Genomic DNA, 55,080 nt, shown 5'->3' on the forward strand with positions numbered 1-55,080 from the left:
ATGGATCACGTGGTGGGCGTCGGTCCAGCGGGGTGGGAGGTGGCAGCTCGGGAAGGCGCATCCCCGGTCTCGGGCGATCAGCGCGCGGCGCTGGTGGGGTTTGACGAGGCGGTGTTTGCGGCCCAGGTCCAGCGGGACGGATTCGCCGTTGAGCACGATCGGGATGACGTCGGCGTCGCAGGCGTGCCGGCGGGCGGCTTCGGGACACAGGGGTGCGCCGCTGTCGAAGGTGGCGATCCCGGTGCCCTCGAGCAGGGTGTTGATGTCCAGGGTGATCGAGACCATGGCTTTGGAACCGCCTTGGGAGGGCACGTCGTTGGTTTTGGCGGCGAGGTGGACGATGTCGGTGAAGGCGTCGCCGTAGCGTTCGGCCTGCGAGCGCGGGTCCGGGACCCCGGGGATGGGGGACTGTGGCGCGCCCAATGCTATGAGCAGTCCTTCGAATTCTTCGGCGGCTTCGCTGTCGATGTCCAGGGTGGCGACCAGCCGGTTGTTGTGGGTGCGGCGGTAGCGCAGCGTGTTGGTCGGCTCGGCCAACTCCGTGGGTTCGGGTTCGCGGCCGTCCTGGTTGATCCGGTCCAGGACCTGCTGCCCGAACTTGCGCAACGCATCCGGGGACAGTTCGCGGGCTTGTTCGGCCAGGGTGGTCTCGATCAGTTCGCGATCTTCGAGGCGGGCGTCGTCGGGGAGGTTCTTGAGGACTTCGGCCACCACGTCGACGTGGTCGACATCCACCGCCCCCTCGCGGAGTGCCTCGCGCAGGGTGGGTAGCGGCGCCGGGGTCTCATGCCCGGTCGGCGTGACGGTGGGGGTGAGTTGCTGGGCCTGCGTCACCATCCGGCGCGCGGCACGCTGACTGACATGAAACGTGTCGCGCAGGAATGCCGCCAGGCTGGAATATCCCGCGGCTTTGGCGACCTGTTCCTGTTCCATTTCGGCGACGATATCAAGGCTGCGGGCCTGCAACCGTCGTATCTCGACGGTCACCTCGGCCAGGGCAGCAACGAGTTCCGGACCACGAGTGGTTTCGAAACTCATGCCGCTATTCTACCGGAGCACCTCGAGGTTTCGGCGTGCCGTGATTCACTCGTTCGGGTATAACACCATTTCCGGTTTGGGGTTCGGAGCGACCCGCAAAATGCGCCGCCCCAACCCACCCCAATAACCCCAAGCTGCGCACCTACGTCAAGTACACCCGCAACTGGCACGGACCTCCAACCGCGTCGGCAGCCGAAGGTCCTCGGGTTCGGCGGCGGGGTTGGCCAAGCGGCGTTCCAGGAGGGACACGGCGGCGGCGCCGAGGGGTTGCATGGGTTGCCGCACCGTGGTGAGCGGCGGCTGGACATGTCGCCCGACCCCGATCCCGTCGAACCCGACGACCGCAACATCGCGCGGAATACGAACGCCGCGTTCGCGCAGGGCGGTGATGACGCCGATGGCCATCTGGTCGTTGGCACACACGATGGCGTCGGGCAACTCCTCAATGTGCAGTGATTGTGCCACGATACGCCCGGTGTGCTGGGTGAAATCTCCGCGGAGGGGGTTATGGAATGGTAGTCCCGCGGCGGTGACGATCGTGCGGAACGCGTCCAACCGCTCCCCGCCGTCCGGTGAATCCGCCGGCCCGGCCAGGAACAGAAGCTCACGGTGGCCGTGCACGTCGATCAGGTGCCGGGTGAGTGCGGTGATCCCCCCGGCATTGTCCACCCGCACCTGATCCACCGTGGACGCATCGTCGTCCCGCCGGCCCGCAACCACCACCATGGGCAACCGTTTCAATCTTTGTATCACCGAGGTCGGCGCGGTCTGCCCCAACAGAACTATCCCATCGGAACGGCTGGCCAGTGACATCGCCAGTTCCAGCGTCGCTTCGGGATCCTGCACCGCTCCGATCAGGATGGCATATCCCCGGCCCCGCGCCGCTCGCTCCATTCCACGGACCACCTCGTCGGTGTACAACATCGCGTCGTCCCCGGCGTCGGTCTCCGGATCTCCCAGATCGGGGAAACACAACGCGAAAACCCGGGTCCGGCGTGACGTCAGTCCCCGGGCCGCGCCGTTGGGGAGGTAGCCGAGGTCCTGCATCGCCCGTTGTACCCGCTCGAGCGTGGCCGGGCTGAGCTTCGCGCCGCCGCTCAACGCCCGGGACACCGTCGCCGTGGACACGCCGGCTCGCCGCGCGACGTCGTGCACGGTCGGAGATCTGTCCACTTCCATCAGTTGCTGAGCTCGAGATAGGAGACACCGGGCATGGGCAGCTCGAAGCTTACGGCCACCGTGCTCCCGACCGTCACGGTGCGCGGCGGTAGCTCTTCGAGCACGTTCGCCGCGTGCAGGGTGTCCCACTGCGCCGCCGTCGGCCAGTCTCCGCCGCCAAGGCGTTCCCAAACCCGCTGCACGTTGGAATGGTCGCGGTCGATCCGGTAGTGCCGCACCCGGTACGCCGCCGGCGGCAGGCCATCCACCCGCAGCTCGACGGTCCGGGCCAGCGCGGCACTGCCCTGCGCGTCGTCCTGGTACAGGCCCAGGTTCCACACCAGCACCCCGACCGTGCCGTCCGGCGCCCGTGCCGACCACGCTTCGACGAGGCCGCCCGCGCCGTCGCCGGACAGTGAGACGGCCAACTCGTCGTCGCCCAGCCGCTCCGCCAGGGCCAGCGCCCAGTACCGGGGCTTCCGCAGGTTCCCCACGGTGAGCAAGCCGAAGCCGCCGTGGAACAACCGCGGCGGCCGGCCGAGCTCCTCGAAATGGTCGGAGAGCACCCAGTGTGCCAGCGCGTCGATCCGGCCGGCCGCGGACCGCATGCCCCGCAACAGGAACGCGGCCGCGAACGCGTCGTCGCCGACCGGGTTGAAATGGGTCGGCGTCGTTCCCCACTCCGTCCACAGTAGACGGAGGTCCGGGCGGCCGTGCCGTTCGGTGAGCGGGCGCAGGTCCAGCGGTGGGCTGCCGTAGGTGTGGGTGGACAGGAAGTCGATCGGCGCCCGCGACTCGTCCAGGTGGTCGAGCAGGTCGCTGATCCACCCGGCGGCCGCCGAGGCCGGACCGCCGACCGAGAGACCGGGGTCGACGTCCTTCACCGCTCGCGCGGTCACGTCGTACAGGTGGAAGTGCTCCTCCTTGGTTCCCGACCAGAACACCTCCAGGTTGGCCTCGTTCCACACCTCGAACGCCCAGTGCTCGCGCAGCTCGGCCAATCCGTACCGGGCCACCAGGTGCTGCACCAGCGCCCGGATCAGGTCCGCCCAGCGGTCCCAGTCCTTCGGCGGCGAGACGATGGCCCGGTACTGGAACACGGTCCTGGCCGGATCCCGGGCGAGGTCCCGGGGCATGTACGACAGCTCGACCACCGGCCGCATCCCTGACTCGCGGACAAGGTCGTAGACGCGGTCCACCCCGCTGAAGTCGTACACCGGCTTGCCGTCGACCTCCCGGTACACCCCGAGGTCGTCGCACAGGATGGCGTGCGCCCGCACGGCCGCGATGCCCAGTTCGCGGTGCGCCAGCCCGAGCGCCTCGGCGAGCTCCGCACCGATCGGGCGACCGCCGGTGGTGTCCGTGCACAGCAGGTGGCTCAGGTGCTCCGAGCCGATCATGGCCCGCCACGGCCGGTGCACCGGCCCGGTCACCTCATCTGCCCGCACGTGGATCCGCACCGGCCCCGGTTCGTCCACTGTGGACGCAGCGGCCACCGGCTCGCTGCGCCCACCCGGCACGTCCACGTCGGCGATCGCGGCCACCGCGTAGTGGTAGGTGCGGCCGGGCTCGCCGGTGGTGTCCGCGTACGGCGGATGCGGCACGGCCAGCACGTCCCCGCCCCGGTGGTCGATCACCGGGTACGGACCGTCCACAGTGTCCGCCCGCAGCACCAGATACCCGACCGCGCCGGGCACCGGCCGCCAGTCCAGCGTCACGTGCCCGCGGCCCGGCGACGCGGTCAACCCCTCCGGCGCCGGCAGCACCGCCGACCGGCGCTCACCGAGGCGCTTGCGCCCGATCCGCGCCAGCCAGTCCGCCCGCGCCTCAACCCCGGACATCCGACCAGTCCTCCATCGCGATCACCTGACGCAGCGCGGAAACCGGTCCCCGGGTGAACGCCTTCCGCAGCGTGTCACCGGTCAGCGCGTTCGACAACGCCGCCATCACCATGCCCTGGTCGAGCGCCAGGTACGCCTTCGACACCGCGCCGGTGGTCACGTTGATCGCGTCGTAGAACCCGCCGGGGCCGTAGGCGTCGAAGTCCCGCCGCAAGTTGTCCAAGTTGGACAGTGCGGCGGCCGGAGCGTAGCGCAGGGCCAGGAACGACGCGTGCGGCGTGACCACGCCTTCGCCGTAGGAGGCCGGTGGCGGTACCGGCGGCCGGCCCGGGCAGTCGCCGTAGCCGAAGTCCACCGGGGTGCGCTGCTCATCTGAGGTGTACCCGTTGGTGTCCATGCCGATCGCGTCCACGCCCCACTCGCGGTACCCGCCGGACGGGTTGTTGGACGGGGAGAATCCCCAGTACCCGTACTGCGCGTCGTGCAGCCCGTGGGCGATCTGCGCCTGGACGTAGAGCGGGTGGTTGCGGCCCCAGCTCCGCGGCCCCCATGTCTCCTCCGGCACCACCAGCGGCACCATGAGCGCCTCGAACATGCTGCCGCCCCACGTGGGTACCACGCGGACCCCTTGGTAGGCATAGGTTCCCTCGAACACCGGCACGCCGAGGTAGGTCGCGTCGTGGCCCACCGGCTGCTGCTCCTGCCAGGACCAGTCACACGTCGCCGGGAACGTCCGCCAGCCGGCGAAGTAGTGCGCGGCCGGGATCTGACCCATCGCGATGCCGATGTACGAAGCGATCCGCGGCTCGGTGTTGAACGATCCGTAGTGGTGGCAGGTGTACCAGACGTCCGGGCCCCGGCCGCGGTAGTTGCCGACCACCGAGCATCCGGGCGGCGCCTCGTCCCAGAACCCGCCGCGGATCAGCCCCGCCGGGAAGTCCGCCCCGCGCGCCGCCGGGTCGTAGTAGAACCCAAAGTCCATTGTGGACAGCAGGGAGCGGGCCTGCCCGGACACCGCGGGGAGGTCGTTGGCCACCATGAGCAGCCCGCTGGCCAGCCACCCGTTGTCCACACTGGACAGGAACGGGAACACCGTGCTGCCGTCCACCGGCCAGGTCCGCAGCACCTCGCCGGTCGCCGGGTCGTACCAGTTGTAGAACTGCCCGGACGCCGGGTGCCGGCGCAGCGTCGCCACCGTGGTCAGGGTCTGCTCCACCCGGCGCACGGCCTCGCCCGAGCTGATCAGCCCGACGTGCCGGGCGCCGACCGTGGACCACAGGTACATCCCGATGTTCGTCGGCGACGTGTACTTGGCCCGGGAGGCCGGATCCAGCGCGCCGTTGATGTTGTCGCTGGGCAGCCCGGTGCCCGGGTTGACCATGGCGGCCATCGAGTGCCAGGTGTCGGCGGCGTAGCGGGCCAGCGGGTTGCCTGGCGCGGCGGTCGCGGCGGCCGGCGCGGCGAGCGCGGCCACGATCGTGACGACGGCGGGCAGGCGGGCGATGCGTAACATCTCGGCTCCTACTTGAATCCGGTCATCGCAATGCCCTGCACGAAATACCGTTGCAGGACAACGAAAATCAGCAGCACGGGCAGCACGACCACGACCGCGCCGGCCATCAGCAGGCCGAACTTGGTGGAGTTCTGCCCGACGGAGTACAGGGCGAGCGCGACCGGCAGCGTGTACTTGTCCTCGGTCTGCGCCATCACCAGGGGGATCAGGAAGTTGTTCCAGGCGCCGAGGAACGTGACGATGGTCAGCGTGGCCAGCGCCGGCTTGGCCAGCGGAACGATGATGCGCAGGAAGATCTGCAGCTCGCCGGCGCCGTCGATGCGCGCCGAGTCGATGAGCTCGTCCGGCAGCTCGGAGATGTACTGCCGCATCAGGAAGACGCCGAGCGGTCCGGCCAGTGCCAGGATCGGCAGCACCAGGCCCGGATACGTGTTGACCAGCCCGAACTGGGCCACCAGCACGAACTGCGGCACGAACGTCACCATCGACGGGATCATCAGCGTGCCGATCACCAGCAGGAACAGCACCCGGCGCCCGGGGAACTCGATCTTCGCCAGGGCGTAGCCGAGCATCGAGCAGAGCGCCAGGTTCCCCAGCGTCACCGCGGCCGCGACGATCACCGAGTTGGTGAAGTAGGTCGGGAAGTCCAGCCCGGTGAAGATGGTCCGGAAGTTGTCCAGCGTCACGTTTTCCGGCAGCCACGTCGTGGGGACTCGGCGCAGCTCGCCCTCCGGCTTGAAGGCGCTGAGCACCATCCAGACGAACGGCCCGGCGAAGCCGACCAGCCCGATGGACAGCACCACATAGAGGAGTCCGCGGGCGGTGGGGGCGGGGCGGGGTGTCACAGTCATCGCGGCCTCAGCAACCGGAACCAGACCACGGTCAGCGCGACGATCACCACGAACAGCACGTAGCTCATGGCGCTCGCGTAGCCGTAGTTGCCGAACCCGAACTGGCTGTAGACATCCATGGACACCGACAGCGTCTTGTTCAGCGGGCCGCCGCGGGTCATCACGAACGGCTCCTCGATGAACTGCAGCTGGCCGATGCTGGTGATCACCACCGCGAACAGCATGGTGGGTCGCAGCATCGGCAGCGTGACGAAGCGGAACTGCGCCCACCGGCTCGCCCCGTCGATCTCCGCCGCCTCGTACACGTCCCGCGGGATCGCCTGCAGCCCGGCCAGGAACACCACCATCATGAAACCCATGCCGCGCCAGGCCGTCATGATGATGATCGACGGCATGGCGAACAGCGGATCGTCCAGCCAGTGCGGCCCGGCGATCCCGACTGTCCTCAGTAGACTGTTGACCACGCCGGTGTCCGGTTGCAGCAGGAACCGCCACACCACGGCCACCGCCACGATGCTGGTGACCACCGGCAGGTAGTAGCCGACCCGGAAGAACGTGCGCAGGCGGGTGATCCCGCGGTTCAGCGCGAGCGCCACGGCCAGCGCGGAGACGATCGTGAGCGGCACGCTGCCCAGCACGAACACCGCGGTGTTCATCAGCGACTGCACGAAGACCTCGTCGCCGAACAGCCGCACGTAGTTGTCCAGCCCGACGAAGTTCACGCCGAGCGGGTTGCGCAGGTCCGTGCCGCGCAGGTCGGTGAAGCTCATGGCCAGCGACGCGACCACCGGCCCGGCCATGAACGCGGCGAACAATGCCACGAACGGTAGCGCGAAACCCCACGCGACCAGGCCCCGCCGGGCCCGGAGGGACAGCACCCTCCGGGCCACGGGGCGGCGCACCGGGATCGCGTCGGCGACCATGACGCGGGCTAGAGGCCGGTGCCGATCGACGTCGCCTCGGACTGCATGGCCTTCGCCGCGTCCGCGGGGGTGGCGACGCCCTTGACGACCTGCTCCAGGTGGGTGTCGATGACCGTGGCGACCTGCTCCCAGGTGGCGATGGCCGGCGGCGACTTGGCGTCGTCGAGCTGCTCGCCGAACGTCTTGAGCAGCGGGTCACCGGAAAGTTTGGTGTCCTGCCAGGCGTTCTTCACCGACGGCAGGTCGCCGACCATGCCGTACCACTTCACCTGGACCTCGGGTTTGCTCAGGTACTGCACGAACTTCCAGGCGGTGTCCCGGTTCTTGGCATCCTTGAACACCGCGAGGTCGCCGCCGCCGACGAACGACGTGCGGTTGGCCTCCTTCGGCATCCGCGCCACCGACCACTTCCCGTCCAGCGCCGCGCCGCCCTGCTCCTTGATCAGTCCGATGTGCCAGGGCCCGGAGAAGAACGCGCCGAACGAGCCGTCCACGAAGCCCTGCTCCAGTTCGCCCGGCCGGAGCAGGGAGCTCGGCGTGACCTGCGCGTCGAAGAAGCTCTTGTAGTACTGCAGGGCCTTCACCATCTCCGGACTGTCCAAAGTGAACTTCTTGGCGTCGTCAGTGATGGAAGCGCCGGCCTGCCAGGCGAACGGCATGAACGTCTGCCAGGTGCCCTTCCCGCCGGCCTGCAGGTTCAGCCCCCACTTCGCGCCCGACTTGTCCTTCATGCCCTTGGCGAAGTCGGTCAGGTCGGCCCAGTTGCCCGGCGGTTGGACGCCCGCCTTGTCCGCAAGATCGGTCCGGTAGTAGAGCAGCCGCGTCTCCACGTACCACGGCACCCCGTAGCTCGTGCCGTTCACCACCGTGGTGTCCCACGCGCCGGTGTAGAACTGCTTCCCGTCGATCACCGACGGCGTCGGGTCCAGCGCCCCGGACTTGGCGAACTCCGCCATGTACGTGGTCCCGACCAGGCTCACGTCCGGCGTCTGCCGCCCCGCGATCGCCGTCGAGATCTTGTCGTGCGCCGCGTCCCACGGGATCGCCGTGATGTTGACCTTCGCCCCCGGGTTCGCCGCCTCGAAGTCCTGGGCCAGGCCGCCGAGCTTCTCGCCCTCGGTGCCCATCGCCCACACCGTGATCTCGCCCGTCGCCGCCCCCTCGCCGACGGGTTTCGCCCCCTCACCCCCCGAGGTGCCGGCATCCCGCCCACACCCGACCGCAGCGAAGATCGTCAACGCCCCGACAACGGCCCGCCACCGTCCACTCACCATCGAGCCACCTCCCGGAGGAATGTAACCGTTTACATTCCTCCGCCCTCTCCGCGATGTCAACCACCCCCCACCAAGATCCCCATCCCGTGGCCTCTTCACGGCAGCGTGATGTTCGGTGTGTTGGCCCCTGGCGTCGCTATGTTGGCCCGGGGCGTCGCTGCGTTGGCGTGTGGCGTCGTCGTGTGGTGGCCGAGTGTGCGCCGGGGTTGCCGTCAGCGGCGTCAGGCGGTGTCGTCATCAGCCAGCACACCCACGCCAGAGGCCAACACGGCGACGTGGCGCGCCAACATGGCGACGTGGGACGCCAACATGGTGACGACTCGTCGGCTTCGAGCAGCCCGATCAGGTAGGGCCGGGACACGGTGAGCAGGTCAGCGGCTTGCTGGGTGGTCAGCTCTGCGTGCGCCGGGACGACGGACACCCCCTGGCCCGCGGCCATGTAGGCCAGGATTCGGGCGAGCAGCTCGACGGCACCTCGGGGGAGGATGAGCTCTTCGTTGTCATCCTCGACGAGCAGGCGGACCTGGCGTGGCCCATCGGGTGACGAGCGAGGTAGGTCGTCACCCGTTCCACGGCTACATCAACTGTGGTGACGTCCTCGTCACCCGGCTGTCCCACGCCTTCCGGGCAGAACATAGGCGACAAACGTCAGGCGCAGGACACTAGTCGGCGGAGCACAGGGAGGAGCCGGGGGAGAACAGGAAAGTGGTGCGGTCCACCAGCAGGCCGTTGTCGGCGACGGTGAAGACGTCGACGAAGGGAAGGTCGGACTCGGCGGGGCCGGCGTGCCGGCGGTGGGTGAGGAGGCCCAGCGCGGCGACCTTGCGGCCGGAGCCGAACACCTCGTAGATGGAATGGCGGACGGAGCGGGTGGCCCGGCGGGCCCGTTCCACCCGTTCGAGCTCCTGGCGACCGGTGACCGGGCGGCGGCCGGGCTGGCGCACCACGGCCTGCTCGGCGAACAGCGAGCAGTAGGCGTCCAGGTCGCCGTCGTTGAGGTAGCAGTAGCTGAGCCGAACGTGGTCCATGCCGACCGAGGTCAGAAGGTTGTCGGACCGCGGTGTCACGGGCGAGTGCTCGTTGTTCATCGAGGGAACCTTCACTCCGGATGCGGGTTCCGTCCCGGCTGCCCAGGGCCGCCCTCGGTGGCGTGCTCCTCGGTGGAACCCGATTGGTCACAGCGTGACTCCACCCGGCATCGGCGCGTTATGGCGGCGCTATCGTCCTCGCGAAGCCTTATTTCGGCGGTCCGATCGCAGATTGGGGCCTAGTGCCCCTTACCCCGGTCTTGCGGTGGCGGGATAATTCGCGCACGAGGGGGTCGTGCTGGCAGGCCGGCCCTGTTGGTAGGCGGAGGTCTGCGAAGTGGACGAGACGAGGTCCGCGGAGTCCGCGGACCGCTCGGTCAGCGGCGTGCGGTTCAAGATCCTCGGTCCGATCGAGGTGACCAGTGGGGACGTGCCCGTTCGGATTCCGCCCGGCCGGCAGCCGATCATTCTCGGCGCGCTGCTGCTCGAACCGAACCGCGTGGTCAGCATCGACCGGCTGATCGACGTGGTGTGGCCGGACGACCCGCCGGCGACGGCCCGCAGCCAGGTGCAGATCTGCGTTTCGGCGCTGCGCCACATGTTCACCGGCCTCGGGATCGAGCAGCCGATCGTGACCCGCCCGCCGGGTTACCTGTTGCGGGTGGCCGACGGCCAGATCGACAGCCAGACGTTCACCAAGCTCGCGGCCGAGGCCGCGGCCGCGCAGAAGGAAGGGCAGCTCGAGGAGGCCGTGGCCCTGTTCCGGCGGGGCCTGGCCCTGTGGCGGGGCCGGGCGCTGGGCGGCGGGGAGGGGTCGGTGCTGCGCAGCGCGGCGGTGCGGCTGGATGAGGCCAAGCTCGCCGCCCTGGAGACGTGCATCGATCTGGAGCTCAAGCTCGGCCGGGAGCAGGCGCTGATCGGTGAGCTGGGCAGCCTGGTCGCCGAGTATCCGTTGCAGGAGCGGCTGCGGGCGCAGCTGATGCTGGCGCTGTACCGGGCGGGCAGGCCGGCCGAGGCGTTGGAGGTCTACCAGGCCGGCCGCAAGATCCTGGTGGAGGAGCTCGGCCTGGAGCCGAGCGAGGAACTGCGCAACCTCGAGGCCAAGATCCTCGCCGAGGACCCCACGCTGCAGCCGGAGCCGCGGGAGGAGGCGCGCAACGTCGAGACGCGCCCGCAGGTCGGGCCGCGCCAGCTGCCGGCGGACATCGTCGACTTCACCAACCGGACCACGCTGATCGAGCAGGCCGAAGCGGCGGTGCTGGGTGACGGGTCGGCGGAGGACGACTCGGCGGTGCGCGTCGCGGTGATCGCCGGGAAGGCCGGCATCGGCAAGTCCGCGCTGGCCATCCACGTGGCGCACCGGGTGGCGACCAAGCGGTTCCCGGACGGCCAGCTGTACTGCCAGCTCGGTGGCACCCAGCGCAAACCGGTCACGCCGTCGGAGGTGCTCGGCCGGTTCCTGCGCGCGCTGGGCATGCCCGGCTCGGCGATCCCGGACGAGGTCGACGAGCGCGCGGAGATGTACCGCAGCCTGCTGGCCGACCGGAAGCTGCTGGTGGTGCTGGACGACGTGGCGACCGTGCGGCAGGTGACGCCGCTGCTGCCGGGCAGCGGGAGCTGTGCGGTGATCCTGACCAGCCGGATGCGGCTGACCGAGATCGCCGGCGCCCGGGTGCTGGATGTCAGCCTGCTGCAGCCGGATCACTCGATGGACCTGCTGGGCAAGGTGATCGGGGACAAGCGGGTGGCCGGCGAGTCCACCGCGGCGACCGCGCTGGTACGCATGGTCGGCGGGCTGCCGCTGGCGCTGCGGATCGTGGCGGCCCGGCTGGCGGCCCGGCCGCACTGGTCGCTGGCCTCGATGGTGGGCCGGCTGGCCGACGAGCGCCGGCGGCTCGACGAGCTCTCGCACGGCGACATGATGGTGCGGGCCAGCCTGCTGCTCACCTACGAGGGCCTGGACCCGCGCGCGGCCCGGCTGTTCCGGCTGCTGGGCTCGCTTCCGCCGGGCACGTTCCCCGGCTGGGTGGCCGCGGCGCTGCTGGACGAGGACCCGATCGAGGCGGCCGACCTGCTCGAGCAGCTGGTCGACATGCAGATGCTCGACGTCACCGGGCCCGACCTGGACGGCCTGCCGCGCTACGGCTTCCACGCGATCATCCGGCTGTTCGCCCGGGAGCAGCTGGCCCGGGAGAGCCGGGAGGTCCGGCAGGAGACCATGGCCCGGATGCTGGGTGGGTGGCTGGCCCGGGCCGAGCGGGCGCACCGCGAGCTCTACGGCGGCGAGTACGCGATCCTGCGCGGGAACGCCCTGCGCTGGTGGCCGGCCGCCGGGGACGACCCGGGTGCGCTGCCGGTCGACCCGCAGCGCTACCTGGAAGCCGAGAGCGTCAACCTCATTGCCGCGGTCGGGCAGGCCGCCGACGAGGGCTTCGACGAGCTGGCCTGGGAGCTGGCCGTCCACCTGGTGTCGCTGTTCGTGGTGGGCGGCTACGTCGACGAGTGGCAGCACACCCACGACCGGGCGCTCGAGGTGGTGCGGTCGGCCCGCAACCGGCGGGGCGAGGCCGCGCTGCTGGTCTCGCTCGGCGAGCTGTACCTGACCCGGGGCCGCTACGCCGCGGCCCGGGCGGTGCTCACCCCCGCCCAGGAGTTGTTCGTCGAGCTGGGCGACGCGCACGGGTTGGCGCTGGCCCGGCGAAACCTGGCCCACATCGAGTACAACGAGGGGTCGGTGGAACTTGCCTTCGACGGGTACTCCGCCGCGCTCGAGGGGTTCCGGCAGGTCGGCTCCATGGCCGGCCAGGCGCATGTGCTGAGCAAGCTGGCGGTGATCTCCGCCGACCAGGGCAACGACGACCGGGCCACCGACCAGCTCGGCGAGGCACTGGAGATCTGCCGCGAGTCCGGCAACCGGCGGATCGAGGGGCAGGTGCTGTACAAGATGGGCCAGGTGCTGCTGCGCCAGCGCCGGCTCGAGGAGGCCGACCTGGTGCTCGGCGCGGCGCTGGAGCTCGTCCGGGCCAACCATGAGCTGGTCGGCGAGGGCTACGTGCTGTACGCCCTGGGCCTGACCCAGGCCAAGCTCGGCCGCCGGGCGGAGGCCCGGGAGTCGCTGCGGCAGGCCGTCGAGCTGCGCGAGCGCATTCTGGACCATGTGGGCGCGGCGAAGATCCGGGTGGATCTGGCGCCGCTGCTGGACGACTACGACGAGCCCGGCGCGGTGGCGGACCTGGTCGAGCAGCCCAGGCTCGCCCGCGGCGAGCGCAGGGTGGCCGGGGCGGCGAGCGAGGTTCGGCGGGCGTTGGAGTCGTTCACCGACCCGGAGCACGTGACGAATTAGTTCCATACTATTTCTCGTCACGATTTTCGCGGCACGACCTGAATGCCGCATTCACCATTCCGGTGGAATGGATAAGCGGCTCCAGGTCGGACGTTCGTCAGTGGATCATCATGGGCGTGTGTCCCCGGATCTCGGACTAGTCCCACGGGAAGTCGGACGGGGCGGCAATGGTGGTCGAGCCGCTCGAGGGGGCCGCGGCGGTGGCGGCGACCGCGCCGGTGACCACGGCAGCGGCGGCGACGAGGGCGACGGTGATGGCGCGAATGGTGAACATGGGGCGCACTCCTGATTCTGATGGCGCTCTTGGGAATCTCGTTTGAACGCCCTGGAGGATTTGTCGCCCCTGACGTTAGGAAGGGTGCGCATTGTCCCTATATCGCCGCGCTTCTCCGTTGCCTATCGTGCCGCGCACGCCGCGATGGACCCGCGATAGCGCCGCGATAGCGAGTGGGAGAAGGGTACGCGCGGGGCTCTGACCAGGCTCGATGGACTTGAAGGAGGGTTGGAAATGGAACGCGCCTGCCAATCGACGATCGATGAAAGGGTAGGTCTTTTCAGCCCTCGCCTCGAATGTTTGACCGAAACTGCCGGCTACCCGCAATGCGGGCGGGCGGCGCCTCGTCACTCGGGGCCAGCTTGCTGATCGCCACGCGATGGTCGCGGTCACCCCACCGGCCGCGACGCCAGACACCTCCTCGTCCACGAGAACTTCCCCTGTCCCGCACCGATGACGTGATGAGGCGAGTCCCATGATCAACAATCCGCTCGGCGACGGCGCCCACGAGCCCGTGACGGACTCTTGAAGGCATAGGGAGGCCGCCGTGATGCCGTTGTCCGCCGCCCAGCGACGCCTGTGGTATCTCAACCAGTTGGGCCAGGACGGGCCCTACCACACTCCGCTCGCCCTCCGGATGGACGGGCCGCTGGACGTGTCCGCGCTGCGGGCCGCGGTGGTCGACGTGATCGACCGGCATCAGGCGCTGCGCACGGTGTACCCCGCCCAGACCGGCGAGCCCGGCCAGCAGGTGCTCGAGCCCGGTGCGGCGCCGGCCGGGTTCCACCCCGCCGCGTGCCCCGCCGACGAGCTCGACGTCGCCATCGGCAAGGCCAACCGGCAGCCCATCGACATCACCACCGAGCCGCCCGTGCACGCCTGGCTCTACGAGGTCGAGCCGGGGAAGCGGCACGTGCTGCTCGTGGTGATGCACCAGATCGCCGGCGACGCCTGGTCGGCCGAGCCGTTCCTGCGTGACCTCGGCACCGCGTACGCGGCCCGCCGCGCCCGGCGCACGCCGCGGTTCGAGCCGATCTCCGTCGAGTACCTCGACTACTGCCGCTGGCGCTCGGAGCTGCAGGGCAGCGCCGACGACCCGGGCAGCGTGCGGTCGGCCCAGCTGCGCTACTGGACCGCGGCGCTGGCCGGGCTGCCGGAGGAGATCACCCTGCCGGCCGACCGGCCCCGGCCGGCCGAGCCGTGCCACCGCGGCGACGTGGTGCGTTTCGTCGTGCCCGCCGGTCTGCACGCCCGGCTCACCGAGCTCGCCGCGGACACCCGCACGACGCTGCTCATGGTGCTGCAGGCGGGCCTGGCCGTGCTGCTGTCCCGGCTCGGCGCCGGCACCGACATCCCGATCGGATCGACGGTCTCCGGCCGGCCGGACACCGCGACCGGCGAGCTGGTCGGGGCGTTCGCCAACACCCTGGTGCTGCGTACCGACACGTCCGGGGACCCGACGTTCCGGGAGCTGCTCGCCCGGGTCCGGGACACCGACCTGGCCGCGTTCGCCAACCGGGACGTGCCGTTCGAGCGGGTGCTCGAGGCGGTCGGACCGACCCGCTCGCCGGCCCGGCACCCGCTCTTCCAGGTGCTGCTGACGCTGCACGACGCCCTCGCCGCGCTGCCGGTGTTCCCCGGTCTGGAGGTCAGCCGGTATCCGGTCCCCACCCGCACCGCCCGGGTCGATCTGGTGGCCAGCTTCACCCAGACCCGGGACACCGCGGGCCGGCCCGGCGGGCTGCACGCCGCGCTGGAGTACGAGGTGGGGCTGTTCGACCGGGACACCGTGGCGGCGCTGGCGACCCGCCTGGTTCGGCTGCTCGACGTGGCGGCGGCCGGGCCGGACACCCCCATCGGCGCGATCGACCTGCTGGACGAGTCCGAGCGGCACACCGTGCTGGTCGACTGGAACGACACGGCGCGGCCGGTCTCCGACCGCCGGTGCCTGCACGAGCTGTTCGAGGACCAGGTGGAGCGCAGCCCGGACGCCACCGCGCTGATCTTCAACGACTCGGAGGTGAGCTACGCCGACCTCAACGCCAAGGCCAACCAGCTCGCCCGCTACCTGATCCGGCACGGCGTGCGGCGCGGGCAGCTCGTCGGGATCTACCTGGACCGCTCACCGATCCTCGTCGCCGCGGTGCTCGCCGTGCTCAAGGTCGGCGGCACCTACGTCATGCTCGACCCGAAGCTGCCGGCCGAGCACCTGCTGGCGGCGCTGGAGGAGACGGCGCCGGCCACGGTGATCACCATCGGCGGCCGCTCGGCCCGGCTGGCCGCGGCGAAGGTGGACCTGCTGCGGCTGGACGTGGCGATGGTCGGCCGGATCGCGCACGAGGCCGAGGACAACCTGTCCGCGCCGGGCGATCCGGACGAGCCGGCCTGCGTGCTGTTCACCGCCACCCGGTCGCGGGCGGTCATCGCCTCGCACCGCGCTCTGGTGAGCACCTTTCTCGGCCGGCGCTACCTGCGCTGCGCGCCGGACGAGGTGTTCCTGCAGTGCTCGCCGGTGTCGGCGGCCAGCTTCGCGCTGGAGGTGTTCGGGGCGTTGCTGTTCGGCGGCGCCGTCGTGCTGCAACCGGGTCACCAGGCGGAACCGTCGGCCATGGCCCGGCTGGTGGCCCGGCACGAGGTCACCACGCTCGTGCTGCCGGCGCGGCTGTTCGAGCTGCTGGTCGACGAGTACCCCGGGGTGTTCCGGGTGGCGCGGCAGGTGTTGACGTTCGGTGAGCCGGCGTCGGTGAGCCACGTGCTCAAGGCGTTGCGCGAATTCCCCGGGCTGCACCTGCTCAACGCCTACGGTGCGGCGGAAACCCTGGGCCTGGCCACGATTCTGCCGGTCGCCGAGCCGGACGTGATCGCGGCCACGACCGTCCCGATTGGACGGCCGGTGGCGGCGAACCGGGCGTTCGTCCTGGATTCGGCGCTGCGGCCGGTGCCCACCGGAGTGGTCGGCGAGCTGTACCTGGGCGGGGCGGGGCTGGCTTCGGGTTACCTGGGGTGCCCGGACCTCACCGCGGCCCGGTTCGTGGCGAATCCCTTCGGCGGGCACGGGGAACGCCTGTGGCGGACCGGTGACCTGGCGCGCTGGCGGCGGGGCGGGGTGCTGGAGCTGGTGGGCCGGGAGGCGGACCAGGTCCGGGTGCGCGGGTTCGCGGTGCACCCCGCCGTGATCGAGTCGGCGCTCGCCGCGCACCCCACGGTGGCCCAGGCGGTGGTGGTGGTGCGGGCGGACCGGGTGGTCGCCTACGTGGTCGCGGCGGACGGCCGGCAGGTGTCGGTCGGCGCGCTACGCGAGTACCTGAGCGGGTCGCTGCCCGAGCCGATCATCCCGGCGTTCATCGACACGCTGGACGCGCTTCCGTTGACCGTCAACGGAAAGCTGGACCGCTCGGCGTTGCCCGCGCTGAACTTCGCCAGCCCGACGGCCGGGCGCCCGCCGCGCACGCCGCAGGAGAAGACGATGTGCGAGCTGTTCTGCGACGTCCTCGGGCTGCCCGAGGTCGGCATCGACGACAGTTTTCTTGACCTGGGCGGGCATTCCCTCCTCGCCACCCGCCTCATCGGTCGCATCCGCTCCACCTTCGGAGCGGAGCTCAATATCCGGACAGTGTTCGAGAGCCCAACGGTCGCCGGGCTGATCGAGCGTCTGGCCGGAGAATGAGCTGGGGGTGGCCGCCGTCCTACTGGGTCAGGGCGGTGGTCACCCTCAGCCCCTCGTTACGGGGAAGCAACGTGACGTTCCTTTCCAACCAGGGAGGCAACGTGACGTTGCTTTCCTTCTAGCGCAGCAACGTGACGTTGCTTTCCCCATGCGCGAGCGCGCAAGCTGAACGGCATGTCCGATCCTCCGGTCTTTCCGTTCAACACGCCACCCCATCTGGACGCCGAGCCGAAGCTGGGTTGGCTCCGGCGCTGGGATCCGGTGCCGCGGGTGCGGCTGGCGCCGGGTGGGGAGGCGGTGCTGGTGACGCGGTACGAGGATCTCCGAAAGGTTTATGCCGATCCGGTGTTCAGCCGGGCGGAGGCGGCGCGGCCGGGAATGCCGGCGCTGCGGCCGGCGCGGCAGAACCCGCATTTGCTGGTCAGCATGGATCCGCCGGAACATACCCGGGTCCGCCGGCTGGTGGCCGGGGCGTTCAGCAGGTGTGGCGTGGAATCGATGCGGCCGCGGGTGCAGCGGGTCGCCGACGAGCTGATCGACGCGATGATGACGGCCGGCCCGCCGGTGGACTTCGTCGAGGCGTTCGCCGCGCCGCTGCCGGCGATCGTGATCTCCGACCTGGTCGGCGCGCCCAGCGCGGACCACCCGCGGCTGCGGGAATGGATGGACACCGCGCTGTCGATCACCGCGCGCACCGCGGCCGAGGTGCGTTCCGCCGGTGAGCAGCTCGCCGGCTACCTGACCCGGCTGATCGCCGCCCGCCGCGCCGAGCCGGCCGACGACCTGCTCACCGCGCTGATCGAGGCGCGTGACGCGGGCGACCGGCTCAGCGAGCAGGAGCTGATGTTCACCACGTACATCATGCTGATCGCCGGCTACGAGACCACCGCCGGCGTGCTCGCCAACTCGCTGCTCACCCTGCACCGCCACCCCGACCAGTACGCGCTGCTGCGCGACAAGCCGGACCTCATTCCGGACGCGGTCGAGGAGATCCTGCGCTACGTGCCGATCAGCAAGGCCAGCATGGAGCGCTTCGCCACCGCGGACGTGGAGCTGTCCGGCCGCTGCGTGCCGGCCGGTACCACGGTGATTCCCTTGCAATACTCGGGAAACCGCGACGAGGCGCTCACCGCCGACCCGGACCGCTTCGACGTCACCCGCACCCCGGTCCCGCACCTGGCGTTCGGCCACGGTGTGCACTACTGCCTCGGCGCCCAGCTCGCCCGGCTCGAGCTGCAGACCGCCTACGTCACGCTGTTCCGCCGCCTGCCCGACCTGCGTCCGGCGTTGCGCGCGACCGAGGTGTCCTGGAAGGAGGGCCTGATCACCCGCGGTCCGGTCACCTTGCCGGTGGTGTGGTGAGTATTAAGCTCCCCGCATGGCCACCTGGGACGATGTCCGCCGGCTCGCGCTGGCGCTGCCGGAGACCAGTGAGCGCACCAGCTACGGCACCGCGGCGTGGGCGGTGAAGGACAAGGGCTTCGTCTGGGAACGCCCGCTGCGCAAGAGCGACGTCGCGGCCCTCGGCCCGGCGGCTCCGGACGGCCCCATCCTGGCTGCCCGCACCCCGGACGAGGGCGTCAAGTTCGCCCTCGTCGCAGACGACCCCGGGGTGTACTTCACTACCCCGCACTTCGACGGGTACCCGGCGATTCTGGTGCGGCTGGAGGAGATCGCGGTGCCCGAGTTGGAGGAGCTGATCACCGAGGCGTGGTTGTGCCGGGCGCCGAAGCGGCTGGCCAAGGAGTTCCTGGGGGAGATGCCCTGAAGGTGACCTTCGGGGCGTTCAACGTCCCGAAGGTCACCTTCAGGGCATTCGGCCTCAGGTCAACCTGATCGGAACGTCGACCCGCTGCGTCGGGGTGTTCGGGTAGGTGATGGCGATCGTGACCGTCACCGCACCCGTTCGCCTCTTGGCGGTGGGCCATGGCAGGACGAACGAGCTGGTGAAGGGGTCGTAGAGCGGGGTTGTCGCCGGCAGGGACTGGGCGCCGGACGCCGACACGCTGACCCGGCCGGACACCAGCAGGAACAGGGCGGCCAGGTGCGGGATCGGGGTGCCGGCGGCGTCGGTGAGCTGGAAGTTGACCGGAACCACCGAGCCGGCGCGGAACGAGCTGCCCGCTGCGGGGGACAACACCCGGACGCCGAGGTAGACCACCTGGGTCAGGGCGCCGGAGCTGGCCAGGTAGGAGCCGCTGCCGGAGTAGGCGGCGCTGACCGCGTGGGAGCCGAGGCCCAGGCCGGAAACCGGGTCGCTGGTGGCGACGCCGTTCACCACGGGCACCGGGGCACCCAGCGCTCGACCGTCCACAGTGAACTGAACCAACCCGTCCGGAGCGAGGCCGGAAACCGTCGCGGTGAACCGGACCGCGCCGCCGATCGTGGCCGGGTTCGCCGAGGAGGCAACCGACGTCGCCGTCGCGGCCTTGGCGATGGTCACGGTGAACTGCTGGGTGGCCGTGCTGACCGGGTTGCTCGCGGTGACGGTGAACGCGAACGTGCCGGCGGTGGTCGGCGTGCCGGTGAGCACACCGCCGGTCAGGGCCAGGCCGGGCGGGAGGGTGCCCGCGCTGACCGTCACGGTGACCGGCGCGCCGCCGGTGTGCGGGACCGCCGCCGAGTACGGGGTGCCGACCGTGCCGTTGGGCACCGCGTCGCCGAGGGTCACCGGGTCGATCATGTCGACACCGGACGGCGCGGAGGCCGAGCCGAGCAGCGCGTTGTTGCCGGAGTAGGTTGCCACGACGGTGTGGTGGCCGGCGGAAAGTGTCGACGTGACAAGGGAAGCGGAGCCGCCGGCGCCGAGGGCCACCGCACCGAGGGGCGCGCCGGCGTCGGTGAAGGTCACCGTGCCGGTCGGCGAGACCGGCCCGGCGACGGTGGCGGTCAGCGTCACCGGAGAACCGGTCGCCGCCGGGTTCGGCGACACGGCAAGGGTTGTGCCCGTGGACGCCCGGCCCGGGTCGAGTCCGATGAGGACGGGGTCGTGGTCGCTGGTGCGGAACCGGTCCGGGGCGTAGAGCGAGGCGATCTGGCCCGGGCTCTTGAAATCGGTGTTGTAGTCGAGCACGGTCGGCTCGTCGGCGTTGTGGTGTGCGTCGCCGGCGCCGGTCACCTGGGCGACCAGCGAGCTGGACGCCAGCACGTAGTCGAGGTAGCCCCACTGGCCGTCGAACACGTAGGAGTACGCGTCCAGGCCGTGGAAAGCCTTGACCAGGTTGACGAATCCGGCGGACTCGAGGGCCGCGATGGGGTCCTCGCCGGCGTAGGAGTTGAGGTCGCCGACGATCAGCACGTCCGGGTCGCCCACCGACGGGATCACGGTGTCGCGCACCCAGCCGGCCAGCTCGTTGGCCTGCTCGGTGCGGTGCGCGTTCCAGCAGCTCTGGCCGTCGCCCTGGTCGGTGTCCGGCCCGGAGGTCGGGCAGGAGCCCTTGGACTTGAAGTGGTTGGCGATCACGGTGAACCGGGCGCCGTCCGCGGTCTGGAACGTCTGCGCCACCGGGCGCCGCTCGAACAGGGCGTTCTGGTCGACGAACGTCATACCCGCGACGGGTTGCACGGACGCCGTCCGGTACAGCAGCCCGGCCTTGATCGCGTCGGTGCCGGCCACGTCGACCACGCCGGTGGCCGCGTCCGGGTTGATGAACGCCCACGCGCCGGGGCCGTCCACCGCGTTCAGCGCGTCGACCAGGGCCTGGACGGCGCTGTCGGCGCCGTAGCCGTCGTTCTCCATCTCCATGTAGCCGACCACGTCCGCGCCCATGAACCGGAGCGACGCGACCTCCTTGGCGAGCTGCCGCTGGTACTCGGTGCTGTCCCCGGCGCCGCGGCAGTCGGCCGGGCCGCCGATCGTGCCGAACCGGCAGCCGGTGAACGTGTTGAAGAAGTTCAGCAGGTTGGCGCTGGCCACCCGGATCCCGCCGGTGCCGACGGACGGCGGCGCGACCGGGCGCTCGTTGACCGGGTCGAACACCGCGGTGCCGCCGAGCGCGCCGACCGGGCGCAGCCGGTAGGCGTTGCCGCTGGCGGCGTTGCCGGCCCAGGTGTAGGTGAGCACGCCGACCGGGTCGGTCACGGTGTCCCCGCCGCGCAGCGTGTTGCCGGCCGACAGCGGCGATCCGCCGCGCCCGAACAGGATCGGGTCGGGGTTCTGGTTCTGCAGCGCGTCGTCGATGATCAGCCGGTTGAGGTTGTTGGCCTGCTGCAAGGCTTGCACGGCCGGCTGGTCGGTGGCCCGGATGTCCGCGGTGGGCTGCCGCAGCCGCCCGCCGGAGGAGACCACGACCTGGCCGAACCGGCCGAGCTGGAAGTGCTCGGTGACGGTCAGCGTCTGGTGGAAGCGCACCAGCATGCCCTCGTACGGCTCGAGGTCCGCGGCGTCCGCGCGCGGCAGCGCGACATCAACAGGGGTCACCGGCGCGGTCGACCCGCACGGCTCGACGCCGCCGGCCGGCGCGGTGAGCTGGGTCTGCCCCTGGAACTCCGAGACCGGGCCGGTCACCTGCACGACGTCGCCGTTGGACACCAGGTTGGCGCTGCTGTCGAACACGAAGATCCCGTCCGAAGTGGACGGATTGCCGTCGCCGGCGTCCTGGAGGTAGAAACCGCGCAGCGCCGGCGAAGCGCCCTCGTAGTCGGCGACCACGGTGCCGCGCACGGTCACGGTCTGGCCGGCCACCGGGCTGATGTCACCGGTGCCCTGCACCGAGCCGATGCTCACCGCGGGCGCGGTGCACGCCGGCGGCGCCGGGCCGACGGTCACCGTCGCGGTGCGGCTGTCCACCTGGCCGCCGGGGCCGGTCACCCGCACCCAGTACATGGTGGTGGCGGTGAGCGCGGGCGTGGTGAACGAGGCCGCGGTGGCGCCCGCGACCGGGCTCGTCGTGTCGCCGGCGGTACCCGTGTACCACTGGTAGGTCAGCGGCCCGGTGCCGGTCGCGGCGACGCTCAGCGTGGCGGTCGAGCCGGACGTGATCGTGCTGTCCTGCGGCTCCGTGGTGATCGACGGCGCGGTGGTGCCGCCGCCCGCCGGGGCGAACGCCACGCCGCGCAGCACGGTGTTGGCCGCGGCGCTGCGCAACACGGTCGCGGTCGCGCTGATCGTCGCGTTGCCGGCCGCGGTGTCGTCCACCTTCACCAGCGCGTTGCTGGCGACGCTGGTGGTGGCGAACAGGGTCACGCCGGTGCCGGTGACCGAGCCGGTGAGCCCGCGCACTCCCGCGCCGCTCGGCCGGAACGCCCCGCGCGCGGTCCACGCGCTGCCGTCGAAGGAGAACTTGAGGATGCCGCCGCCCGGGCTCGCCGAGTCGTCGGCCACGTAGAGGCTGTCGATGCCGGGCACGGCCGGGTCACGGTCCAGCGCCACGAACCCGTACGGGCTGGGCACCGGGGCGACCAGCGCCGGGGTCTGCCCGCCGGCCGTCGGCAGGCCGGAGCCGACCGCGTACACGCCGGTCGGGCTGCTGCCGGTGGACACGTACAGCTGGCCCGCCGCGATGCCGACGGTGCGCAGGTTGGTCGGCGCCGCGCTGTTGATCTGCGTGGTGGCGCCGGTGCTGCCCAGCGTGGCGAGCCGGACGCCGCCGCTCGCGCCGGCCACCCAGAACCGGCCGCCGTCGTCGCTCGCCGCGCCGCGCACGTTGGCGCCGCTGAAGATGTCGGTGATCGCGGTCGAGGAGTCCACCCCGCCGGAGGCGTCCACCCGGGCCACGGTCCGGGCCACCGTGCTGGTCGAGGACGTGGCCACGCTCGCGGTGCCGGGGTCGGCGTCGTAACCGGCCAGCGTCAGGTATCGGCCGTCCGCGGAGAGCGCCAGCGCGCCCTCGGAGGTCGCCGATCCGCTCATGGTGAGCCGCCGGTTCGCCCCCGCGCCCGCGGTCGGCAGCGCCACGCTCTGCACCAGCGCCCCGTCCGGCGTGTACTCGTCCAGGAACACCGGCGCCGCCGCGCCGCTCAACGTGCCCGCGCCGTCCCCGACCCGCGCGACCACGACGTTCCCCGACGAGAACGCCGCCGCGGGCGCCGCCCCACCCCCCAGCGCCCCCACGGCTGGCACCACCAGCGCCAAGGTCAACCCGGCAACCAACGAACGGCGTAACGGCACGCGCACGGCAGACTCCAACTCAGACCGGTGGGGACAGCTCGCATGACGCTAGATTCCGCACGCCCGAACCGGAAGGGTCATTAGCCCGCCTCTCCGGAATTTTGATGCGGTCGGTGCGTTTCGGGGAACGGTGCGGTTGGCGGGTTGATTGTGGCTGGGTGCCGTCACGGTCCCCTGAGGATCTGTTGGTCGGGGCGAGGCTGTGTCAGCCCTTACGGGGTTGATCCTCTGCCCTATCGGGCGGTGCCCGCGGTGTAGGTGCGCGCCGGCAGGGGACCGTGGAAGGACACCACGCGCCGGATGCGCTCGGCTTCGAGGTGGAGGGCGGTCTCGCCGGACATGCCGGGTACCGGCGGGAGCAGTGCCCACCCGTAGCGGCACCACGGGCCGGCCGCCTGCACCCCGGTGGTGCGGGTGAGCCGCCGGGTTCCGATCAGGCTGGACAGGCCGGCGATGTGGTCGGCGAGCGCGGTCGTTCCGTGCAGGGCCACGACCGGGTTGTGGTAGTCCAGGTCGGGATGGCACAACTCGGCCAGGCGTTCCTGGAGTACGGCGGGGTCCGGTTCGCCCCAGGCCATGAGGAAACGGTCGACCAGGACCTCCGGGTTCATGACGGAACCGCGTCCAGCGCACGGTGCCGCTGAACCTTGCCCGAGGTGGTTTTCGGAACAGTTCCGGGGGCGACCAGGCGCACCACGTCGGGGGCGATCCCGACGGAGCGCCGGACCGCGTCGCGGATGTGCCGGGCCAGGTCGGGGTCGTGGCCGCGGCGGACCTCGGCGATGATCGCGACGCCCTCGGTGCCGGCCTCCGGGCGCGGGTAGGGCACGGCGGCGACGCAGCCGGCCCGCACCCCGGGCACCGACGCACAGGCCAGCTCGACCTCCTCGGGCTGGATGTTCCGCCCGGCCACCACCAGAACGTCCTTGATGCGACCGCACACGACGAGCTCGCCGCCGGCGAGGTAACCCCGGTCCCCGGTGTGCAGCCAGCCGTGCTCGTCGACGGCCGGCTGGCCGGCGGCCCCGGACACCGTGGCCACCGAGGGACCGCGGACCCGGATCTCACCGACCTGGCGTTCGGCCAGCTGCTGTCCGCTGCCCGGATCGACGATCGCCAGCGCCAGCCCGGGCAGCGCCGGGCCGATCACGGCGAGCCGCCGGGCGTCGGCGCCGTCGCCGGCGGGTCGTGCCACGCCGGCGTGCAGGCTGGCCCGGTCGACGGCGTCGGTGCGCAGGCCGTGGCCGGGTGCGGACAGGGCCACCGCGACCGTCGCCTCCGCCAGGCCGTAGCCCGCTACGAGGGCTTCCGGCGGGAACCCGAACGGCCGGGCGGCCGCGCAGAACGCGTCCATGACGGCGGGTTCGATCTGCTCGGCGCCGCAGAGCGCGACCCGCAACGCCGACAGGTCCAGACCTTGGGCGGCCGGCAGCAGCCGGGCGAGCAGCGCGTAGGCGAACGCCGGCGCGCTGGTGGACACCGCGCCGTACCGGGAAAGCATGCGCGGCCAGCACAGCGGGTCGGCGAGGAAGTCGGCGGCCGGCCGCAGCAAGAGGCGACACGCGAGGGCCATCGGCAGGATCGCGTAGCCGATCAGGCCCATGTCGTGGTGCAGCGGCAGCCACGAGCAGCGTGGGCGCTGGCCGAGTCCGGCGTTGCCGGTGGCCGCCTCGATCGCGGTGATGTTGGCGGCCAGGTTGCCGTGGCTGACCAGAACCCGGCGCGGCGGGCCGGTGGTGCCGCTGGTGAGCTGCACGACCGCGGTGGCGTCCTCGGCGATGCCGGGTGCCCGCCACGGCTGTGCGGCGCCTTCGGCCGCGAGCCGCGGCACGCTCGTCACCGGGCACGGCAACGCGCCGGTTTCCAGTTCGGTGAACGGTTCTCCGGCCACGAGCAGGTGGGCACCGCTGGCCCGCACCGCGCGGCGCACCGACTCCAGCACCGCGGCCGGCTCCCGCACGTGCGGTGGCGGCAGCACCGTGACCGCGGCGCCGCTGAGCAGTGTTGCGCGCAACGCGACCAGGGTGGCGATCGACGTCTCGGCCAGCAGGCCGACCGTCGTGCCCGGTCCGATGCCTCTGCCCTGCAGGCGGCCGGCGAGCTCCCGGGCGTCGCGGTGGATGGCGGCCCAGTCCTGGCGGTGCGGGTGGCCACCCTCGTACACGACGACGCCGCCGGTCACTCCACTGTCCAAAGCAGACAGTAGCCAGGTCATGACAGCTAGTATGGCTTGGTTTCGGGGATCGCTGCTAGGTGCGGATGGGTCTCACATGCCTGACCTGAACGAGCAGACGTTGTACGCCGAGTTGGGCCGCCGGTGCGGGTTGCCGGACGTGTCGGCGGACACCCCGCTGACCGAGATCGGGCTGGACTCGGTGCAGTGGCTGGATTTCGTGGGTTGGCTGGCCGATCGCGGGATTGCCGCCGTGCCGGCGACGATCGCCGGGGCGTATACCGCCGGCGAGCTGCACGGCCGGTTGTCCTCGGCGCGCCAACCGGTTTCCGAGCCGGCCCTCGACTTTGCCGGTGAGGATCCCGGTTCGGCCGGCGCCCTGCTGCTCGGCCCGGCGTACGAGCTACGCCCCATCGACCCCGGGGTGATGGGATTCCTTTACCAGCTGGCGATTTCCAGCGAGGTCGGCTACCGCTGGCGGTTCCGCGGCGCGGTGCCGAACTACGAGACATTCGAGGCGAGCTTCTGGCAGGGCACGCTGTGCCAGTTCGTGGCCGTCGACCGCGCGACCGGCCAGCCCTGCGGCCACGTCATCTGCTACAACCCCGAAATGGCGCACGGTTACGCCTCGGTGGCCGCGGTGTTCCTGCCCGGTCACATCGGCACCGGCGCGCCTCTGCACTGTGTCGGCTCGTTCGTCCGCTACGTGTTCACCGTGTGGCCCATGCGAAAGCTGTACCTGGAGGTGCCGTCGTTCAACTTCAGCCAGCTCGCCGCCGGCCGCGGGCGGCTGTTCGACGAGGAAGGTGTGCTGGCTGAGCACGACTATTACGCCGGCCGGTACTGGGACCGGCACGTGCTCGCGGTCTACCGCCGGCACGTCGGCCTGCCGCCCATCAACGCGCGCGCGGCTAATGGCTGAGTCGGGCTTGCGTCCTTCGGCGGTGCCCAGGCACACCTCGTGGTCCTAGCATCGAAAGGCTCGAAACCGTTGGGGTAGAGGAGGTTTCGGATGAGCACCGCACTTCGCAGGACCGCATCGGTCACCGGATCCGCCGCCATTGTCGGCGCCAGCCTCCTGTTCGACGGCAGCGTCGCGCAGGCCGCCCCGTACGACGGTACCGACCCCCAGGCGACCGGCTGTTCAAACACCGGGCGGGTGGTCCGACAGGCTCCCTTGGCCAATGAATTCGGCGGCCAGCAGGGGACGGTTTATCTCTACTACAGCACGGCCTGCCGCACGGTCTGGGCGAAGGTCGTCACTGGCCTGCCGGAATGCATACCCGGCTTGCCTCCGGCCCTGAGCTACTGCGCCGCCGCGTTCGTCCACCGCAATAGCGACGGCGCCCAGCTCCGCTGCGACACCCCGGCCGGGGCCAGCTCCTGCTACACCCGGCAGCTCAACGACGCCAACGTCACCTCTTTTGCCAAGGCAGTCCTCGAATACGGTACTGGCTACTCCGGCGTGACCGGGTCGTACTGATCCACCCTGCTTACAGGTCGTGGCCCGCGGCGGAAAGGTTGATGCTGCGGGCGATCAGGGGGAGATCGGCGAGTTCGGCGCCGGCTGCCGCCAGCGGTAGGGCGGGGGCGTTGAGGAAGCTCGGGTCGACGATCTTGACGCGGGTGAGGGTGCGGTCGGCGGCGAGCTCGACGCGGTGGGTGACGGTGCCGCGCCAGGCTTCCGCGGTGCCGACGCCGGAAGCCGCGGTGCGCGGGTGTGGGCTGGGTGGTTCGGTGGCGGGCGGCTCCTCGGTGAGGTCGTTCACGAGGTGCCGGATGATCGCGATGGAGGTGGGGACTTCCTTGGCCCGGATGAGGAAGCGGGCCAGCACATCGCCGCCGTCGTGGGTGTGCACGGTGAAGTCCGGGGTGGGGGCGGCGTAGGCGCGGGTGTCCACCGGGAGGCCGCTGGCGCGGGCGACGTAGCCGAGCGTGCCGAGGTCGGCGGCCTGGGCGGCGGTGAGCACGCCGGTGCCGGTGAACCGGTCGCGCACCATGGCGTTGTCGAGGGCCAGCGCGGTGATCTCGGCGAGGTCGGCGCCGAGCACGGCGAGCGTGTCCGGGTCGGGCGGGTTGACCAGCGCGGCGTGGCCGGGACGGAGGGCGCCGCGGAGCAGGCGGTGGCCGGTGACCGTGTCGTTGAGCCGAAGGAGCCGCTCGCGGACCCGGTGGGCGTGCGTGTCGAGGACGTCGTGGCCGGCCGCCGTGCAGAGCGCGCCGAGGTCGGTGACGTGGTTGTAGAGCCGTTCCAGCTCGAGCAGGATCGCCCGGGCGGCCGCCGTCGCGGCGGGCACGGCGATGCCGAGCGCGTCCTCGACGGCGCGGCAGAAGGCGAGCGTGTGGCCGACCGCGGTGTCGCCGCTGATCCGCTCGGTGAGGGCGATCGCGTCGTCCGGCCGGCGGCCCTCGAACAGCCGCTCGAGTCCTCTGTGGACGTAGAACAGCCGGAGGTCGAGGGCCCGCACGGTTTCGCCGTCGAGGGTGAGCCGGAGCTCGCCGGGCTCGGCGATCTCGCCGTGCACCGGGCCCAGCGAGACATCCGAGCCTGCCGGCGAAATCTCAGTGAACGCCGGGGATTCGCCGGCGTCGCGGCGCATCGGGTACCAGCCGCGCGGCCAGTGGTCGTGCCGTACCAGCCGGCGGGGCTCCGGGTGCTCGTCCGGGATGACGCCGTACAGGTCGTGCAGCTCGCGCTCGAACCGGGCGGCGGCCGGCGACATCCCGGCCAGGCTCGGCACGTGCGGGTAGACCGGCTTCACCTCGACGTGCAGTTCGGCGCGCTCACCGTCGGCGGCGCTGGTGAACAGGTACACCACGCGCAGCGCGTCGCCGTCGTCGTGCCCGGCGACCAGCGTCACCTGGAAGCCCTCCTCGACGAGGGCGGTGGCGTGCCTGGTGAGCGCGGCGGCCGTGATCGTCTGCGTGGTGCTCGTCATGGCGTACCCGTCAGGATGTCGGCGGCCAGGGACAGCAGGTGTTGCAGCGGGCCGGCGGCGGTTATTCCGGTGACAGCACAGATCGCGAGCCCGCCGCCGAGCGCGGCCGCGGTGCTGAGCGGGGTCCGCTCGGGCGCGGTCGCGGCGCCGGGCCCCTCGACGACCGGCGCGGTGTCGACGAGCATCCGGCCGGCACCGGTGAGCACCGCGGCGTTGACGACCAGCAGCGGTACCAGGGCGATGCCGGTGGCGACGGCCGTGGCAACGCCCGCGCCGAACCCGGCACGGAGGATGCCGAGCTGGCCGGCGAACGTGGCGAACGGCGGAAAACCAAGCAGGGCAAGCACCCCGAGCCCGACGACAGCGGCCAGCACCGGATCCCGGGTGGCCAGGCCCCGCACGTCAGCGGCCTGCCGGCTGCCGGTGAGCTGCAGGATCCGGCCGGAGGCAAGGAAAAGCACGGCCCGGGCCAGCCCATGGCCGAACAGGAGCAGCAGCACCGCGGCGACGGCGAACCGGCTGCCGGCCGCGGCGCCGAGGGCGAGCAGCGCCACGTGCGCCATACCGGCGTAGGCCAGCATCCGCTTGTACTCCCGCTGCGCCACCGACAGCGACGCCGAGACGGCGAGAGTGGCCAGGGCCATGATGATCAGCAGGGTGCGGGTGAACCCGGCGCCGAGCGCGGCGTCCGCGATCACCTTGACCCGCAGGATCGCGCCGAAGGCCACGGACAGCAGCACCCCGGAGAGCAGCGCGGCGACCGGCGCGGGCGCCTGGCTGTGCGCGTCCGGCAGCCAGCCGTGCAGCGGCGCCAGGCCGGCGACCGCGCCGAACCCGACGATCAGCAGCGCCACCGCGATCCGCAGCACCGCACGGTCCACAGTGGACGCGTTCGTGGCGAGCGCCGTCCAGTCCAGACCGACCGTTCCGTTGAGCAGCACCAGGCCGAGGAACGCCAGCGCCATCCCGACCGAGCACCCGAGCAGGAACTTCCAGGCGGCCTCCCGGGCGAGCCGGCTGCGGCCCTGCACGATCAGGAACGCGGCGGCGATCACGGCCACCTCCACCCCGACCGCCAGCACGCCCAGGTTCGCGGCCAGCACCGCCAGCGTGGTCGCCGCCAGGAACGCCTGCACCAGCAGGCTGTGCCGGCCGGCGACCCGCGCGGCGAGCGCCTCGTCGGCTTGGCCGGCGCGGATCTCGGCGCGCAGGAACGCCGGGCTGGCGCCGGTGGCCAGCAACCCGGCGGCGCCGATGACGATCACCAGGAACGCGCTGACCGCGTCCACCCGCAGCGCGCCGTTCAGTGCCACATACGGCCCTTCGGCAGAAACCACGGTGGCGAGGGCGATCCCGCAGGCGAGCACGGCCGCGGCGACCCCCGCGCCCACCCAGGCGGTCGGCCGGCGCCAGCCGGCGAGTCCATAGAGGACGGCACAGAGCACCGGGAGCGCGACGGGTGCGGTGATGAGAACGGTGATCATCAGTCGTGCAGCTCCCGAAGCTCGGCCGGATCGGTGTCCGCGGTGATGATCATCCAGGCCAGCGCGGCGAGCAGCACGTCGAGCGCCACCGCGAGCCCGGCGAGCAGCGGCACCGCCGTCGTGGTGAGCACCGCGACCGCGGTGATCCCGTTGTCCGCCAGGAGGAACCCGACCGCCTGGGAGGTCGCGCCGCGGACCGACACCAGCACCAGGAAGCCGATCAGCAGCACCGCGACACCGGCCGGAACGGCACCGGTGGCCGGTGCCGGCGCGGACCTGATCACCGGCTGGGACACCGCGAACGCGACCAGGGTGAGCGCCGCGGCGGCGAGCAGCGTGACCGGCATGCCCACCTGCCGGCGTGCGTCCCGGACCGGCAACCGGTGCACCAGGTACGGCAGCACCCCCGCGCGCAGCACCAGAATCCCCGCGGCCAGCCCGGCGAGCGCGACCGAGCCCTCGTGCCCGGCCCGCACCGCGGCCAGCCCGCCCAGCGCGATCCCTTGCAGCACAAGGAACCGGTTGACCGCCGGCGGTTCCGGGCGCCACAGCGTCAGCACCGCGGTGAGCAGAACCGCCCCGGCGGCGAGGTCGAGCAGCTGCACGTAGCCGGCGTCACCCACGCGGAACCTCCCTTCAGGACAGGAACAACGACGCGGACATCGCGAGCCCGGCCAGCACGAACGCCCCGGCGAGCAGCTCAGGCACGCGGAAGGCCCGCAGCCGGGCCAGGAACACCTCGCTCACCGCGAGCGCCACGGCCAGCAGTGTGATCTTGACGGCCAGCGCGACCACCCCGACCGCGAGCCCCGCCGCGCTCTCCTCGGCGGCGATTCCCCACGGCACGAACAGGTTCGCCAGCAACCCCAGGAAGAGTGCCAGCCGCGCCGCCGACGCCAGCTCCACCAGCGCGAGGTCCGGGCCGGCGTACTCGAGCACCGTCGCCCGGCGGGCCATCGCCGGCTCGGCCGGGGCCGGCCCGTCCACCGGCCGGAGGCCGCTCTCCGCGATGATCACGATCAGGATGGCCGCCGCGGCCAGCAGGCTCGCCGGGGTGATCATGCGGCTCGGCTCGTGCACGGTGCTGGACACGATCACCGCAAGGTTCGTGGATCCCGCGCGCACGGCCGGCGCCAGCATCGCCACCAGCAGCGCCGGCCCGCTCAGCGCCAGGATCGTGACCACCCGGCCCGCGCCCAGCGCACCGAACGCACCTCCACCGTCCACACCGGACAGCGCGAGGGCCACCGAGCCCAGCACCAGCAACCCCACCACGGCCACCACGTCCGCGACCGGGCCGACCGCGGACTCGGCGGTCACCAGCGGCGCCACCACCGCGACCACCAGCGTGGCCGCCGCCAGCACCACCGGCGCGAACCGGAACACCTCGCTCGCACCGTCCGGAGTGGACGGCTCCTTGCGCAGGAGCTTGCGCAGCTCCCGGTACGGCTGCAGCACTCCGGCCCCGGCCCGGCCGGTGAGCCGGGCCCGCACCTGCCCCGTCACGCCCACCAGTGCCGGCGCCCCGGCGACCACGATCACCGGCTGCACCACCGCGCCGGCCACACTCAGCCAGCTCACTGTTTCTCCTCGTTCGCTCCCGCGAGGCCGCAGAAGATGCCGGCTTCCTTCGTGCGCTGCTCGGGCGCCGGTGTTGATACCGACCCCCTGCGGGGACCCGCCCCCTCCTCCTCGCTCCCGCTCACCGGACCACCGCCAGCACGATCAGCAACCCGGTCACCGCGGAGAGACCGACGCCCAGGTAACGGTTCGCGCTCCCGGTGCCCAGCGCCCGGGCGACCCGTTCCCAAGCTCCGCCCACCGCCGGCAGGCGCGGCACCCGAGTACTGATCTCGGGCAGCGGCACGGCAAACGGTGTCCCGGCGGTACCCGCCGGCAGGCCACCGCTCCACACCGGGACGGTGCGCCGCGGGCGCACGGCCAGCAGCCGCAACCCTCCGATCACCACGCCGGCCCCGACCAGCAGGGCGGCCACGGTCAGCAGCGGGGACAGCGAACCGGCCACTGTGGACAGCTCGACGGTTGTCGCGCCCCCCGTTGACTCCGTGCCGGTCAGCGTCCGCGTCACGGTGCCCACCGCGGGCAGCACGAGCGTCGGGGCCAGGGCCAGCACCACGCCCGCCACCGCGGCCAGACCCATGGCGGCCAAGGGAAAGTGCGGGCTCTCGGTGGTGGTGCGGCGATCACGGCCGAGGAACCCGACGCCGAATGCCCGGACGAACGTGGCGATCGCGAGCCCGGCGGTCAGCGCGACGGCCGCCACCGCGACCGACAGCAGCACCGCGGAACCCGGCCCGGCCGACGGCACCCCGTGCACCAGGCTCTGCAGCAGCAACCAAACGCTGACGAACGCCGCACCCCCGGGGAGCGCCGACGCGCCCAGCGCGCCGAGGCCGAAACCCACGGTGGTCAACGGCATCCCGGCCCGCAACCCGCCGAGCGCGGCCAGCTCCCGGGTTCCAGTCGCCTGCTCCACCGACGCGGCGCCCAGGCTCAGCAAGGTCAGCGTCGCCGCGTGGTTGACCACGTGCAGCAACCCGGCCGCGAGCGCCAGCCCGGCCAGCACCGGCCGGCCCCCGGCGGCAAACACCCCGGCCGCGCCGACCCCGACCAGCACCACACCCAGGTTCGCCGCCGCCGCGGATCCCAGCAGGCGCTGGAGATCCGTGGCCCGCGCCGCCCGGGCCATGCCGGCCACCGCGGCGCCCGCGCCCAGCACCAGCACGACCGCCCACCACCAGCCCGCGCCACCGCCGAGCAGGTCGAGCCCGACCCGCACCAGCCCGTACCCGCCGAGCCCGGCCATGCCCACCGAGAACAGCGCCGACACCCGGCCCGGCGCCGCCGCGGCGGCCCGCGCGGCCACCCCGATGGTCACCGCGAAACCCAGCAGCGCCACCAGGAACACCACCGCGGCCAGCGGCGAACGCGCCGCCCGGACCGCGGGGAAGGAGTCGCCGCCGAGCACCAGCAGGCCCACCGTGATCGCCACGAACCCGGCCTGGCTCAGCACCGCGAACTCCAGCCCGGCCGCCGTGCGCGGCCGGTGTACCAGCGGAAGCGCGGTCACGATCATCAACTGCCAGCCGAGCAGGAACGTGCCGACCCCGTCCGCGGCGGCCACCAGCAGCATCGCCGCACTGAGCAGCGGCACCAGCGCCGGCACCGTCACGCCGTCCGCCCGGCCGAGCCCGTACACCGCAACGACCGCGGTCACCGCGCCGAGCAGGGTGACGAACAGCCCGCCGAGCGGATCGATGGCCAGCCGGATTCCGAACAGCGGCAGCACCCCGGACGCGCCGAGGGCGAATGACTGCCCGGCCAGCGCCGCCACCCCGGCGATCATCGCGGCCAGCCCGGACAGTGCCGTACCCGCCCCGGACACCAGGGCCCGCAGCGCCACCGGGCTCGCCACCGCGGCCACCGCCGCCGCCACGGCCAGCCCCAGTGCCACGTCGAACGCGATCCCCGCCAGGTTCATCGCCCGGTCAACCCGCGCAGCGCCGCCACGATCTCCTCCGGGCGGGGCGGGCAGCCGGCCACCTCGGCGTCCACCGGCACGATGTCCCGCACCGGCCCGGCCACTCCGTGGGCGCCGGCGAACACCCCGCAGTCCCGGGCACAGTCACCGACCGCGACCACCAGCTTCGGCCCGGACATCGCCTCGTACGTGCTTCTGAGGGGTTCCGCCAGGTTCCGCGTCACCGGGCCGGTGACCAGCAGCGCGTCGGCGTGCCGCGGCGAGGTCACCAGCCGCGCGCCGTACCGCTGCACGTCGTACACCGCCCCGAACGCCGACCCGATCTCCACCTCGCACCCGTTGCACGACCCCGCGTTCACATGCCTGACCTGCACCGATCCGGCCAGGTCCGCGGTGGCCGCCCGCTGGGCATGCGTGGTGTACGGATGCGCGGGTGCCGGCTCGGCCACCCGGCCGGTCCGCACGATCCTGCGCCATAACCGCAACAAAGCCGTCCTCCTCACAGTCGGGGCAGAGAAGGTGCGGACACCTTACGCCGTGCTTACTGCTCGCCCCGCCGCACCCGGAACTCGACCGGTCGGTCGGGTTGTGTTGGCGGGGTGGTGGGTTTGAAGAGGGCAAGGACGGGGGGACGGGGCGGGTGGTTGGCCTGCAGTGCCCGGGCGGCGGTGGCGAGGACCAAGACGGGCCGCTGCGCGGCTTGGGGTTGGAGTGACACCTGCGGGTGACACCCGGGCCACGATCGCCAATGGGTGTGGCTCCTTTGGAGGGAGTTGTCGATCTCGGGCGAGGAGCGAGGCTGGTGTGCAATGTCCTGAAGGCGGCCTTCAGGACGCTCAACGTCCCGAAGGGCCCCTTCAGGACACCAAACGATCAACAACTCCCTCCAGAAGAGCCACACCCATCGCCAATTCCGTGCCTCTACCCGCGAAAATCGCGGGTAGAGGCACAAAACGGTGATCTTGATGCCCAAGATCCTCGTTTGGGGCTCGCTACCCGCGCTCACCGCGGCCAACCAGCCCCAGTCAACGATCTTGGCCCCGCCAACCTCGGCCCAGAAGATCAACTTCCGCCCCGGCCCGCCCACCAGTCACCCCGTCAACCGCCAGTCGGAAGATCAATCGGCTTCCCGGCGCCGGGCAGACCGTCGAACTCCCCCCGCTCCGTCGCCTCCCTGATCTGCTTGTCCACCCATGACTCGAAGCTCATCCCGGGTGGCTTGCGCTCGGTCATGCCCCATTGTCGCAGAGCCGTTCGCCGGCACCCCGTTACCACGAATGGGTGAAAGCGAATCAAGGGCTAACGCCGCCGCTCGGCCGAGCGAGTTAACGGGCAGGCAAGTGAGCCGCCGCCGCGCGTACCGGGAGGAATACCTATGCGCTATCGACCCATGAACGACGAGCCCGAGGATCTGCGGTTCGGCCGCTTCATCCCGGACGACTGGGAGCACGTGGAGCGTTATCCCATCACCGCGCTGGCCGAGGAGGACCGGCCGAGCCGGGTGCCCGTGGTGATCGGGGTGAACTGGTACAGCGAGTTAGACAAGCCGGAGCGCGACGACAAGTCCGGTGAGTTCTTCATCGCGCGCGGCGGGGCGAGCACGCTCACCCGGGTCCGCGGTGGCCACTGTGTCTGCCTCGAGCCCGGCGGCGAGCCCGACAAGGACTCCAACTACGTGTTCTACAACCAGGGCCGGGAGGGCGCCTGCGTCGGCTTCGGGTGGTCGCGCTGCATGACGCTGCTCAACGACAACCAGACCTACGCCGCGCGCTGGTTGTGGGACCGCGCCAAGGAAACCGACGAGTGGCCGGAAACCCAGCCCGGCGACAACAACGGCACGTCGGTGCGCGCCGCCGCGGAGATCCTGGTGAAATCCGGCCACGTGGACTGGGACAAGAAGTACGAGCACGACGACTTCCGCGCCCGGGCCAAGTACGCCGGGGACGTCACCGACGGCATCAAGGTCTTCCGCTGGGCCAAGGACGTCGCCGACGTGCACGCCGCCCTCGGCAACGCCCGCGCCGACGAGCTCGGCGCCGTCCCGATCCTCAACTCCTGGGGCGAGGGCTACCCGCACCGCGTCTGGATGCCGGACGACGTGCTCGCCCGCCTGATCACCGAAGAGGGCGAGGTCGCCATTCCCACCGACCGCTGAGGCGGTAATGCGGTGAATGCGTCCTTCCTCGCACCGGGCGTGGGGAAGGACGCATTCACCGCACTTCCGGGGGTGCGGTCTACCGGAGGCAGCGGCCTCGGCCTCGTCATCGCCCGCCGGATCATCACCGACCACGGCGGCCGGATCACCGCCGAAAGCACCCCCCCGTGGGGTACCTCGATCACCATCGTCCTGCCGGAGCGATGAGTAGGCGGCCGGTTGGTCGTCTTACCGGTCGAAGGTCAAACACACGGGAGGTAGAACCGATGACGACGCATGAACCCACCGACGTGACCAACCTGGACCGCTACGGCAACGCACCCCTGGAATGGAGCCGGGCGAGCGAGCTGCTCGCGGCGCAGGCACCGACCGCCAACGTCACGTTCTTCCTGGGCACCTGCGGCTCCAGCGGCAAACCGCACGCCGCCGGGATCGGTGCGGCGTGGCTCGACGGTGGTCTGTATTTCGTGAGCGGCCCGGGAACGCGGAAATCGCGGGACCTCGCGGAGAATCCGGCCTGCTCGATTTCCGTGCGGTTGAGCGGAATGGATATCGTCTTCGAGGGTGAGGCGAGGCGGGTCACCGATCCGGACACATTGGCGCGCCTGGCCGCGTGGTACCGCGACGAGGGCGGCTGGCCGGCCGAAGTGGAGGGTTCCGCGTTCACCGCGCCGTACAGCGCGCCGAGCGCCGGCCCGCCACCGTGGCACCTCTACCGGGTCCAGCTTCACACCGCCGTCGGCCTGGCCACCGCCGAGCCCCACGGCGCCACGCGCTGGCGGTTCTGAACCACGTCCTGTGCCGGAGCGTCGGCGGGCGTGAACGGGACCATCGGCGGGATCTCCTCGCGGGGAAGGCGGAGCTCGAGGACGCCGGGGCGGGCGGCGCACCGCGTGTGGTAGTCCTCGAGCACGTATTCCAACTCGGTGGCCGTGCCGGCGCTGCCGACCCAGAGGGCGTCCGGCCCGCCGAGCCCGCGGGCGATGGTGGGAATGTCGACGGGTCCGTAGGTGGCGCATTCGACGCGGTCGCCGAACATCAGCCGCTGGCGGGAGACGCACATGCCGTGGCCCTGGTTGTTGAAGACCACGTAGAGGATCGGCAGGCGCAGCTCGACCGCGGTGTGGATCTCGAAGCCGTTCATCAGGAACGAGCCGTCGCCGCAGCAGACCACGGTGCGGCCGGGGCTGCCGAGTTGGGCGCCGATCGCGCCGGGCAGTGAGTAGCCCATGCCGCCCATGCCGAAGGCGACGGTGGTGGAGGTGCCGGGTGGTACGAGCGCCCGGTGCATGGCGGCGGCACCGCAGTTGCCGGCGTCGGTGAGGATGTGGCCGCCCGAGGGCAGGTAGCGCTCGAGCACGGCCACGGCCTCGCTGGCCAGCAGGGTGTCGCCGCCGGGCGCCGCAACGCCGGGTTGCTCGAGTTGGGGAGCGTAGCGCCGCAGCCGGTATCCGTTGAGTGGGGCCGCGGTGAACGGGGTGCGGTCCAGCATTCCGCACAGTTGACGGAAAACAACGCCGGCGTCGCCCTCGATCACCACCGCACCGGGGAAGGCGGCGCGGGCCACGGAGCCGTCGTGGGTCACCGCCGCCACCCGGGAGCCGGGCAGGCCGGTGAGCGGCGCCCGGACCAGCATGCCCAGCTCGGTACCGGCGGCGATCACCAGATCCGCTTGGGAGAGCAGGAACTCGTGCACCGACGGGTGGCCGCACGCGCCGGCCACACCGAGATGGAGGGGGTCGGCGTTGGGGAAGTCGCCGCGGGCGGACATCGTTGTGGCGACCGGGATCCGGGCCCGCCGGGCGAACTCGTGCACGCCGCGCTCGTCCCGGCTGGCCCGGACCTCGTGCCCGATCAGGAGGACCGGACGCCTCGCCGACCGGATCGCGTCGAACAACCGTTGCGTGGCAATGACATCAGGCGTGGCGGCGTCAGCCACGTCGCCCAGCTCACGCGGCCAGCCAACCGGTGGACCGCCGACCTCGAGCGGGAACACATCGCGGGGGATCAACAACGCGGCAGGACCCGGCCGGCCGGAGAGCGCCGCCCGTGCCGCCGCCCGGAGCGCGGCCCAGAACTGATCCCGATCGGCAACGCGGGCAACGTGTTTGGTGACCGCGCCGAGCAAGCCGAGCGCGTCCACGGTGCCGGTCCGGCCGGTGGACTCCTGGAACGAGCCCGCACCGTCCAAAGCGGACGGAGGCTGACCGATCACCGCGAGCACCGGCACGCCGTCGGTCAGCGACTCGGCCAGCCCGACCGCGAGGTTCATCATGCCGCCGCCCGAGGTTGCGCAGCACAGCCCGAGGGTGCGGTGCACCCGGGCGTGCGCGTCGGCCATGAACGCCGCGCCGTCCTCCCGCTTGGCCAGCACCGAGGTCAGGCCGCCGCGCCGGTGCACCGCGTCGTGCAGGTGCTCGATGTTGGCTCCGCTGACCCCGAACAGGTACCGCAGGCCCCATTCCCGGAACGCTTCGACGAGCCCGTCGGCGAGCGTCGGCATCAGGCCGCCCGCCAGCGCACGGCCGCCGCCGCACCGAGGTCACCGGCGTGCGCGAACCCGGCCAGCACCAGCAGGCCGCCGTCCGGAATCGCGCCGTCCTCGATGGCGTGCGACAGGGTGATCGGCGCCCCCGCGCCGAACAGGTTGCCGTACCGGTCGAACGTGTCGAGGTGCCGCTTGTCCTCCACCTGCAACGCTTCCGCCCAGTTGCGCAGGAACATCCGGTTGGGCTGATTGGTGATCAGCGTGTCGATGTCGCCGGTGCGCACGCCGATCCGAGTGCACATCGCCGACACCACCTCGGGCACCAGCCGGTTCCCCCGGGAGATGATCTTCGCCACGCTGGACTCGGTGAACTTCACGTTCAGCTGCCCGGACCCCGGCTCCCAGTACTTCCGGCCGTCGTCGAGCTCGATCTGCATGTCCGGCGCGGCCTCCGGCCGGTTGACGATCTCGATGTCCAGCACCGGGCATTCGTCCGACGCCGCCACGAACGCCACCGACGCGCCGTCGCCCGGGATCGCCGACGGCGGCTTGCGCACCACCTCGGACTGGGTGAACACCGGGCCGGCGCAGTTCTGCACGTTGCACAGCAGCGCGGTGCGCGCCGGTGTCGTCTCGATCATCATCCGGGCCAGCCGGAGCATCACGATGAACGAGGCACAGCCGGCGTTGTGCAGATCGAGTATCCACTGTGGACGCGCGCCGATCCGGTGCGCGAGCGTGGCGCCGACCCCGGCGTGCGGCAGGTCCGGCAGCAGCACGTTGGTCAGCACGATGTCCGTGTTCCGCACGGCGTCCGCGCCCAGCCGGCCGGCCAGATCCGCCGCGGCACGCTCGAGCATGTCCGCCGACGTCTCGTCCTTCCCGACCAGATGCCGGAATCTGGGTGGCCGGAACATCGGGTTGTTCCAGTTCAGCCGGTCATCCGGGTCGATCCGGTCGGCGTAGTAGTCCGTGCTGACCGGATCGCCGGGCAGGTACCGGGCGACGTCCAGCAGGCTGACCGAGCTCATCACGACCCGTGCCGGTGTTCGAGGATCTTCTTGAGGTTGGCCAGCTCGATCGCGTGCCCGGCGTAGAACAGCGGCCACAGGTCGCCCACCCACACCCGGGCCGGGTCAGGAACCGTTTCCGGGTAAGGGTTCTGGTCGTAGAACGGGTGGCGGCAGTTCGTCCACAGCACCACCGTGCCCGGCCGGTTCAGCACCAGCCGCGCGTCCACCAGCCGGATCAGGTAGATCATCCAGAGCTTCTCGCCCTGGTCCCACGCGCAGTGGTAGTCCACCGTGCGCGCCGTCGGATCCGTCTTCACCTCGAGGTAGATCTTCGTATCGTCCGCCAGCTCGTCGGAACCCACGTACAGCCCCGGCTTCCCGGTCGGCACGAAGTGGCGCGTGCTGTACGTCCACTCGTCGAGCTTGTCGACGTCCGCGAGGTACTCATAAGTTGTCTCAATAGGACAGTCGATGAAGTCCTGAACCGTGCAGAACCGCCCGTAGATCTGGTCGTGCGGGTACACCGCGTGCGTCATCTCGGCGGCCAGGGCGAAACCCTCGTCCCGGCTGGTGGTCTCACACCGGATCAACCCGGGAATCGCCTCCAGGTCGGATACCACAGTAGTCATGTCGTCACCCCATGCGAATATTCATTTCGGCCACAATGGACGCTAACCAACCGCCCTCAAGAGTTGATCGAGTAAGATTGCCCACCGCCTCGCGGCCATGCGAGCCTCCCCTCCATGCCCGCAACCACCACACCCGTCCGGTCCGGCCTGGTCCTGCTGATCACCGCCTGCGCGCAGTTCCTGGTGATCCTGGACGAGACGGTGGTCAACGTGGCTCTGCCATCCATCAGCCGCGACCTGGGCTTCGCCAGCGCGTCGTCACTGGCCTGGGTGATCGACGCCTACATGCTGCTGTTCGGCGGTTTCCTCATCCTCGGCGGCCGCTCTGCCGACCTCTTCGGCCGCCGCCGCGTCTTCCTGGTTGGGCTCAGCCTGTTCGTCCTGGCCTCCCTGGTCTCCGCCACCACCCACACCGCGGCCGTGCTCGTCGTGGCCCGCGGCGCACAGGGTCTCGGCGCCGCCCTCCTCAGCCCCGCCGCCCTGAGCATCCTGGTCACCGCGTTCACCGACCTGGCCGAACGCCGCCGCGCCCTCGGCATCTGGGGCGGCCTCGCCGGCATCTCCGGCGTCACCGGCGTGGTCCTCGGCGGCATCCTCACCGACACCGCCAGCTGGCGCTGGATCTTCCTGATCAACATCCCCATCGGCCTCGCGCTGGCCGCGGTCGCCCGCGCCGCCGTCCCTCCCGACTCACCGGCTCGCCGCCCCGGCCGCCTCGACTCCGTAGGCGCCACCCTCGTCAGCGCCGGGCTGCTGACACTGGTCTACTCCGTGATCAGCACCGCCCACCGCCCCTGGACCCACCCGCTCACCCTCGGCGGCCTCACCCTCGCCGCCGTGCTGCTGATCGTGTTCGTGCTACGCGAGTCCCGCACCGACGAACCCCTGATCCGCCTGCGCCTCTTCGCCCACCGCGCCACGTCAGTTGCCAACGTCATGATGATCCTCGGCGCCGCCGGCCTCTACGCGATCTTCTTCTTCATCACCCTGTACATGCAGGTCGTCCACGCCTGGTCCCCGCTGCGCAGCGGCCTCTCCTTCGTCCCCATCGGCATCAGCATCGCGGTCTTCTCCGGCGTCGCCATCCAGCTCATGCCCCGCGCCGGCGCCCGCACCCTGCTGATCACCGGCCTCACCTTGGCCGCCGTCGGCCAGCTCCTTCTCCTCCGGACCACAGTGGACGGTTCGTACCTCACCCAACTCCTCCCCTGTCTGGTGTTGATCGGCTGCGGCTACGGCCTGTCCTTGGTCCCCCTGGTCACCGCCGCCGTCAGCGGCCTCCGCCCCGACGAAGCCGGCGCCGGCTCCGGCCTGATCAACACCGCTCAACAGGCAGGCGGCGCCATCGGCATCGCAGCCCTGGCCACCGTCGCCACCTCCCGCTTCGAGCACGCCCTCGTCACCAGTGCCCCTCGCGACGCCATGGTCACCGGCTTCCACACAGCGTGGCTACTCGGTGCCGCGGTGACGGTGGCCGCCGCTCTGATCGCCCTGCTCCTCCCACCCCTCCGCTCCGAAGTTGACGCCGCCGCCCTCCAAGGCGCCGCCTAGCCCGGACGTGTTGGCGCCTGACGTCGCTGTGTTGGCCGCTGGCGTTGCCATGTTGGCACCTGGCGCGAACGATCACCGGCGACCGACCGGCCAAACCCACGCCACCCATCATGACCAGCCAATACACCGACGCAACGCGCCAACACACCATCGCAGCAGGCCAACACATCGACGTGAGCCGCCAACATGCGGATGCCGTACCAGCGAATACCCTTGCCGGGGTGACCGTCGTCTATGTGCTCAACGGCACCGGCATCCACACCCTCGAGGACTTCTGGCGTGAAATCGGCGACGCCGTGAACGGCCCCGGCGGCTACTTCGGCACCAACCTCGACGCCTTCGCCGACTGCCTCCGCGGCGGCCACGGCACACCCGACGGTGGCGACTTCACCCTCGAATGGCGCGATCACCAAATTTCCCGCCACAGCCTCGGCTACCCCGAAACCATCCGCCAACTCGAGCAGCGGTTGGCCCGTGCCCATCCCTCCAACAAACCCGCTGTCGACGCCGAGTTGGCGGACGCTCGCGCCCATCGCGGACCCACCGTCTTCGACTGGCTCGTCGACATCATCAACACCGAAGCCCCCGGCGCCCTCCTGCTCCGCTAGAGAATCGTTGCCAGGTGAACTCGCGGAGTTCTGCTGCGGCGCGGTGGAGGTTGTCGACCCGGGAACCCCTTCGACTCGAGGTGGGCGAGAAGCGCGTGCACCGCGGGCGTCCACGCGCCCGCGGTGCGCCGGACGGTGTCGCCGATCCGGACCGCGCCGCCGGTGTTGCCGCCATCGAGGCGGAGACCGGTCACCGGCGGGATTGTGTCAGCTCGTCGTGTAGCTCACCTGGGTGTAGGCGACGTTGCACTGGGGTTGGCAGGAGGTGGGGAGCGTGAAGTTGTAGGTGCGGCCGTTGTTGATGAGGGCGTCGTTGACGTCGCGGACGCGGATCTGGAACTGGGTGCCGGCCTGGACGGTGGGGAGGAGGACGAAGGATTCGCCCATGTCGCCGTTCATCTGGGCGGTGCGCCAGGTGCCTTGGGAGAAGTAGTCGACGCTGTGGATGCCGTTGGCCAGGTGGGAAATTGACACTGCGCCCCACCAGACCTGGGCGCTCTGCAGGAAGCCGATCTTGATGTCGCCGGTGTAGTTGGGGGCGGGGATGTACTCCCAGGTGATGTGGCGGTTGTTGAAGTGGAGGGGGTCCATGTCGCCGACCGGGACGCCGTTTTGCAGGAACCGGTTCAGCGAGGCGTGCGCGAGGTCGAGGTGGTTGGGGTCGTCGCGGCACCAGGCGTTGGAGTCGCCGCAACTGTCGGCGACGATCATGTTCAGGGTGGCGCCGTTGTACTTGTCGGGTACGAACGAGCCGTTGCGGCAGAACGGCTGGTTGGGGGCGCCGTCGTTGGTGCCGGTGCAGAAGTCGCTGATCGTGACCTTGACCCAGCGGCCGCAGTTGTGGCCGTTGTTCCACGCGCCGATCTTGGGGTCGCCGGCGGGGAGCGGGCGCGGGTAGAAGTTGTAGTCGCGCGGCGTGTTGTAGACGTTGAGCGCGACGAAGTCCTGGCTGTCCAGTGCGGACTGGGGCAGCCCGCAGCCACCGTACGGTTGGCCGAGACTGTCGAACCAGGTCGAGTTGCCGGTGACCGGGGCGGCCTCGGCGATGGCGGGGAACAGAGCCGCCACCAGGGCGGCGATAGCGAGCGCGGCCAAGCGCGCCCGGCGAAGAACGTCCATGTTCAACCCCTATGTCCAGCCCTGTGGAAACAGCTCTGGGAGCGCTCCCAGAATATCGGTTGAGCGAGCCAGCCGCTAGCCCTGGACGGCCGTGTTCCCTAGCATGACTGAACCGGTTAATGACCCAGGACACGGAGGTCCCCCGATGGCTGGCCACGCACACCGCCGGCGAACGGCGCTCATCGCCGGCGCGCTGTCCCTCACGCTCGCCGCCGCCGGTTGCGGCACCCCGGCAACCACCGCGAGCGGCGCGAACCCCCTGCTCACCGTGTACAACGGCGCGAGCGGCCAGTTCACCCTCAACTTCAACCCGTTCGCCCCGGTCCCGCTCGGCCCGACCCGCGGGATGATCTACGAGACGCTCATGTTCGTGAACCTCGCCAAGGCCAGCGACATCCGGCCGCACCTGGCGGAGAGCTTCGAGTGGGGCCCGGACGGCAAGTCGATCACGTTCACCATCCGCAAGAACGTCAAGTGGGCCGACGGCAAGCCGCTGACCGCGGAAGACGTGGCGTTCGTGTTCAACCTGAACAAGGACAACGCCAAGATCAACACAGCCTCGGTGCCGTACGCCGGGGCCACCGCCACCGACGACTCGCATGTCACGGTCACTTTCACCCGCCCCGCCTACACCTACTTCTGGTACGTGGCCGGCAAGACGTTCATCGTGCCCAAGCACATCTGGTCCACCGTCGCCGATCCGGCCACCGACACCAACGGTCAGCCGGTCGGCTCCGGGCCCTACAAACTTAAGCAGTTCAGTGCGCAGAGCATCGACCTGGAGAAGAACGCGGACTACTGGCAGGCCGGCAAACCGAAGATCAACAACATCCGGTTCGTCAGCTTCACCGGCAACGAGTCCGCGCTGAACGCCCTGCTCGCCGGCCAGGTCGACTGGGAGGGCGGGTTCATCGCCGACATCGACAAGGTCTACGTCTCGAAGAACCCTCAGGCCAACAAGTACCTGAACACCCCACAGTTCATCACCGTGTTCGTGCCCAACTTCGACGCCGGACCGGCCAGCGACCTGGCGGTGCGCCTGGCGATCTACACCGCGATCGACCGCGATCAGGTGAACAAGCTGGCGTTCAGCGGCTACGACACGCCCGCCTCGCCCGGCCTGCTGCTCCAGCCGCGGGACCAGAAGTGGGCGACCTCGGACGTGCCCAGCACCACATCGGCCGCGGACCCGGCGAAGGCCGAGGACATCCTCAAGAAGGCCGGCTACACCAAGGGCGGCGACGGCATCTACGCCGGACCGAAGGGCAAGCTGTCGATCAAGGTCAAGGTGGTCTCCGGGTACAGCGACTGGATCGCCGCGCTGCAGGTGATGAAGCAGCAGCTGGCCAAGATCGGTATCGACCTGCAGCCCCAGGAGGAGTCCAAGAACGCCTACGACACCGACATGGAGAACGGCTCGTTCGACATGGTGATCACCAACCTGTACGGCGGGCCGGAGCCGTACTACCTGTACAACGACTTCCTCAACAGCGCCAACACCAAGCCGGTCGGCGAGCGAGCACTGCACAACTTCGCCCGGTTCCGCAGCCCCGCGGTCGACCAGGCCCTGGTGACCATCGGTGCCACCAACGACGAGGCGGCGAAGAAGCAGGCCTACGCCACCATCCAGAAGGAGGCGTTCAGCAAGCTCGCCTACATCCCGATCGGACAGTCGAGCACGCTGACCGAGTTCAACGCCGGCAAGTTCAAGGGCTGGCCGACGATGGAGAACCTCTACGCGCTGCCGATGCCGTTCACCGAGCCGGACCTCGGCATCGTGGCGACCAACCTCGAACCGGCCTGAGATCACCATGCGGTATCTGCGCCGCAAGCTGGTGTTCTACCTGATCGCCGCGTGGGCCGCGATCACCGTGAACTTCGCGGTGCCGCGGCTCATGCCGGGCAACCCGGTCGACGGCCTGCTCCGGCGGATGGAGCAGGCCGGCGGCGGGGCGATGACCCCGGAGACCCGGCACTCCATCGAGCTGCTGCTCGGCTACAGCGGAGAGCAGCCGTGGTGGCAGCAGTACCTGGGCTACCTCGGCAGCCTGGTGCGCGGCGACCTCGGGGTCTCGGTCACCTACTTCCCGTCCTCGGTGTCGCAGGTGATGGCGCAGTCGCTGCCGTGGACGGTGGTGCTGATCGGCGCTTCCACCCTGCTGGCGTTCCTGCTCGGCATCGGGCTCGGTGTGCTGGCCGGGTGGCGGCGGGGGACCTGGCTGGACTCGATCCTGCCGGCCACCACGTTCCTCGCCGCCATTCCGTACTTCTGGCTGGCGCTGATCCTGGTCTTCGTGTTCGGGCTGACGCTGGGGCTGGTGCCGGTGACCGGGGGTTACGACCTCAACCTGCAGGTCGGTCTCAACGGGCCGTTCCTCGGTTCCGCCCTGTACCACGCGCTGCTGCCGGCCCTCACCATCGTGATCAGCTCGGTGGCCGGATGGCTGATGGGCATGCGCAACATGATGGTCTCCACCATGGCGGAGGACTACGTGCTCACCGCGGAGGCCAAGGGGTTGCGGCCGCGGCGGATCATGCTCACCTACGCGGCGCGGAACGCGGTCATCCCGAGCATCACCGGGTTCGCCATCTCGCTGGGTTTCGTGGTGAGCGGGGCCCTGGTGACCGAGGTGGTGTTCTCCTATCCGGGGGTCGGTTTCGCGCTGCTGCAGGCGGTGCAGGCCAACGACTACCCGCTCATGCAGGGGATCTTCCTGGTGATCACGCTGGCGGTGCTGGGCGCCAACTTCCTGGTGGACCTGCTGCACGCGGTGATCGACCCGCGCACCCGGCACTCTGGTTGAGGTGATTCCTATGCCCGCGAGTCCCCAGTTTCAGCACGCGAGTCCCCAACTCGCGCCCGGCTTGAACCGGGAACTCGGGTGTCCGAACCGGGGACTCGCATGCCTGAACCGGGGACTCGCGGGATCCCCAGGAGAGGTGACGCTGTGAGCATCAACGCGGTGAGCGTGGCGGAGGTGACCAGCCCGGCGGCGCGGGCACGCCGGTTCCGGGGCTCGCCGAAGCTCTGGATCGGCCTGGGCATCGTGGGCTTCTTCGTCCTCCTGGGAGTGATCGGCCCGCTGTTCACCGAGGAGCCCAACGCGATCAGCGACGCCGGGCTCACCGGGCCGTCCGCGGGGCACTGGCTGGGCACCACGCAGAGCGGTCAGGACGTGCTCGCCCAGCTCATCGCCGGGACCCACGGGTCGCTGGAGATCGGGCTGATCATCGGGGTGCTGGCCACCGTGCTCTCCATCCTGGTCGGGGTCACCGGCGGTTACCTCGGCGGCCGGGTGGACGAGTCGTTCTCCTTGTTCACCAACGTGGTTCTGGTGATCCCCGGCCTGCCGCTGGTGATCATCGTGACCGACTACATCGAGGACCGCGGCGTGGTCACGGTCGCGCTGACCATCACGATCACCAGCTGGGCGGCGTCCGCCCGGGTGCTGCGCGCGCAGACGCTTTCCTTGCGGGAGCGGGACTACGTGCGCGCGGCCCGGGCCAGCGGGGAGCGCACCTGGCGGATCATCCTGGTGGAGATCCTGCCGAACCTGCTGCCGGTGATCGCCTCCCAGTTCATCTTCGCGATCATCTTCGGCATCCTGTCCGAGGCCGGCCTGTCCTTCCTCGGCCTTGGCGGCACCGATCACCTGAGCTGGGGTGTGATGCTGCACTTCTCCTGGACCGCGCAGGCCCTCGCGCTCGGCGCCTGGTGGTGGTTCGTGCCGCCGGGCCTGGCCATCGCGGTGTTCGGCGCCGGTCTCTCATTGATCAACTTCAGCTTCGACGAGGTCATCAACCCGCGGCTGCGGACGAAGGGGGTGCGGGCATGACCGCGGTGTTGAGCGTGCGCGATCTGACCGTGGACTACGCCGGAGCCCATCCGGTGCATGCGGTGTCCGAAGTGGACCTCGAGCTGCACCGCGGCGAGCTGCTGGGCCTGGCCGGCGAGAGCGGGTGCGGCAAGTCGACGCTGGCCTACGCCATGACCCGGCTGCTGCGGCCGCCCGCCGAGGTGCGGTCCGGCACCGTGACGTTCCGCGAGCCGGGCGGCGACGAGATCGACGTGTTCGGGCTGGGCGGGGAGGAGCTGCGGCGGTTCCGGTGGAAGCGGGTCGCCATGGTGTTCCAGGGCGCGATGAACGCGCTCAACCCGGTGATCTCGGTGCGCTCGCAGCTGGAGGACGTGCTCGACGCGCACGAGCCCGGACTGTCCAAACAGGAGCGGCGGCGGCGCTGCGCGGAGTTGCTGGAGCTGGTGGGGGTGGACCGGCGCCGGCTGACGTCGTACCCGCACGAGCTGTCCGGCGGCATGCGGCAGCGCGTGACGATCGCCATGGCGCTGGCGCTGCGGCCGCCCGTCATGATCATGGATGAGCCCACCACGGCGCTGGATGTCGTGGTGCAGCGGGACATCCTCAACGAGATCACCCGGCTGCGCACCGAGCTCGGCTTCGCGGTGCTGTTCATCACGCACGATCTCTCGCTGCTGCTGGAGATCAGCGACCGGATCGCGATCATGTACGCCGGCCGGATCGTCGAGCAGGCCAGCGCGCGTGAGCTGCTGGAGCGGCCGCGGCATCCGTACTCGGTGGGGCTGCTCAGCTCGTTCCCCAGCATCGCCGGTCCGCGCCGCGAGATGCACGGTATACCAGGGCATCCGCCGGACCTGGGCGAGCCGATCGCCGGGTGCCCGTTCGCGCCGCGCTGCCCGTACCGCCGGCCGGTCTGCGACGAGCTGCTGCCGCCGCTGACCCCCCGCGACGCCGCCCTGGTCGCCTGCCACGCGCACGAACCGTCAACGTACGGTGTGCCGGCACCGGATGCTTTGCTCAGGGGCGAATTCCACCCGGTGGCCGAGGCGGAGGTGGTGAGCTGATGACCGAAGTCGCCTCGCGGAACGGGATCGCCACGCTCGAGGTCCGGGACCTGGTCAGGGACTTCGTGGTCGGCCGGGAGCGCGGCCGCCGGCAGATCCTGCGGGCGGTGGACGGGGTGTCCTTCGACCTGGTCGCCGGGCAGACGCTGGCGCTGGTGGGGGAGAGCGGCAGCGGAAAGTCCACCGTGGCTTCGGTGCTGGCCCAGCTGATCCGGCCGACGTCAGGCACGATCCGGTTGGGCGGCAAGCTGATCGGCACGCGGGGCCGGGCGCTGCGCCGGTACCGGGAGGAGGTGCAGATCGTCTTCCAGGACCCGTTCGCCTCACTCAACCCGTTCCACACCGTCGACCACCACCTGCGCCGGCCCCTGCGGATCCATCACCGCGCTGGGTCGAAGTCCGAAGAGGACGAACAGGTTCTGCAGCTCCTGGAGCGGGTGAACCTGTTCCCCGTCAAGCGGGTCGCCGGCAAGCACCCGCACGAGCTCTCCGGCGGTCAGCGCCAGCGGGTCGCCATCGCCCGCGCGCTCGCCCCGCGCCCCAGCGTGCTGCTCGCCGACGAGCCGGTCTCCATGCTCGACGTCTCGATCCGCCTGGAGATCCTCAACCTCATCGACCAGCTCAAGACCGAGGACAACCTCGCCGTCCTGTACATCACCCACGACCTCGCCACCGCGCGCCACTTCTCCAGCCGCGTGATCGTCATGTACCGCGGCGAGGTGGTCGAAAGCGGCCCGGCGGACGAGGTGATCCTCGCGCCGAAGCACCCCTATACCCAGCTGCTGGCCAGCGCCGCCCCCGACCCGCGCCGTCCTGAGCGTCGAACTCAGTTGCCGGAACGTACGACTCAGTTGCTGGAGCGTCGAACTCAGTTGCTGGAGGGTACGACTCGCGGGGAGGGGTGCCGGTTCGCGGAGCGGTGCCCGTCCGCGATGCCGGTGTGTGCGACCCGACCGTCGCTTGTGGACGTTGGGACGGCGCACCAGGCGCGTTGCTGGCTGTACGACGGAGCTGCCGGCGAGTGAGTCAAGATCTCATACCTATGATCATCTCAAGAGCCTGGACGATGGTGTCGACCGTGTCAGGTCACGGTCGGCGGGTGCGATCGTGCCGATATTGAGGTTGATGAGCGGACGGCCCTCCTCGAGGTACAAGGACCACAATGATCGGCGCGTTCCGTACAGCCGATAGTAAAAGCTGGCCGTCGGCACGACACCGACTCCGCCGCGGTACATGGCTCCCCGGGTGTCGGCGTGTTTGAGCAGCTCGAGGACCGCGGTTTTGGCGCCCTGATCGTCCAGGCGCAGCACGGCTTGATCGATCTCCGGCCGCGTCCACCGGCGTCGTGGGCGTTTCTCGGACTCCGCGGGCTCGTCAAGGTCGGCCGGGGGCGGTCCGATGACTCCGAGGATGGCCGTCGCGAGCTGCTCGATCCAGTCGATGACCGACGTTGTTTCATGATCGGTGATGAGTCGCTGCGCACCATGACGCTCGGGATCACGATCAGCCTCGTGGGCGATCTTGTTACGCCGATGCACAATCTCCTTGAGGCGGGAGTGGATCTCCTCCGTGGAAGTCGTCGGACCGTTTCCCCGGCTGCTCAACTCCCTTGCCACGCTCCGCCACAGCTGCACATCGGTGACATGCTTGAGGGCCAACTTGATATTTTCCGGTGACTGATACGACAGGTGGCCGAACCCTGCTTCCAGACGTGACCGGAACGCAGGGCCGTTTCAAGATCGTTTAAGCAGCGGCTCAGGAGGTACTACTCAAGGCCGATGGTGTGCCGGTGGTGCGGGACCTCGGCGATACTTCAATGTCCATTGTGGAGTGGGTGAGATGAAGGGGGCCTTCCTCACGCTCACCGTGACAAAGGCCCCCTTCATCGCACGACAGCGGAGCCACTGGAATACCTGGCCTCACCACAGTCCCATCAGCAACGAGCAACCACTCAGATGATCTTGAAACAGCCGTGGACCGGAACGCGTCGCGCAGCGTCGTCGTGCCGCGTTGGACATCCTCGAACAGGCTCATGGGGATCTCGATCGTCAGAAACTTGGAAGGCCGCGGAATGGACACGTTCAGTGCGAATCCCAGTGCGCGGTCGTACAGCTCGCGGTGTACCCAATGATCAAGCGCGGACACCGCGTGAACCCACGCGGCGCGGTACAGACCGCAAACGTCGAAGGCCGTGACTCCCAGTCGCTCGAGGTACCGGCCGCCGCGAACCAGGTCACGGGCATAGACGAGGTTGTTGCTGAATTCGGTAAAGGCTGCGGTTGTCCACTGGGGCTCTGGTAGCCAGCACGGCCTGCACCGCGGGCGTAAAGCCGGGCGGATCTTCATCAGCTACTGGAGCTCGGTCGAGCTTTACGACCGAAGGTGGCCACCGCCCGGCAGGGATCGGGCAGCAGCCACCTTCAGTTTCACCCCCGGCGATGGCTTGGCGGGGGGGCGACGATCAGCTGTTCAGCACCGCGAGGACGGAGTTGTAGGCCGGCTTCTTGTTGAAGTTGCCGTCGAACAGCAGCGGGGTGGAGCTGGCGCGCCAGGAGTACTTGTCGGTGACGCCCCAGGTGACGATGCGGTTGCAGCGGGAGACGTTCAGGCAGGCCTGCACCACGGTGCGGTAGTTGTTGGCCTGGGTGGTGAAGTTCGAGCCGCCGATGTCCAGCTCGGTGATCTGCACGTCCACCCCGAGGTTGGCGAAGCGCTGCAGGTTGGCCTGGTAGTCACCGGGCACCCCGTTGATGTTGAGGTGGCTCTGGAAGCCGACGCAGTCGATCGGTACGCCGCGGGCCTTGAAATCGCGGACCATGTTGAACACCGCGTTGCTCTTGGCGTTCTGGCCGTCGGTGTTGTAGTCGTTGTAGCAGAGCTTGGCGTTCGGATCGGCGGTGCGCGCGAGGCGGAACGCCTGCTCGATCCAGCCGGTGTTGAAGCCGAGCCGCTGCGTCCAGATCGAGCTGCGCAGGCCGCCGCCGGTGCCGTCGGCGAACGCCTCGTTCACCACGTCCCAGTACGCGATCTGGCCACGGTACCTGCCCGCGACCCCGTTGATGTGCCGCTGCATGGCGGTCATCAGGGCCGAGCCGGTGGAGATCTGGTTGACCCAGCCGGGCAGCTGGCTGTGCCAGACCAGCGTGTGCCCGCGGAGGGACTGCCCATGGCTGCGCGCGTGGTTGACGATGTTGTCGGCCGCGCCGAAGGTGAACTGGCCGGGGTTGGGCTCGGTGGCGTCCCACTTCATCTCGTTCTCGGGCGTGACGCTGTTGAACTCCCGGTCCAGTGTGTTCGCGTAGGCGGCCTCGCCCAGGTGGTTGTTGGCCACGGCGGCGCCGAAGAACCGTCCCTTGGCGGCGGCGGATGCGCCCAACGTGGTGGCGGCCTCGGCCGGGCCGGCGGTAGCCACACCGGCGACCACCAAGGCGGCAGCGAGCACAAGCGGTCGTACCTTGCCGATCATCACCATCTCCTCGTTGAGTAGTCGCTCGGCTACTTACTGTCGTAGCTCACGATTTCGGAGATGTCAATGCAATTTCCGAAGTGTTTCCGGAAATTGGACTCACTCAAGTACCAGCTCAGAACCAGGCAGGCAGGATGCAACGCCCGATTCGCATCATGAGCTCCGAGAATTATCGGCGAAGGTCTCCGATAGCTTCCGCAAGAACTACGATACCTTCGGTGATAGCCCGCTCGCTCAACGTGGCATAGCCGAAGATCAACCCGCCCGGCCCCGTGCTGCCCAGCCGGTACGGCGACACCCCGTACACCCCGACGCCGCGCCGCGCCGCGGCCTCGACGAGCGCGGCCTCGTCCAACTCCGGCGGCAGCCAGGCGACCAGGTGCAACCCGGCGGCGATCCCGGCCGGCTCCACCTCGGGTGTGTACTTCTCCAGCGCCCCAAGCAAAGCGTCCCGGCGCCGGCGGTAGGCCGGCCGCATCCGCCGCAGGTGCCGGTCGAACTCGCCGCGCGCCAGGAAGTCGGCGAACGCCAGCTGGTCGATCACCGGCGAGCCGCGGTCGGCGGTGACCTTGGCCGCGACGACATCCTCGACCAGGTGCCCCGGGACCAGCAGCCAGCCCAACCGCAGCCCCGGCGCCAATGTCTTGCTGGCCGTGCCCGCGTACACCACCTGGTCCGGCGCCAACCCCTGGATCGCCCCGATCGGCGCCCGGTCGTACCGGTGCTCGGCGTCGTAGTCGTCCTCGATGACCAGCGCCCCGCACCGCCGCGCCCAGCGCAGCACCCCGGCCCGCGCTTCGGCGGAGAGCACCGCGCCGGTCGGCCACTGATGCGACGGCGTCAGGATCACCGCGTCGGCCTCGACCCGGTCCAGCTCGTCGACCCGGATCCCGTCCCGGTCCACCGCGACACCGACGACGTCGATCCCGGCCGCCGCGGCGAGCGGCCGGCAGTCGTCGTCGGAGGACGGGTCCTCGACCACGATCCGCCTCGCCCCCGACTTCGCCAGCACCTGCAGGACCAGCGAGATGCCCTGCGCGTACCCGTTGCAGATCACCACGTTCCCCGGGTCGGCCGCGGTGCCGCGCACCCGGTTGAGATAGTCGGCGAGCGCCTCCCGCAGCTCCGGCACACCGTGCCCGGACAGGTACCCGAACCGCTCGTTCGGTGCCTCGGTCAGCACGGTCCGGATCGAGCGCAGCCACGCCGTCCGCGGGAAGTGCGACACGTCGGCCCGCCCGTACCCGAAGTCGATCTTCAGGGCGGCCGCCGGCTTCGGCGCGGCGGGTGCGGGTGCGGTCTCCGGCCCGGCGGCCACCTGCGTGTACCCGCCGGTCCGGCTGGTCAGATACCCCTCGGCGACGAGCTGCTGGTACGCCTCCACCACCACGCCGCGGGACACGTTGAGGTCCGCGGCCACGGTGCGGGTCGGCGGCAGCGACGTGCCGAGACGCAGCCTTCCCGACCGGATCCCGTCCCGGATGCTGGACTCGATCTGCCGGTGCAGCGGCACGCCGGCATCGCGCCGCAGCTCGATCAGCAACTCGCCGGCAAGGAGAGAATTGGTCCTGTCCGTGGCCATAGGATTGGATCTTATCGAGGGGACCGATTCCGGCCAAGCTCATGGTCATGACAGCGTCCTTCAAGACCCTCACCTCTGATGGGCAAGTACTGACGCCGGGCGACCCCGCCTACGACGAGGCCCGGACCGTGTGGAACGCCATGGTCGACCGGCACCCCCGGATGATCATCCGCTGCGCCAGCGTGGCCGACGTGGTGACCGCGGTGCGCACCGCCCGCGACCTCGGCCTGGAGATCGGCGTCCGCTGCGGCGGCCACAGCGTGCTCGGCCTGGCCGTGCCCGACGACGGCCTGATGATCGACCTCACCCCGATGGCCGGGGTCCGCATCGACCCGGCCCGGCGCCGCGCCTACGTGCAGGGCGGCGCGCTGCTCGGCGCCCTCGACCGGGCGTCCCAGCGCTACGGCCTGGCCACCACCGCCGGCAACGTCTCACACACCGGCGTCGGCGGCCTGACCCTCGGGGGCGGCATGGGCTGGCTCGCCCGCCAGCACGGCCTCGCCTGCGACAACGTCCTCTCCTACCAGGTCGTAACCGCGTCCGGCGACGTCATCCGCGCCAGCCGCACCGAGAACCCGGACCTGTTCTGGGGCCTGCGCGGCGGCGGCGGAAACTTCGGCATCGTCACCGAGTTCGAGTTCCAGCTCCACGAAGTCGGGACCCGCACCCTCGTCGCCGAGTACTCCTTCCCGCTCGACGCCGCCGCGTCGGTGCTCCGTACCTGGCGCGACCTCAACACGACGGCCCCGCGCCAGGCCACCTTCACCGCCTCCCTCAGCCGCGACGGCCAGCTCACCGCCGGCTTCGTCTGGGTCGGCAACCCCGCCGCCGGCCGCCGCCTGCTCCCCGCGATGCGCGCACTCGGCCGCCCAACCCACACCCACGTCGCCGAGATGTCCTACGTGGACCTCCAACGCCGCGAGGACTCCACCGGCCGGCACGCCCTGCGCCGCTACTCCAAGGGCCACTACCTGCGCGAGCTCCCCGACGCCGCCATCGAGGCGTTTCTCCGCCGCGGCGGCGGTGCCGACCTGCCCAACGTCGGCCTCCAGGCCTACGGCGGGGCGATCGCCGAGGTGTCCGATGAGGACGCCGCGTTCAGCCACCGCGCCACCCTGTTCGAGTTCGGCACCGGCATATCGTGGACCGATCCCGCCGAGGACGTGTCCCGCATGGCCGTCGCCCGTCGTGCGGCCGATGCGCTCGCCCCGTTTGCCAGCGGCGTTTACGTCAACGCCCTCAGTGATGACGGAACCGACGGTGTGCGTCGTGCGTATCCGGGCGGGAAGTTTGGGCGGCTGGTTGCGCTCAAGGATGCTTATGATCCGGATAACGTGTTTCACCTCAACCAGAATATTAGGCCGTCTCGGTAGGGCTTCTTTGGTGGGCTGAGCCCGGGGTGCCTCCCGCTCTTGGCGGGTGATGGTTGCCTTCTAAAACATTAAAATTTTAGGAGAGGGAAAGACAAAGGAAGCGCTACGGCGCCGCCTGTGGCGCCGCCGTGGTGCTCGTCGGTGCCGGTTTGGTTTTGGGGTGCCGGTTGGCGGGGGGCGCTTCGCGCCAAAGAATCATGACCACGCCCGGGGGTGTGTGGCCTGCCGCCGCTGTTGCCGGGGGTTGGGTTCCGGTAGGCCGGTGGCGAGGTGCCCGTGGTTCGGATCCTTTTCCGCCGGCCCCCGGTCCGAACCGGACGTGCGAGTTTCCCCGCATCCGGCTCTCCCGTGATTACTCCGTGGGTGTCGCGGTGGGTTGCCGTGTGTGGATGAGGTCATGGCACGGGTTGCAAACGACGAGGGTCTTGCGTCGTCGTAGTGTCATGATTTTCGCCCATTCGGGCTGTGGTTTTCCTGGGGTGTGGAGGTCGGCGAGTGCGCGGATGTGGTGGACTTGCACCGCAGCCGGGTTTTCGCAGAGTTCGCATCGCTCCGCCAGCAGGCGTGTTTCCAGCTCTTTGCGACTGGGTTTAGGGATTGGTTCGCGATCGTCGAGGATCGCTGTCCTGTGCCGTTTTAGTGGAATTCCAGCGAATCGTGCGACCAGTGGTTTCTTGCCGGGCCGTGCTCGGGTGGCCTCGTAGCATCGACGTGGCCCGTCTGGTGTGTCGATGGTGGCCCGGTACTTCTGGGCCATCTTCGTTACCGTTGAGCGGTGTTTCGCTGCGAGGGTTTTTGAGCATAGATGTCGTCATGACCCATTCCAGCTTCGTGAGTTTCCAGACGTCGCTGGCCAGCAGGTAGTACTGGACGATGCCCCGGTAGCGTGAACCGAATGTGCTGATGATGAGGTGGTCGTCGAGATTCATCAGGTCGGCTCGATGGGCGGGTTGACCGCCTTTGTGGTAAAGGGCACACCGGGCGTTGATGGCCGTTGCGGGCACACGTAGGCCGACGATCCCGTTGATGGATCGCTTGCCCTTGGTGGCCTTACGGTCGTCGTGCCAAACGGTGATTTCGTAGCCGAGGAACTTTGC

General features: G+C 70.4%; 46 protein-coding genes and 1 pseudogene. 18 read left to right on the forward strand and 29 right to left on the reverse strand.

Annotated features, from left to right (window positions below):
* The 7 genes from VGR06_RS23275 to VGR06_RS23305 form a co-directional block, all read right to left on the reverse strand.
* The coding region (locus VGR06_RS23275; RefSeq protein ID WP_327561229.1) for a DUF222 domain-containing protein at positions 1-1,038 on the reverse strand (1,038 nt) is incomplete at its 3' end.
* Between the two features lie 147 nt (positions 1,039-1,185).
* A complete protein-coding gene (locus tag VGR06_RS23280) occupies positions 1,186-2,211 on the reverse strand; it encodes a LacI family DNA-binding transcriptional regulator (protein ID WP_327561230.1) in 1,026 nt (341 codons plus the stop codon).
* Between the two features lie 5 nt (positions 2,212-2,216).
* The gene (locus VGR06_RS23285) at positions 2,217-4,037 is read right to left on the reverse strand and encodes a GH39 family glycosyl hydrolase (protein WP_327561231.1); all 1,821 of its coding nucleotides are present in this window, start codon (positions 4,035-4,037) and stop codon (positions 2,217-2,219) included.
* A complete protein-coding gene (locus tag VGR06_RS23290) occupies positions 4,024-5,550 on the reverse strand; it encodes a glucoamylase family protein (protein ID WP_327561232.1) in 1,527 nt (508 codons plus the stop codon). Before VGR06_RS23290 ends, VGR06_RS23285 begins: the two co-directional genes overlap by 14 nt.
* Before the next feature lie 8 nt (positions 5,551-5,558).
* Positions 5,559-6,401, reverse strand: coding sequence for a carbohydrate ABC transporter permease (locus VGR06_RS23295; RefSeq protein ID WP_327561233.1), 843 nt, complete (start codon positions 6,399-6,401; stop codon positions 5,559-5,561).
* Complete coding sequence (locus VGR06_RS23300) at positions 6,398-7,324, reverse strand: sugar ABC transporter permease (RefSeq protein ID WP_327561234.1); 927 nt, start codon at positions 7,322-7,324, stop codon at positions 6,398-6,400. Before VGR06_RS23300 ends, VGR06_RS23295 begins: the two co-directional genes overlap by 4 nt.
* An 8-nt stretch (positions 7,325-7,332) precedes the next feature.
* Positions 7,333-8,598: a sugar ABC transporter substrate-binding protein gene (locus VGR06_RS23305; protein ID WP_327561235.1), complete on the reverse strand. Its 1,266-nt coding sequence runs from the start codon at positions 8,596-8,598 to the stop codon at positions 7,333-7,335.
* Positions 8,599-8,977: 379 nt separating this feature from the next.
* Here VGR06_RS23305 and VGR06_RS23310 point away from each other — a divergent pair, with 379 nt between their 5' ends.
* Positions 8,978-9,142 carry a hypothetical protein gene (locus VGR06_RS23310; protein ID WP_327561236.1) on the forward strand — a complete coding sequence of 55 codons (165 nt, stop codon included), beginning with the start codon at positions 8,978-8,980 and terminating at the stop codon, positions 9,140-9,142.
* Between the two features lie 118 nt (positions 9,143-9,260).
* On the opposite strand, the gene VGR06_RS23315 is transcribed toward VGR06_RS23310, so the two are convergent.
* A complete protein-coding gene (locus tag VGR06_RS23315; RefSeq protein ID WP_327561237.1) occupies positions 9,261-9,686 on the reverse strand; it encodes a nuclear transport factor 2 family protein in 426 nt (141 codons plus the stop codon).
* A gap of 277 nt (positions 9,687-9,963) precedes the next feature.
* Between VGR06_RS23315 and VGR06_RS23320 the strand changes: the two genes are divergently transcribed.
* Complete coding sequence (locus tag VGR06_RS23320) at positions 9,964-12,969, forward strand: AfsR/SARP family transcriptional regulator (RefSeq protein ID WP_327561238.1); 3,006 nt, start codon at positions 9,964-9,966, stop codon at positions 12,967-12,969.
* 136 nt (positions 12,970-13,105) lie between these two features.
* Here VGR06_RS23320 and VGR06_RS23325 read toward each other — a convergent pair whose 3' ends face one another.
* On the reverse strand, positions 13,106-13,243 hold the full coding sequence (locus tag VGR06_RS23325) for a hypothetical protein (protein ID WP_327561239.1): 138 nt from the start codon (positions 13,241-13,243) through the stop codon (positions 13,106-13,108).
* Positions 13,244-13,793: 550 nt separating this feature from the next.
* On the opposite strand from VGR06_RS23325, the gene VGR06_RS23330 reads away from it, so the two are divergent.
* The 3 genes from VGR06_RS23330 to VGR06_RS23340 all read left to right on the forward strand — a co-directional run bounded on the left by VGR06_RS23330 (position 13,794) and on the right by VGR06_RS23340 (position 18,678).
* Positions 13,794-16,910 (forward strand): non-ribosomal peptide synthetase, encoded by a 3,117-nt coding sequence (locus tag VGR06_RS23330; protein ID WP_327561273.1) that lies wholly within the window; start codon positions 13,794-13,796, stop codon positions 16,908-16,910.
* Positions 16,911-17,084: 174 nt separating this feature from the next.
* Positions 17,085-18,272, forward strand: a complete 1,188-nt coding sequence (locus VGR06_RS23335; RefSeq protein WP_327561240.1) for a cytochrome P450 — start codon at positions 17,085-17,087, stop codon at positions 18,270-18,272.
* Positions 18,273-18,288: 16 nt separating this feature from the next.
* The gene (locus VGR06_RS23340) at positions 18,289-18,678 is read left to right on the forward strand and encodes an MmcQ/YjbR family DNA-binding protein (protein WP_327561241.1); all 390 of its coding nucleotides are present in this window, start codon (positions 18,289-18,291) and stop codon (positions 18,676-18,678) included.
* Between the two features lie 54 nt (positions 18,679-18,732).
* Here VGR06_RS23340 and VGR06_RS23345 read toward each other — a convergent pair whose 3' ends face one another.
* The 3 genes from VGR06_RS23345 to VGR06_RS23355 all read right to left on the reverse strand — a co-directional run bounded on the left by VGR06_RS23345 (position 18,733) and on the right by VGR06_RS23355 (position 25,234).
* Entirely contained in the window at positions 18,733-23,025 is a 4,293-nt protein-coding gene (locus VGR06_RS23345) for an ExeM/NucH family extracellular endonuclease (protein ID WP_327561242.1), read from the reverse strand.
* 227 nt (positions 23,026-23,252) lie between these two features.
* The gene (locus VGR06_RS23350; RefSeq protein ID WP_327561243.1) at positions 23,253-23,630 is read right to left on the reverse strand and encodes a nuclear transport factor 2 family protein; all 378 of its coding nucleotides are present in this window, start codon (positions 23,628-23,630) and stop codon (positions 23,253-23,255) included.
* Positions 23,627-25,234: an AMP-binding protein gene (locus VGR06_RS23355; protein WP_327561244.1), complete on the reverse strand. Its 1,608-nt coding sequence runs from the start codon at positions 25,232-25,234 to the stop codon at positions 23,627-23,629. The genes VGR06_RS23350 and VGR06_RS23355 overlap by 4 nt, the downstream gene beginning before the upstream one ends.
* A gap of 55 nt (positions 25,235-25,289) precedes the next feature.
* On the opposite strand from VGR06_RS23355, the gene VGR06_RS23360 reads away from it, so the two are divergent.
* Positions 25,290-26,114, forward strand: a complete 825-nt coding sequence (locus tag VGR06_RS23360; RefSeq protein WP_327561245.1) for an acyl carrier protein — start codon at positions 25,290-25,292, stop codon at positions 26,112-26,114.
* 90 nt (positions 26,115-26,204) lie between these two features.
* On the forward strand, positions 26,205-26,675 hold the full coding sequence (locus VGR06_RS23365) for a DUF2690 domain-containing protein (RefSeq protein WP_327561246.1): 471 nt from the start codon (positions 26,205-26,207) through the stop codon (positions 26,673-26,675).
* 10 nt (positions 26,676-26,685) lie between these two features.
* Here the strand turns inward: VGR06_RS23365 and VGR06_RS23370 are convergent, their stop codons facing one another.
* The 7 genes and pseudogenes from VGR06_RS23370 to VGR06_RS23400 form a co-directional block, all read right to left on the reverse strand.
* Complete coding sequence (locus VGR06_RS23370; protein WP_327561247.1) at positions 26,686-28,131, reverse strand: NADH-quinone oxidoreductase subunit C; 1,446 nt, start codon at positions 28,129-28,131, stop codon at positions 26,686-26,688.
* Positions 28,128-29,615 carry a proton-conducting transporter membrane subunit gene (locus tag VGR06_RS23375; protein ID WP_327561248.1) on the reverse strand — a complete coding sequence of 496 codons (1,488 nt, stop codon included), beginning with the start codon at positions 29,613-29,615 and terminating at the stop codon, positions 28,128-28,130. The genes VGR06_RS23370 and VGR06_RS23375 overlap by 4 nt, the downstream gene beginning before the upstream one ends.
* Entirely contained in the window at positions 29,615-30,238 is a 624-nt protein-coding gene (locus tag VGR06_RS23380; protein ID WP_327561249.1) for a hypothetical protein, read from the reverse strand. The genes VGR06_RS23375 and VGR06_RS23380 overlap by 1 nt, the downstream gene beginning before the upstream one ends.
* Before the next feature lie 13 nt (positions 30,239-30,251).
* Entirely contained in the window at positions 30,252-31,196 is a 945-nt protein-coding gene (locus tag VGR06_RS23385; RefSeq protein WP_327561250.1) for a respiratory chain complex I subunit 1 family protein, read from the reverse strand.
* A 121-nt stretch (positions 31,197-31,317) separates the two neighbouring features.
* A complete protein-coding gene (locus VGR06_RS23390; protein WP_327561251.1) occupies positions 31,318-33,117 on the reverse strand; it encodes a proton-conducting transporter membrane subunit in 1,800 nt (599 codons plus the stop codon).
* Positions 33,114-33,605, reverse strand: a complete 492-nt coding sequence (locus VGR06_RS23395) for an oxidoreductase (RefSeq protein ID WP_327561252.1) — start codon at positions 33,603-33,605, stop codon at positions 33,114-33,116. Before VGR06_RS23395 ends, VGR06_RS23390 begins: the two co-directional genes overlap by 4 nt.
* A gap of 631 nt (positions 33,606-34,236) precedes the next feature.
* Positions 34,237-34,350 (reverse strand): annotated as a pseudogene (locus VGR06_RS23400) (DnaJ family domain-containing protein); the annotation flags it as partial.
* Between the two features lie 142 nt (positions 34,351-34,492).
* Here VGR06_RS23400 and VGR06_RS23405 point away from each other — a divergent pair.
* Genes VGR06_RS23405 through VGR06_RS23415 form a run of 3 tightly spaced genes read left to right on the forward strand, consistent with a single transcriptional unit; the run spans position 34,493 to position 36,060 of the window.
* Positions 34,493-35,272, forward strand: coding sequence for a hypothetical protein (locus tag VGR06_RS23405; RefSeq protein WP_327561253.1), 780 nt, complete (start codon positions 34,493-34,495; stop codon positions 35,270-35,272).
* A 12-nt stretch (positions 35,273-35,284) separates the two neighbouring features.
* Positions 35,285-35,479: an ATP-binding protein gene (locus VGR06_RS23410; RefSeq protein ID WP_327561254.1), complete on the forward strand. Its 195-nt coding sequence runs from the start codon at positions 35,285-35,287 to the stop codon at positions 35,477-35,479.
* Between the two features lie 59 nt (positions 35,480-35,538).
* A complete protein-coding gene (locus VGR06_RS23415; RefSeq protein ID WP_327561255.1) occupies positions 35,539-36,060 on the forward strand; it encodes a pyridoxamine 5'-phosphate oxidase family protein in 522 nt (173 codons plus the stop codon).
* Here the strand turns inward: VGR06_RS23415 and VGR06_RS23420 are convergent.
* Genes VGR06_RS23420 through VGR06_RS23430 form a run of 3 tightly spaced genes read right to left on the reverse strand, consistent with a single transcriptional unit; the run spans position 36,000 to position 39,402 of the window.
* The gene (locus tag VGR06_RS23420; RefSeq protein ID WP_327561256.1) at positions 36,000-37,775 is read right to left on the reverse strand and encodes a thiamine pyrophosphate-binding protein; all 1,776 of its coding nucleotides are present in this window, start codon (positions 37,773-37,775) and stop codon (positions 36,000-36,002) included. The genes VGR06_RS23415 and VGR06_RS23420 overlap by 61 nt on opposite strands.
* Positions 37,775-38,791, reverse strand: a complete 1,017-nt coding sequence (locus tag VGR06_RS23425) for a 3-oxoacyl-ACP synthase III family protein (RefSeq protein WP_327561257.1) — start codon at positions 38,789-38,791, stop codon at positions 37,775-37,777. Before VGR06_RS23425 ends, VGR06_RS23420 begins: the two co-directional genes overlap by 1 nt.
* A complete protein-coding gene (locus VGR06_RS23430) occupies positions 38,791-39,402 on the reverse strand; it encodes an SRPBCC family protein (protein ID WP_327561258.1) in 612 nt (203 codons plus the stop codon). The genes VGR06_RS23425 and VGR06_RS23430 overlap by 1 nt, the downstream gene beginning before the upstream one ends.
* A gap of 114 nt (positions 39,403-39,516) precedes the next feature.
* Between VGR06_RS23430 and VGR06_RS23435 the strand changes: the two genes are divergently transcribed.
* Positions 39,517-40,953, forward strand: a complete 1,437-nt coding sequence (locus VGR06_RS23435) for an MFS transporter (protein ID WP_327561259.1) — start codon at positions 39,517-39,519, stop codon at positions 40,951-40,953.
* Between the two features lie 110 nt (positions 40,954-41,063).
* Positions 41,064-41,561: a barstar family protein gene (locus tag VGR06_RS23440; protein ID WP_327561260.1), complete on the forward strand. Its 498-nt coding sequence runs from the start codon at positions 41,064-41,066 to the stop codon at positions 41,559-41,561.
* On the opposite strand, the gene VGR06_RS23445 is transcribed toward VGR06_RS23440, so the two are convergent.
* The gene (locus VGR06_RS23445) at positions 41,558-41,755 is read right to left on the reverse strand and encodes a hypothetical protein (RefSeq protein WP_327561261.1); all 198 of its coding nucleotides are present in this window, start codon (positions 41,753-41,755) and stop codon (positions 41,558-41,560) included. The two genes, VGR06_RS23440 and VGR06_RS23445, sit on opposite strands and share 4 nt — an antisense overlap.
* A 13-nt stretch (positions 41,756-41,768) precedes the next feature.
* Positions 41,769-42,680 carry a hypothetical protein gene (locus tag VGR06_RS23450; RefSeq protein WP_327561262.1) on the reverse strand — a complete coding sequence of 304 codons (912 nt, stop codon included), beginning with the start codon at positions 42,678-42,680 and terminating at the stop codon, positions 41,769-41,771.
* A 145-nt stretch (positions 42,681-42,825) separates the two neighbouring features.
* Here VGR06_RS23450 and VGR06_RS23455 point away from each other — a divergent pair, with 145 nt between their 5' ends.
* From VGR06_RS23455 to VGR06_RS23475, 5 genes are all read left to right on the forward strand, one after another.
* Complete coding sequence (locus VGR06_RS23455; RefSeq protein WP_327561263.1) at positions 42,826-44,484, forward strand: ABC transporter substrate-binding protein; 1,659 nt, start codon at positions 42,826-42,828, stop codon at positions 44,482-44,484.
* Positions 44,485-44,491: 7 nt separating this feature from the next.
* On the forward strand, positions 44,492-45,484 hold the full coding sequence (locus tag VGR06_RS23460) for an ABC transporter permease (protein WP_327561264.1): 993 nt from the start codon (positions 44,492-44,494) through the stop codon (positions 45,482-45,484).
* A 144-nt stretch (positions 45,485-45,628) separates the two neighbouring features.
* Positions 45,629-46,516, forward strand: a complete 888-nt coding sequence (locus VGR06_RS23465; protein WP_327561265.1) for an ABC transporter permease — start codon at positions 45,629-45,631, stop codon at positions 46,514-46,516.
* Positions 46,513-47,562 (forward strand): ABC transporter ATP-binding protein, encoded by a 1,050-nt coding sequence (locus VGR06_RS23470; RefSeq protein ID WP_327561266.1) that lies wholly within the window; start codon positions 46,513-46,515, stop codon positions 47,560-47,562. The genes VGR06_RS23465 and VGR06_RS23470 overlap by 4 nt, the downstream gene beginning before the upstream one ends.
* The gene (locus tag VGR06_RS23475) at positions 47,562-48,587 is read left to right on the forward strand and encodes an ABC transporter ATP-binding protein (protein ID WP_327561267.1); all 1,026 of its coding nucleotides are present in this window, start codon (positions 47,562-47,564) and stop codon (positions 48,585-48,587) included. Before VGR06_RS23470 ends, VGR06_RS23475 begins: the two co-directional genes overlap by 1 nt.
* A 21-nt stretch (positions 48,588-48,608) precedes the next feature.
* On the opposite strand, the gene VGR06_RS23480 is transcribed toward VGR06_RS23475, so the two are convergent.
* The 3 genes from VGR06_RS23480 to VGR06_RS23490 all read right to left on the reverse strand — a co-directional run bounded on the left by VGR06_RS23480 (position 48,609) and on the right by VGR06_RS23490 (position 52,610).
* Positions 48,609-49,220 (reverse strand): hypothetical protein, encoded by a 612-nt coding sequence (locus VGR06_RS23480; RefSeq protein ID WP_327561268.1) that lies wholly within the window; start codon positions 49,218-49,220, stop codon positions 48,609-48,611.
* 803 nt (positions 49,221-50,023) lie between these two features.
* Positions 50,024-51,028 carry an endo-1,4-beta-xylanase gene (locus VGR06_RS23485; protein WP_327561269.1) on the reverse strand — a complete coding sequence of 335 codons (1,005 nt, stop codon included), beginning with the start codon at positions 51,026-51,028 and terminating at the stop codon, positions 50,024-50,026.
* A gap of 169 nt (positions 51,029-51,197) precedes the next feature.
* Positions 51,198-52,610 carry a PLP-dependent aminotransferase family protein gene (locus VGR06_RS23490; protein ID WP_327561270.1) on the reverse strand — a complete coding sequence of 471 codons (1,413 nt, stop codon included), beginning with the start codon at positions 52,608-52,610 and terminating at the stop codon, positions 51,198-51,200.
* Positions 52,611-52,657: 47 nt separating this feature from the next.
* Here VGR06_RS23490 and VGR06_RS23495 point away from each other — a divergent pair, with 47 nt between their 5' ends.
* Positions 52,658-53,983: an FAD-binding oxidoreductase gene (locus tag VGR06_RS23495; protein WP_327561271.1), complete on the forward strand. Its 1,326-nt coding sequence runs from the start codon at positions 52,658-52,660 to the stop codon at positions 53,981-53,983.
* 352 nt (positions 53,984-54,335) lie between these two features.
* Here VGR06_RS23495 and VGR06_RS23500 read toward each other — a convergent pair whose 3' ends face one another.
* Positions 54,336-54,650 carry an RNA-directed DNA polymerase gene (locus tag VGR06_RS23500; RefSeq protein ID WP_327561274.1) on the reverse strand — a complete coding sequence of 105 codons (315 nt, stop codon included), beginning with the start codon at positions 54,648-54,650 and terminating at the stop codon, positions 54,336-54,338.
* Positions 54,574-55,080 (reverse strand): group II intron reverse transcriptase/maturase (locus tag VGR06_RS23505; RefSeq protein WP_327561272.1); only part of this gene is annotated, 507 nt, incomplete at its 5' end. The genes VGR06_RS23500 and VGR06_RS23505, both read right to left, overlap by 77 nt.

Origin of the sequence: Actinophytocola sp. (genome assembly GCF_036002505.1) — a bacterium.
GTDB lineage: Bacteria > Actinomycetota > Actinomycetes > Mycobacteriales > Pseudonocardiaceae > DASYTH01.

What these genes read in the sequence shown, in the direction of transcription:
- VGR06_RS23300 (WP_327561234.1), bottom strand. Translation starts at nt 7,324, where the DNA reads ATGGTCGCCGACGCGATCCCGGTGCGCCGCCCCGTGGCCCGGAGGGTG.
- VGR06_RS23325 (WP_327561239.1), bottom strand. Translation starts at nt 13,243, where the DNA reads ATGTTCACCATTCGCGCCATCACCGTCGCCCTCGTCGCCGCCGCTGCC.
- VGR06_RS23495 (WP_327561271.1), top strand. Translation starts at nt 52,658, where the DNA reads ATGACAGCGTCCTTCAAGACCCTCACCTCTGATGGGCAAGTACTGACG.
- VGR06_RS23430 (WP_327561258.1), bottom strand. Translation starts at nt 39,402, where the DNA reads ATGACTACTGTGGTATCCGACCTGGAGGCGATTCCCGGGTTGATCCGG.
- VGR06_RS23420 (WP_327561256.1), bottom strand. Translation starts at nt 37,775, where the DNA reads ATGCCGACGCTCGCCGACGGGCTCGTCGAAGCGTTCCGGGAATGGGGC.
- VGR06_RS23415 (WP_327561255.1), top strand. Translation starts at nt 35,539, where the DNA reads ATGACGACGCATGAACCCACCGACGTGACCAACCTGGACCGCTACGGC.
- VGR06_RS23365 (WP_327561246.1), top strand. Translation starts at nt 26,205, where the DNA reads ATGAGCACCGCACTTCGCAGGACCGCATCGGTCACCGGATCCGCCGCC.
- VGR06_RS23315 (WP_327561237.1), bottom strand. Translation starts at nt 9,686, where the DNA reads ATGAACAACGAGCACTCGCCCGTGACACCGCGGTCCGACAACCTTCTG.
- VGR06_RS23405 (WP_327561253.1), top strand. Translation starts at nt 34,493, where the DNA reads ATGCGCTATCGACCCATGAACGACGAGCCCGAGGATCTGCGGTTCGGC.
- VGR06_RS23350 (WP_327561243.1), bottom strand. Translation starts at nt 23,630, where the DNA reads ATGAACCCGGAGGTCCTGGTCGACCGTTTCCTCATGGCCTGGGGCGAA.
- VGR06_RS23475 (WP_327561267.1), top strand. Translation starts at nt 47,562, where the DNA reads ATGACCGAAGTCGCCTCGCGGAACGGGATCGCCACGCTCGAGGTCCGG.
- VGR06_RS23375 (WP_327561248.1), bottom strand. Translation starts at nt 29,615, where the DNA reads ATGATCACCGTTCTCATCACCGCACCCGTCGCGCTCCCGGTGCTCTGT.
- VGR06_RS23290 (WP_327561232.1), bottom strand. Translation starts at nt 5,550, where the DNA reads ATGTTACGCATCGCCCGCCTGCCCGCCGTCGTCACGATCGTGGCCGCG.
- VGR06_RS23340 (WP_327561241.1), top strand. Translation starts at nt 18,289, where the DNA reads ATGGCCACCTGGGACGATGTCCGCCGGCTCGCGCTGGCGCTGCCGGAG.
- VGR06_RS23455 (WP_327561263.1), top strand. Translation starts at nt 42,826, where the DNA reads ATGGCTGGCCACGCACACCGCCGGCGAACGGCGCTCATCGCCGGCGCG.
- VGR06_RS23335 (WP_327561240.1), top strand. Translation starts at nt 17,085, where the DNA reads ATGTCCGATCCTCCGGTCTTTCCGTTCAACACGCCACCCCATCTGGAC.
- VGR06_RS23390 (WP_327561251.1), bottom strand. Translation starts at nt 33,117, where the DNA reads ATGAACCTGGCGGGGATCGCGTTCGACGTGGCACTGGGGCTGGCCGTG.
- VGR06_RS23295 (WP_327561233.1), bottom strand. Translation starts at nt 6,401, where the DNA reads ATGACTGTGACACCCCGCCCCGCCCCCACCGCCCGCGGACTCCTCTAT.
- VGR06_RS23485 (WP_327561269.1), bottom strand. Translation starts at nt 51,028, where the DNA reads ATGATCGGCAAGGTACGACCGCTTGTGCTCGCTGCCGCCTTGGTGGTC.
- VGR06_RS23440 (WP_327561260.1), top strand. Translation starts at nt 41,064, where the DNA reads ATGACCAGCCAATACACCGACGCAACGCGCCAACACACCATCGCAGCA.
- VGR06_RS23360 (WP_327561245.1), top strand. Translation starts at nt 25,290, where the DNA reads ATGCCTGACCTGAACGAGCAGACGTTGTACGCCGAGTTGGGCCGCCGG.
- VGR06_RS23460 (WP_327561264.1), top strand. Translation starts at nt 44,492, where the DNA reads ATGCGGTATCTGCGCCGCAAGCTGGTGTTCTACCTGATCGCCGCGTGG.
- VGR06_RS23305 (WP_327561235.1), bottom strand. Translation starts at nt 8,598, where the DNA reads ATGGTGAGTGGACGGTGGCGGGCCGTTGTCGGGGCGTTGACGATCTTC.
- VGR06_RS23450 (WP_327561262.1), bottom strand. Translation starts at nt 42,680, where the DNA reads ATGGACGTTCTTCGCCGGGCGCGCTTGGCCGCGCTCGCTATCGCCGCC.
- VGR06_RS23370 (WP_327561247.1), bottom strand. Translation starts at nt 28,131, where the DNA reads ATGACGAGCACCACGCAGACGATCACGGCCGCCGCGCTCACCAGGCAC.
- VGR06_RS23355 (WP_327561244.1), bottom strand. Translation starts at nt 25,234, where the DNA reads ATGACCTGGCTACTGTCTGCTTTGGACAGTGGAGTGACCGGCGGCGTC.
- VGR06_RS23285 (WP_327561231.1), bottom strand. Translation starts at nt 4,037, where the DNA reads ATGTCCGGGGTTGAGGCGCGGGCGGACTGGCTGGCGCGGATCGGGCGC.
- VGR06_RS23470 (WP_327561266.1), top strand. Translation starts at nt 46,513, where the DNA reads ATGACCGCGGTGTTGAGCGTGCGCGATCTGACCGTGGACTACGCCGGA.
- VGR06_RS23330 (WP_327561273.1), top strand. Translation starts at nt 13,794, where the DNA reads ATGCCGTTGTCCGCCGCCCAGCGACGCCTGTGGTATCTCAACCAGTTG.
- VGR06_RS23425 (WP_327561257.1), bottom strand. Translation starts at nt 38,791, where the DNA reads ATGAGCTCGGTCAGCCTGCTGGACGTCGCCCGGTACCTGCCCGGCGAT.
- VGR06_RS23435 (WP_327561259.1), top strand. Translation starts at nt 39,517, where the DNA reads ATGCCCGCAACCACCACACCCGTCCGGTCCGGCCTGGTCCTGCTGATC.
- VGR06_RS23490 (WP_327561270.1), bottom strand. Translation starts at nt 52,610, where the DNA reads ATGGCCACGGACAGGACCAATTCTCTCCTTGCCGGCGAGTTGCTGATC.